This window comes from Paraburkholderia nodosa DSM 21604 (genome assembly GCF_000519185.1).
GTDB classification, from domain to species: Bacteria; Pseudomonadota; Gammaproteobacteria; order Burkholderiales; family Burkholderiaceae; genus Paraburkholderia; species Paraburkholderia nodosa.
Map to the genome: position 1 here is coordinate 1 of NZ_JAFA01000043.1, position 55104 is coordinate 55104.

Below are 55104 nucleotides of genomic sequence, written 5' to 3' on the forward strand. Positions count from 1 at the left end.
GTCGCGACCCGGTATTGCACCGCCGTCGTACTGACGTTTCGTGAGTTGGCTCGCGTTGGACACCGAAGAGACGGTTTCGATTTCGAATGCTTCGACAGTTGAGGTACGGCCGGAAGATACAGCCCGCCGTCCGGTTCGTGGGGCGTGTCAACGCTATCCGCTTGGACGGTCGCCAGGTCGCTTACGGCCCCGTCGATTTTGGACTTTGCCAACTGACAAGACCGCGCAACCGGCCGTTGTACCTTGGAAGCCGTCGTTGCGCCGACCTTGGCGCGTAGGTTCGCTGCGGGTCGATCTGGCGCCTTCGCCAGCGGCCCAAATTCCGTGCAATGACGGTTAGGCAAGAGGTGAAGCGCTACGAAGCTCGTGGCTCCGACTTCCTCCCGTTGCTCCGGTCGTGTCTTGATGGTTGAAAGGTCTATGATGGGTCTGTGAGGTTGCCATGCGTTGTCAGGACCGGAGCACCGAATGAAGCCACCACGCAATACCGACTCTGTGCCTGGAGAGTGGTATATCGACACAGCGTGCATCAATTGCGGCGCATCGCGTCATGTCGCGCCCGGGCTGATCGTCGAGCGAAACGACAAAAGTATCTTCGTTCGGCAGCCCGGCACGCCGGAAGAGCAGCTTGCTGCCTGGCGTGCGGTGTTCGTATGCCCGACAGCATCGGTACGCAGCGAAACGAAGCAGCTTCGTCCGAACGCGGTGATCTTTCCACAGCAGATCACATCGGGCGTGTGGCGCTGCGGATTCAACTCACGCTCATCGTTTGGCGCACATTCTTATTTTGCCTCGCGTGCGGACGGCAATCTGCTGATCGACTCACCGCGCTATGCGGCAGAGCTCGTCAAATGGTTCGACGACGCCGGTGGCATCGCGCACATTCTTTTGTCGCATCGTGACGACGTCGCAGACGCGGACAAATACGCGCGTCGATTCGGCGCGCGCGTCTGGATTCACCGGGAGGACAGCTCGGCTGCCCCCTATGCAACGGATCTGCTCGACGACGTGTCGGCGCCGACCATTGCGGCGGGCGTACAGGCAATCCCCGTGCCCGGTCACACTCGGGGTAGCGTCGTGTATCTCCTCGACGATCGCATTCTCTGCTCGGGTGATTCGCTTGCCTGGAGCCCACGCGAGCAGGACCTCGTCGCATTCAGGGACGCGTGCTGGTACTCATGGACCGAGCTCACCGAATCGCTCAGCAAGCTGGCCGTGTATCGTTTCGAATGGCTGCTTCCTGGTCACGGCTGGCTCGCGCACTTGCCGGCCAAGGAAATGAGTGCTCGCCTGGTCGCATTAGTTGCACGCATGCGAAATGGTTGAAGTCGCCGGGATAGCTCCTTCCGGCATGAGGCGCTTCGAATCCTCCCTGATTCCAACCCTGCAATGAGGTGGCAAGACTCGGCCACCTACGGCCGTTCGACCGCGCTTTCTGGCGGACATTCGAACGTCGGCTCAGCTCGGGAAACGGACAATCCATCGATGATCAAACTCGTTGCATCCTCGACCAAACCGCCCATCCTGCTCCCATCATTCGCAGACCAATGCGCTTGCAGCGCTAAACGAACTTATCATCGGCACTTACGCTTCGTTGGGCCTCTTCGCGGCGCCACGTCGAAACGCTGCAACCAAAGCGTCCGCCGAACCAGCGGGAGAACGCGCTCAACGATGAGAAGCCAACCAGCGAGGCGACTTCAGACAGCGGCCTGTTGCCACTACCAACATACCGCTTCACCATCTCTACCCGTACCGAATCGACAATCGACAGATAACTCTCGCCGTACGGTGCGAGATGGCGATGCACAGTCCTGCGATCCATGCCCAGATGCTGCGCAATCCGATCGACCGAACAGGTGCCTGAAGGCAGTAGCGCAACGATCAGCTTCCTGATCTTGTCGGGCATCGTCGAGCTGGACTGCAGCAGCATCGAATCCAGGTAGCGGCGCACCTGTTGCGCCATGACCGGATCGTAGGCAGGGATCGCGGCGTCAAGATCGGACGCGAGACACACAATGCCGTCGAAATCCTGGTTGAATTCGACGGTCACGCCAAATACGCGCGTATGAATCGTCGTGCCGGCCGGAGCATGATGCGTGAAACAGACGGTGCGGGGTTTCCAGGCGGCGCCCAGCACCATGCCCAGTACGCGGTAGAGAACCCCCAATACCAGCTCCGTTGCCTGACGCATCGAACCCGGTATGCCGCCCACGATGTCCTCGCGGATGACCGCCAGGCCCTCCGATTCCTCGATACGCATCACCACTGCCTCGTTCTGCAGCCGAAGGTAGTGCGCCGCGGATTCCAGCGCCTTTCGCAGCGTTGGCTGTTCCCGCATCACAAAACCGAGCGCGCCGAGGTTCGAGATGTGGCGGGTCTCGGCCATGCGCAGCCCCAGATCCTCGACCGCGGCGGACCGGGCCGATGTCTCCAGCAGCCGCGCGACCGCCTCGGCCCGAATCATGATGTCAGGGTCGAGCAGCACAGACCGCTCAATTCCCGCGTCGCCCAACTGCTGATAGGGATCGAGACCCAGCGACCGGGCCACCTCGACGTAATTGGTGAGGGCTGCACTGCGAAGCAGATAGGACATATCGTTTTCCCGTAGCGTCCCAGAATGTAAATTATTTGTCCCAATCCGTCAAACGTCTTCCTGCCGAACCCGGATACTTGTCTCCGTTGGCACAGCACCGGGCAATGTACCGATTCTTTCAGGAATACCGAGGACACAGGCAATGAGCAATGAGACGAATCACAGCGCCACGACAGTGTGCGATCAGCTGCGCGCCACAGGCAACTGGAATCCTGCGTGGGATGCCATTGCCGAACTCGATCCCGTGTGGGCCGAGAAATTCATGACGATGGGCGCACACACCATGATGTCCGGGGTGCTTGAACCCAAGGTGCTCGAGTTCCTTGCCATCGCAGTCGATTCGTCCTGCACGCACATGTATGCGCCGGGCACACGCCGCCATATCCGCAAGGCGCTCGAACTGGGCGCCACGAAGGAAGAGATCGCAGCGGTTCTGCAGGCCGTCAGTGTCCTCGGCATTCATTCGTCCAGTCTCGGCGCACCAATCCTGCTGGAGGAGCTGGCCGCGTTTGAGCAGGCAAAGTGCAGGGGTGCACAGGCTGCTGCCTGACGCCACCAACACACCCACCCCATTCTTGATAAGGAATACACATCATGCATTTCATGGACGACTCGCTGCTGCCTGAAAATCAGCAAAAACTGGTCATTCAGGTGGCGCCGTACGGGCCGCAATGGATCCCCGGTGATTCGGACGATATCCCGGTCACGATGGACGAACAGGTGCAGAAGGCCGTGGACTGCTACAACGCAGGCGCGACGGTTCTGCACGTGCACGTGCGCGAAGAGGATGGCAAGGGCAGCAAGCGTCTGTCGAAGTTCAACGAGATGCTCGCCCTACTGCGCGAAGCGGTGCCGAAGATGATCCTGCAGGTCGGCGGTTCGATCTCGTTCGCACCGGAAAGCGACGGCGAAATGGCGAAATGGGCGAACGACGACACGCGCCACATGCTCGCGGAACTGGACCCGCGTCCCGAACAGGTGACCGTGGCGATCAACACGGGCCAGATGAACATCATGGAGTTGCTGACCGAGGCCGACATCGCCGGCACCTCGTTCATGAACCCCGCGCTGCAGGCGGCTTACCGCGACATGATCTCGCCGTCCAATCCGTCGTGGCATGTCGAGCACATCCGGCGGCTGTTTGCCGCCGGCATCCAGCCGCAATTCATGCTGGGCAATCTCGCGCAGCTCGAAACGCTCGAGCGCCTGATCCGCAAGGGCGTCTATACCGGCCCGCTCAACCTCAATTACGTGGCCATCGGCGGCGGCGCAGCAGCGCTGCATCCGGCCGACATGCTGGAGTTCGCGCGTCGCACGCCGGACGGTGCCGTGCTCACGATCGAAACGCTGGGCCGCAATGTCGTGCCGATGAACACGATGGCCATCGCGCTGGGCCTCCATGTGCGCGTCGGCATCGAGGACACGCTGCTCGGCCCGGACGGCAAACGTGCTACCTCCGTGCAGCAGATCGAGCAGATGGTGCGCATTGCGCGCGAACTCAATCGTGACGTCGCCAGTGCGGCGGAGGCACGCGACATCTACCAGATCGGTACCCAATGGAAGTCGGTTGAGGAGACGCTGGACAGGCTGGGCATGGTGCCGAACCGGGCACCCGAGCAGCGCGGCGTGCCGGCACGCAAGGTTGCCTGACCGGCATGTCGAGGTGCAGGGGCGGCAACATGCTGCGCCTCGCATGCAGTCCAACCCATCAGGCATGGAGACAGATGATGTTCTGGAAGAAAAGCCCCGCTGCCGTCCTGGCGACCCTGCTGGTAATTCACCTGCTGGCGCACATCGACCGCAACATGCTGCTGGGGTTCTCGCCGCAGATCATCCGGGACCTGGCGCTCAGCCATACGCAATACGGGTTTCTCGCCGGCGCGGTGTGGGTGCTGAGTTTTGGCGTGATGGCGATGTTCATGGGTACGCTCGCCGACCGTTTCAGCCGCCCCCGGATCATCGCTGCCGGTGTGCTGATCTGGAGCGTTTGCACCCTGGCGTCGGGCCACGCCCAGAGCTTCGAGCAGATGGTGGTGGCCCGTTTTTTTGTTGCCAGCGGAGAGGCGGCGCTGGTCCCTGCCGCAGTGGCCCTGCTGGCTGAACTCTTCTCCGGCAGGCGGCGTGGCACGGCACTGGGGCTCTTCTTCATGGGCATTCCGCTGGGTGTCGGCTGCAGTTTCCTGCTTGCTGGCGGCTTTGGCGCCACGCTCGGGTGGCGGTCGACGTTCCGTGCGCTGGGCGTGATTGGCATTGCGATTGCGCTGCCACTGGCGCTGCTCAGGGAAGACCGAAGCGTACTCGCGCCGCAGGAGCGCGGCGCACCATTCCTCGAGCAGGCGCTCGCCGTGTTGCGCACCGTTGGCAGTGATCGTGCACTGGGTTTCACGATTGTCGGTTTCGTGCTGGTGCATCTGGTTTTTGCCAGCTTCTCCTTCACGCAGCTCTGGCTCGTTGACGAGCGAGGCATGAATGCGGCCGGTATTGCCACACGGATCGGGGCGTTGCAGCTGGTATTCGGCACGCTCGGCGCGGCAGCGGGAGGTGCAGTGGGGGATCGCGCGGCGAGCCGCCTGCGCGGCGGACACGCAAGCTTCATGGCGTTGCTCGTCCTGGTCTGCGCGCCGTCGATGCTGGCATATCGATTCGTACCGGCCGGCTCGCCCCTGTTCTATATCGGCATGTGTGCCGGATTCTTTCTGCCGATGGCGGCCTATGGCTCAGCCCTGACGGCCGTAACCAGCATGACGCCGGCAAAGATGCGCTCGACGGTGACTGGCTTCACGATGTTGCTGATCAATGTATTTGCGCTCGCCATTGGCACGGTGGCCATTGGCATGCTGGCTGACCATTTGAAGCATGCAGGCAGCACCGCACCATTGACGGGCGTCCTGTTCGTCAACGATGTGCTGGCGATCAGCTCGGCCGTCTGGTTCGCCCTTGCGGCGCGCGCCTCATGCAGGCAGCGCGTTGCCTCAACCGAACATGTTCAACCTGCGAGATCCTGAGAATGCAAAACCAACGTCAGAATCTGGCTGGGCGTATCGCCCTTGTTACGGGTGCCGGCCGCGGCATGGGCGGCGCCATTGCCATCGACCTGGCCCGCGCGGGCGCAGGCGTTGCGATCTGCGACATCGACATGCCAGCGCTCGAAGCAACGCGCGCGGCGGTGGAAGCAGCCGGCGCGCAGTGTCTCGCGCTACGCTGCGATGTCTCGTCGAGCAGCGAAGTTGCCCGGCTGTTTGCCGCCATCGTCCAACGCTTCGGCACGTTGCACATTCTGGTCAACAATGCTGCGCGCGTGCCGAACACGCCGCTAGATACGATGCGCCGCAACCAGCACTACGCCTACATCACCACGCCCGTGCCGCGGCAGTCACTGGGCTTTACCAGCACCATCAGCGATGAGGAGTGGCATCGCTATTGGGATGTGAATGTGCACGGCCTCTTCTATTGCACACGCGAAGCGCTAAGGCTGATGGAGCCGCAGCGCGACGGCAGGATCATCAACATCGCGTCGATTGCCGGCATGTCGGCGATGAGCGCGCACAGTCCGCACTATTGCGCGACCAAGGGTGCGGTGATTGCTTTCACGAAGTCGGTTGCGGCCGAGGTAGCGGGTGCCAACATCTTCGTCAATGCGATGGCGCCAGGCGGCGTGGCCACGCCCGAATTTACCCAATACTTCAAGGCCGCAGGCGAGGAAAAGTGCAACCAGTTCTGGCAGCTGATACCCGCCGGACGCCTGGGCACGATGGAGGAATACGCCTCGACGGTGACCTGGCTGGCTGGCGATCACTACCTCGTGGGCCAGCTGATCAGCCCCAACGGAGGGATAGTGATCTAACCGGATACGCCATATGACCCGAAGCAACCCCGTCATGAATCCCTGCATCAATATCTGCCGGATGGACCCGAACGATCAGTTCTGCCAGGGGTGCTGGAGAACGCTCCGTGAGATTGGCCTATGGGATCAGATGACTGACCAGCAGAAGGCCGAAATCGCAGCGGCGGTCGAACGCCGCCGACCCACATTCGCGTGCCGTGTGACGCCGCGCCACGACTGCGATGTTTTAGAAAATGGACTGCGAGAGTGAACGGATTGATGCTGCAAAAGCAGTTGCTGGTTCCCGACCGGCAATATCGCGACGATCGATGCGGACGGCTTCATGCAGATCACTGACCGCAGCAAGGATGTGATCAATTCCGGCGGCGAATGGATCAGCTCGATCGACATCGAGAACATCGCAGCTGCGCACCCAGCCATCGCAAGCGCGGCCTGCATTGCGGCGAGGCATCCGAAATGGGACGAGCGGCCGATGCTTGTCGTCGTAAAGCGCGCCGATGCGCGGGTAACGGCGGAGGAGCTGCTCGCGTTTTTCGCAGGAAAGATTGCGAAGTGGTGGATGCCGGACGCAGTCGTGTTCGTCGAGGCGCTGCCCATGGGTGCCACCGGCAAGGTGCTGAAGAACCAGCTGCGCGAAGCGTTCCATGACTATCTGCTGGCCTGATTTCCGGGCGGATGGTTGCTTGGTATCGAACGCGGATGGACGTCGTTACGGGTTGCTTGGATATACCAAACAGGAGACAAAATGAAACTGAAGTGGTTGGTGGCAGCTGTGCTGGCTGCAATGGGAGGCACCACGTACGCGCAGTCATCGGTGACGCTGTATGGCGTCATCGATTCGGGGTTGTTGTATCAGAGCGCGAATGCAGCGAACTTTCAGTCGAAAGTGAACCTCGGCCATGTCTACGAGCTCAAGGATGGCGGGATCTATTCGAGCATCTGGGGTCTCAAGGGCAGCGAAGACATCGGGGGTGGCTACAAGGTCAATTTCAGGTTGCAGGGGTCATTCAACAGTTCGAACGGCAAGCCCGGGCTGGCCGACACGCCGGGCGCCACAGCGCTGTTCAACCAGCAGACGACGGTGGGTGTATCTAGCCCGTTCGGTACGATCGACATGGGCCGGCAGATCGTGCCGATGATCTATGCGATGGCAGATACAGACGTACGGAACGCCCAGTACTTCGGCAGTATCCTGACCGCATGGCTAGGCATGAACCAGGCCGCGGGCTGGCAGGGCCTCAGCACGAACGGCCCGATCGGCGCGCTGTACGACGACAACGCGGTCGTCTACCGGTCGCCGAAGTTCTACGGCGCGTCGCTTGCGCTCGAGTATGCTCCCGGCGGCGTTCCGGGTCAGTTCCAGGGCGGCACGCGCGAGTCCGCCGTGCTGCAGTATTCGAACTATGGCCTGAACCTGGCAGCTGTCTACTACAACGGTCACGACACGAATCCATTTACGCAGACGGGCCCCACGACAATCGTCACGGCGCCGTCGACCGGCCTGGCCAACAACCGCTTCTGGTATCTGGGCGCGCAGTACACCTTCCACGATTTTTCCGTGTCAACGTCATACAGCATCGGCAAGAACCCCGCGAACAGTGGCCACGCCAACTTCGAGATGATTTCCGGGGGGCTCGGCTACAAGTTCAGCCCGACTTTCAAGGTCACCTCGGGCTTCTATTACCTGAAGGATCGTAACCACTCATCCAGTCAATCGAACGAGTTTGCGCTGGGCGCCGAATACAACCTGTCCAAAACCACCCTCGGCTACGCGCAGGTCGGCTATGTCAACAACCGCGGCAACATGAGCCAGACAATCACCTACGGTGCGCCCGTTCCGGAAGGCAGGTCAACCACGGCGGCGATGGTCGGTATCCGCCATAGCTTCTGATCTCCCCCACACAGATAACAAGTGGAGCATTCAATGAAAACAAACTGGGCACTCGGGATTGCGGGCGGCGTATTGATCGTATTGGCATCGGTTCATGCCTGGGCGCAGGCGGGTGCAAGCGAAACGAGCGCCGCTTCGAACGGAACCGCGGTTGCGGCCTCGGGCAGCATGACGGCGAAAGACATCCGGAAAGCCGATCATGCGCTGCGCCGCAAGGTCTACTCCGCGATCGTCACGCACAACAAGGAGATCAACGCTGGCAACATCAGCGTCATCGCGAAGGGCGGCGCCGTGACGCTCGACGGCACCGTGGTCGATGCATCGCAGATCGACAAGGTGAGCGAGATCGCGAAAGGCGTTCCGGGCGTCACATCCGTTACCAACAAGTTGACCATCAAAAAGCCGTTTGGCGGCCAGTAACTGGGCTTGGCGGCGATCCGACAGAGCCTGATGTGACGTCGGGGCAGGCGCTTAACGCCCAATCCATTTCTATCAACCGAACCTTCTGGGCCAGGGGCAGGCGCCAAACAAACCTCAAGAGCAACCGCCGGCCGACGTGATTGCGCGTGAATGTCCGTTGACGTTTAAACCCGCCGTCGAGGCGGCGTCGGGTCGAATGGCGGGAGTGGGCCGCAACATCCCTTTCGCATGATGCGCATGCCCGCAACGATCGTCGCACTCGATGGAGGCACTCCGCACGGCCACTTTCGCCATTTCGGCGCAGGCCGTATGCGATGATGCCAATACTCATCCTATTTGCGTAACGCCATGCCATCCTCCAGCGCAACACGGACTACCGCGCTTGCGCTGAACAGCGTGGCCACCATACTGGGTTCGATGTTTTGCTTCGCCGTGGTGGATGCACTGGCGAAGACGGTCGCGTTGCAATATCCCGCCAATGAAGTCACGTTTTTCCGAATGTTCTTCGGTCTGGTGCCGGCAGTAGCGATGTGCTGCCGGGGGCGCCTTTCAATAACTGAGCGCCTGGCCAACATCGACATCAAAGGACAGACTGCGCGCGCGCTGACACTCCTCGGCGCATCGGGACTCTTCTTTGCCGGCTTACCTTACGTCCCATTGGGAGAAGCAGTCGCACTCGCGTATTCGGAAACGCTAATCGTCATCCTGCTCGCCCCTCTGATTTTGCGAGAGCGATTGACGGGAAGTGGAGTCGCCGCGGCGCTCGTCGGATTCTGCGGTGTGCTGCTCGTGGTGCGCCCGGGTGGCGGTCAGTCAAGCTGGCTCGGTCCAATGTTCCTTCTCCTGAGTGCCTTCTTCGGCGCGCTCTCCATCGTCCAGATCAAACGCATACGATCTACCGACGACTCGGCGACGACGGTTCTGTTTTTCACCCTCGTTGGGACGGTGGTTACCGGTTTTACCGTCGTGTTCAATTGGCGCACGCCGTCTGTGGAGGCGCTGTTGATCATGGCACTCCTTGGCGCTTTCGCGACCGCAGGACAGATCCTGATGACGGTCGCTTTTCGCCAGGCGGACGTCGGGAAGCTCGCGCCGTATAACTACACGAGCATAGTCTGGGCGGCGCTATTCGGTTACGTCATCTGGGGCGAGATGCTTCAGCCACTGTCGCTCGTGGGAATTGCACTCATCGTCGGCAGCGCCATTTGGGTCTCGGTTGGCCGGAAAGACAAGGAGGGGCCACTCGCTTGACGAGTCACCCGCCGCCGTTCGGCCAGGAGGTATGACGTAGGGTAGAAGAGGTGCATACTGCATTTTTCCCAGATGAATATGCATAGTATGCACGCCGCTCTGAGACGCCTGGATCTGAACCTGCTGCTCGTGTTCGATGCCCTTTATCGCCACCGCAGCGTGGCGGCAGCGGCCGACGAACTCGCCCTGAGCGCGTCTGCGTGCAGTCACGCGCTGTCGCGCCTGCGCGGCACCCTGGGCGACGATCTTTTCGTGCGTTATGGCAGTGCGATGCAGCCCACGGCGCTCGCCGACCAGATGTCACAGGCCGTCGCCGACGCGCTTCGCCTTCTCTCCGACAATCTGGGCTCGGCGGGACCATTCGTCCCGGCGACTAGCACACAGACGTTCACCCTTGCGGCCACGGACTTCACAGCGTTCGCGCTGTTGCCGGGTTTGATGGCGCGCCTACAGGCTCTTGCACCTGACTTGCGGGTGAACGTCGTGTACTCCAGTCATCGCGATTCGCTGGAGGATCTCGCGGCGGGGCGCGCTCATTTCGCGCTCAGTTTCGCCGATGCGGATAGCACGTCGTGCGAGGGGGTAGAGTCACTGGACTGTTTCAGCGATGAGTACGTCGTCGTCGCGCGAAAGCCTCATCCGCGCGTTTCGGATTCGCTGTCCATCGAGCAGTATCTGCATGAGAAGCATGTGGCCGTGTTGCCGTGGACGAGTTCGGGCAGTGTGATTGACGCGGCGCTGATGAAATGCGGTTATCGTCGCCGGGTCGCGGTCCAGTTGCCGAGTCTGATGGCCGCGCCGTTCATCGTGGCCAACACGGAGCTTTTGCTCACGCTGCCGCGACGAGCCGCCGAACAGCTGGGCAAGGCCACGCCCCTCACTATTTTCCCGACGCCCTTCGAAAGTCCCGGTTACACCCTCAGGGTCTACTTCCACATTCGGCATGCGGGTATCGCTGCGCATGCATGGATGCGCGAACAGTTGATTCGAGCGCTCGATGAGGGGCACGACCTGAAGCCGTCTTCGAAGCCGCGCAAAAAATAAACTGCATATCATGCAGCCCGCGCTGAAGACAATTCAGCACATGGATTCGTCCCGGATCTTATGATTCGAAGTTGATATTTTGCTGATCAACGCCTTCCATGACGAACGACATCCACTTTCGCGCGGCCTCGCCGGCCGACGCTGACCGCTGCTACGAAATCGAGATCTCCGCCTATGAGGGCGACGAAGCAGCAACGCGGGAGAAAATCGCGACGCGCATCGCCCAGTACCCCGAAGGTTTCCTCGTCATGGAACGGGGCGACCGGATCATCGGATTCATTAACTCGGGGTGCGCCTACGATGTCGTGATGTCGGACGAAGCGTTCAAGGAACTCGTCGGACACGACGCAGCGGCGCCCAACGTCGTCATCATGTCCGTCGTCGTCGACCCCGCCGAGCAAGGCAAAGGCTACTCGACGCTGCTGATGGAGACCTTCGTCGGCCGCATGCGAGCGTTGGGTAAAGCCACCATCCACCTGATGTGCAAGGACCGGCACGTCGATCTGTACCGGAAGTTCGGCTACGAGTACGTGAGACCGTCCGAATCCGACCACGGTGGCATGGCGTGGCACGAGATGATCCTCGTGCTCTGACTCAGCGATTCTGCTCGGAGACCTCTCCGGCATCGGCATCGGTCCCGCGCGCATCATGGCGCGAAACCCCTGCGCTCCCGACGGACTCTGTTGCCGCGTCCGTCTCCGCGGGCGGCAGCGGTCCGGCCGCCTCGTCACCGAGCAAGGGGCGCTCGGGGTGCACGAACAGCCATAGCAGCGCACCGCAGGCGGCCGCCGCGCCGATCACGATCATGCCGCTTGCCCAGCTATGCGTGACCTTGACGATCAACGCCAGCGTCATGGGACCCGCGACGTTCGAGAGGGCCCCCCACACGTTCGTCCAGCCCGACATGACACCGGCAAACGCGCGCCCGAGATCCTGCGTGGCAGACCACACGACCACCTGCACGAATCCCACCGCGGCAAAGGACAGGCACAGCAAGCCGATGACCATCGCAATCGAATCCGCGCGCGAAGCCGCCGTCAATGCGATTGCGCTCACGACAAATCCGGTCATCGCAACGGGCGTGCGCGCCCGATAGATCGAGCCGGTCTTTCGAAGCAGCCAGTCGCTGAACGCGCCCGCGATGAATACCGCCACGAACACGGCAACCCAGGGCAACGATGCGTACAGGCCCATCGCCTTGAGCGAGAGCCCGCGCGCACGCATGAGGTAGGTTGGCAGCCACGTCGTATAGAAGCTCTGGATCAGCACCAGCAGGAAGTACTGGACACCGAAGACCCAGAAGCGCCACTGCCTCAGACAGCGCCTGAGCGCGCCTCTCGCTGCCGCGCGCTCGGGTGGCTGGCCGGCTGCGATGTACTCGATCTCTGCCTTCGTGATGAGCGGATGTGCCGCCGGCGTGTCGCGGTAGCCGAACCACCAGATCGCGCCGAGCAGCAGGCCCAGTGCGCCGAATCCGAAGAAAACGGCATGCCAGCCGAACCGCGCGATGGTCCACGCCGTAAGCGGCGCTGAGACGATCGGGCCGAGATAAAGTCCCGCGAGCAGTAGCGCATTGCCTTTTGCGCGCTCGCTGGCCGGAACCCAGCGCTTGAGCGCGACGACACTGCTCGACCAGTCCGCCGACTGCGCCCCGCCCAGCACGAGGCGGCACCCGAAGAGCCAGGCGAACGAGGTGCCCAGGGGCGTGGCGAGCATCATGAGCGACCAGAGCGTGCTCGTGCCGAACAGCACCTTGCGCGACCCGAAGCGTTCGGCAGCGCGGCCGGCCGGTATCTGCCCGATTGCATAGGCCCAGAAGTAGATCGTGAGAATCATCGACATCTCGACGATCGACAGGCCCAGTTCGTTCTGGATCGTCGGCGCCGCGACAGCCATGGCCGTGCGGTCGAGCGTCATCACGAACGTCAGTGGCGCAACGAGCAATGCGACGATCTTCCAGCGGAGATGGTTCACGGTGTGCAACATCCCTTGTACGAAAAACCGCGAATTACGCCTCGCGGTCGGCGTGATCGGGATCGGCGGCTTCAAACCCTTGCGGATCGCGCTCGGCCCACTGATGCGCCCAGGCCAGCAGCGGCTGCAATGCGGCCAAAAGCTTCCTGCCTTCGGCTGTCATCCGGTAACCGCCATCGCCGTGCTCGACGAGACCGGACGCCCGCAATTCCGCGAGCCGCGTATTGAGCAAGCGGGCATTGGTGTCGCACGCTTCCTGGAGCGCGCGAAACGTCAACGCCTCGCCGCGAAGTTCCCACAGTATCCGCAGTGCGGTACGCCGCCCGAGCAGGTCCAGCACGACCATGATCGGCCGTCCGGTGGTCGAGCCGCGGACGGGTTGTCCTGGCCGTGGAATTTTCATGCTTTACTTTTTAAAGCATCGAATCGAGGCTGTCAACCCGTGAGCGCAGAACATGCGATGCGTCGATCCAGCGCTACGCATGAGGTGAAAAGCGCTGGCCGAGTTCGCGCAACCACGCCAGAAAGGTGTTGATTGCCGGATCGTCGAGGCGCGCTTCGCGGACATAGCTGCAGTAGCGCCATGCCGGTAGGGCGGGGCCGTCGAACGGGAACACGAGACGGCCCTCTTTGACATCGAGCGCGACAAGCGCGGTAGGGCCCATTGCAATCCCCAGACCGTCAATGGCGGCTTGCAGGGTCAAATAAAAGTGATCCAGTTGCTGGGAATGGCGCGTGGCAAGCCCTGGGTGGCCGCTCGCCGCAAGCCATTCCGCCCAAAGGCCGGGGTAGGTCGCCGTGTGAAGCAGGGTGTGGTGCGCCAGGTCCGAGACGCGGTGTATTGGGTGAGACTCCAGCACTCTGGGTGAGCACACCGGCAGCCGGACTTCCGATAAAAACTCCTTGACCGCATACCCTGCCGACTTCTGCTCGCTGCCGCGAATCGCCACGTCGCATTCGTCGCCGAGCTTTTCGATTGGCTCGTCCGAAGTCGTCAGCCGAACCTCCACCGCCGGATTGGTCAGCTGGAAGCCGGAAAGTTGCGGCAATAGCCAGCGCAACGCGAACGTCGTCGGCGCGTTGACCCTCACGATCTGCGCGCGCGTGGCCCGAAGCTGCTCGCTGGTTGCCAGCGCGATGCGATCCAGCGCCGCCGACACCTCGGCCAGGTAGGCGCGCCCCGACGCGGTCAAGACGACCCTGCGGCCGCGACGCTCGAACAGGTCGAGTCCAAGCCAGTCCTCCAGTTGCCGAACTTGTCGGCTAACGGCCCCGTGCGTGACGCAAAGCTCCTCGGCCGCCATCGAAAAGCTCTCCGCGCGGGCGGCGGCTTCGAATACGCGCAGGGCGTTCAACGGCGGCAGACGACGTGACATCAACCCACACTCCTATGTGACTTTTCCTGACAAGCACCGTGAGTTTACATCGCTTTTCGCGGCAGCAACGTAGCCCTATATTGAGCCCCTTTGCAGCAGTTCCGGTTCTGGATCTGTTCGATTAACTCACCAGGGGAAATCTCGCATGTCGAATGTCGTCGTGGTCGGCGCGCAGTGGGGCGATGAGGGAAAGGGCCGGATCGTGGATTGGCTCGCGGAGAACGCGGATATCGTCGTCCGTTACAACGGTGGGCACAACGCCGGGCACACGCTGGTGGTGGACGGCCGGACCTACAAGCTTGCGCTGCTTCCCAGCGGCGTCGTGCGCGGGAAGCTTGGCCTGATCGGCAATGGCGTCGCGCTCGAGCCCGAGGCGCTGCTCGCGGAGATCGACCGCATGGCGGCGATGGGCATCCGCGTCACGCCGGAGGTGCTGCAGATCGCCGAGACGGCCACGCTGGTCCTGCCGGTGCATCGCGCGATCGATGCTGCCCAGGAACGGATGCGCGCGAAGCCGCTCGGCACCACTTTGCGCGGCATCGGTCCGGCATACGAGGACAAGGTTGGGCGCCGCGGCCTGCGCGTGTGCGATCTGGCCGAACCGGACCTGCTGGCCCAGAAGCTCGATGTTCTGCTCGAGCACCATAACGCCTGGCTTCGCGGCTCGGGCCAGGCGCCATTCCCGCGCGAGCCGATGCTAAGCGGCCTGCTCGCCATGGCGCCGCGCATCCTGCCGTTCGTAGGCCGCGTCTGGGAGCAGCTCGACCACGCCCATTCGTCGGGCAAGCGCGTGGTATTCGAAGGCTCGCAAGCGGTCATGCTCGACGTGGATTGGGGCAGCTACCCCTACGTGACGTCGTCGAGCACCATTGCCGCCGGCGCGGCCAGCGGCGCCGGTATCGCACCGTCGCAACTCGGGCGGGTGCTTGGCGTCAGCAAGGTCTATGCGACACGTGTTGGCGAAGGCCCGTTCACGTCGGAACTGGACGGCGCGCTCGGCGACGTGCTCCGGCAGCGCGGCGGCGAGTACGGGGTCAACACCGGCCGTCCGCGCCGCTGCGGCTGGCTGGACACCGTGCAGTTGCGTCAAAGCTGCAAAGTCGCGGGCATCAACCAGCTCGCGCTGACCAAGCTCGATGTGCTCGATGGCTTCGAGTCGGTGCAGCTCTGTGTGGGCTATATGCTCGATGGGGCGCGCATCGACTACATGCCATCCACGAACGCCGAGCAGCAGCGCCTGCAGCCGGTTCTCAGGCGCTTCGAGGGCTGGGCCGGTTCGACCCGGGGCGTGCGCTCCTATGGCGACCTGCCGCCGCAGGCAGCTGCGCTGATCGAAGCGATTCAGAACGAAGTCGGCGTTCCCGCGGCGATGGTCACTACCGGCCCTGAACGCGACGATGCGATCGTCCTGCAATCCCCATTCGCGTAATGCTCGAATATCGGCCTAACCTTCGCTGGCCATCCTTGAACGGATCTCGGCAGCCGGGAGGTCGCGCTGATGGGTGGCGATCTGCCAGGTGTTTCCCCACGGATCTCTGACCATCGCGCGCCTGTCGCCGTATGGCAGGTCGGCCGGAACCTCGAGCGAGACCGCGTTAGCCGCAATCGCTCGCTGGTAGGTCGAATCGGTGTCCTGAACGTAGATGTACAGAAATGCCGGCATCGGCTCGCGCAGACCGTCTGAGCCGCTAACCATCACGACGGAATCGCCGATCCTGATTTCGGCAGGCAGCCCATGGCGGAACGCGCCCTGTGCCTCAAACACCGTCTTGATGAAGGCGACCAGGTTCTCCGCGTCGCGTACGACGATTCGGGGCGTGACGGTATGCCATCCATCGGGCTGAAATTTCGCCATGTCGGGCAGCCTCGCAAGAGATTCGCACGGGCATTCTCCGCCAGGTGCCGGGTTGGCGCTAGCCGCGTTTGCGCAGCGGCTCGAGCAAGCCCTTCAGGCCGTTATGATCCAGCTCTTGCATCAGCGCGAGCAGACGGCCGATCTCGCCCGGCGGGAACCCTTCGCGGGCGAACCAGTTGAGGTAATGCCCAGGCAGGTCGGCGATGAGCCGGCCCTTGTATTTGCCGAAGGGCATGGCGAGGGTGACAAGGCGTTCGAGGTCTTGAGCTTGCATGACGGTATTGTGCACGGCCCGGCATTCACGCGCGAATCCTACCCGGCGCGAAGCTCGGACGGATCGAGGAAAAAGTTTCGGTTGCCGGCCATGCGCCCGACCATGAAGTCGATGAACGTCTTCACGCGCAGCGATTGCTCGGTTCGATGCCTGTAGTAGATATAAATCGTGCCGTATTCGGTGACGTGCTGCATCAGTAACGGAACGAGTCGTCCGCCTCGGATATGCGTCGCGGCGTTGAAGCTGCCCAGCTGCCCGATGCCGAGACCCGCAAGCACCGCCTGCGTTTCCAGTTCCGTGTCGTTCACGCAGATGGCGGCGGGCACGTCGCGATAGACGATCTCGTCGCCGACACGGAACTGCCACTGCGCGAGCTTGCCCGTGTTGGCGCGCCGGTACCCGGTGCAGCGATGTTGAGCGAGTTCTTCGATGGTCTGCGGCGCGCCGTTGCGCTCGATATATTCCGGCGATGCGCACACGATTAGCTGAATCGGCACCAGCCTGCGGGCGATCGAGCCGCCCGAAGGCGGCGGTCCGCCGCGAAACCCTACATCGGAGCGGTCGGACACGAGATCCGTGAACTGATCGTCGAATTGCACTTCGAGTTGCACGTTCGGATAAAGCTTCTGGAATTCCTCGAAGTACGGCCACAGGACCGGGAGCCCGAATGCGCGCGGCGCGCTCACGCGCAGCACGCCGGCCACGTTATCCTGCGAACGCCGGGCCTCGTCGAGCGCGGACGACAGAATGGCGAGCGCCGGCTCCACGCTCTCGAGAAGCCGTTGGCCTTCTTCTGTAAGGCTCAGCTTGCGGGTGGTCCGGTGAAAGAGCCGCACGCCCAGTGCCTTCTCCAGTTGCATCACCGCATGGCTCGCGGCCTGCGGCGAGATGCCTTGATCGACCGCTGCGCCACGCAGGCTGCCGAGCGCCGCGGCGCGGACGAACGTCGTGATCGCACGAATCTCGTTCATTTCCGGAGCACCCCGATTCGCAAATAAAAGTTGATTATCCCGCCAGTAATATACGGCTAGTTTGTGTCAATCGCCGCGCCTACCATGGCATCACCTCATCACACACGTAGGAGAGACATCATGGCTGACGCTCAACAAGGCGGCTTCAAGCGCGTATGGTTCATCACGGGCGCGTCGCGAGGCATTGGCGCATTGATCGCCGAAGCGGCGCTCGCGGACGGCAACGCGGTCGTGGCCGCCGGACGTAACGTCCGGGCCATCGTCGAGCGTCTTGGGGAGTCGGCTGCGTTGCTGCCGGTTGCGCTGGACGTCACCGACGAGGCGCAGGCAAAGGCGGCAGTGCAGGCGGCGGTTGAAAAGTTCGGCCGCGTCGACGTGCTGGTCAACAATGCCGGCTTCGGTCTGCTGGGCGCAGTGGAAGAATCCGCCGACAAGGACGTGCGCCGCATGTACGACACGAACGTATTCGGCCTGTTGAACGTGACGCGTGCGGTGTTGCCGGCGATGCGCGCCAACCGCTCGGGCCACGTGATCAATATTTCGTCGATTGGCGGCTATCGCGCCGCGGCCGGGTTTGGCGTGTACTCGTCGACGAAGTTTGCCGTCGAAGGCATTACGGAGGCGTTGCATGCCGAGTTGAAGCCGCTGGGCATTCACGCGACCGTGGTCGAGCCGGGCTATTTTCGTACCGATTTTCTGGATGCCTCCTCGCTGCTCGTCGCGCCCCACGTGATCGACGACTACGACGAAACCTCGGGCGCCGTTCGCCGCAAGGCCGTGCAAATGAATCACAACCAGCCCGGCGACCCGACGAAGCTTGCCGCCGCGCTGATCACGCTCGTCGACGCATCGAACCCGCCGTTGCGCCTTCCGCTCGGCACGGACACGCTCGCCGCCATCGCTGCGAAAAACGCTTACGTGACGCAGGAAACGCAAACGTGGCAGGCGCTGTCGACATCGACTGACTTCCCTGCCTGAGTGACCTGGCAAGTTGACCTGCGGCCCGCGCCGTTCCTCACGGCGTCCCGTTTGCGCAATGCACGGCAAACCCGGGCCGTTCGGCAAGCCGTTCGAAATACGCAGCAACAGCGGGCAAATGCGGATGCTCGAACGGCGTGCCGAACCAGCGGTTCACCGACAACCCAACGGGAATATCCGCAAGCGAGAATCGCGCGCCGGCGACGAACGCGCCGGTCGCCTGCAGCCGTGCGTCGAGAATGCGCATATGCCGGGTCCAGTTCTCGATGGAAAGCGCGATTTCGCCGGTGGCCTGATGAGCCGGCGACGCTCTGACCAGAGCGAGAAATGCATAGCTCCACGAACGGTTCAAGTCGGTCGCCTGCCAGTCCATCCATTGATCGACGCGAGCCCGCTCGAACGCACCGGCAGGATAGAGCTGCGCGCCGCCATAGCGCGACGCCAGATAGCGGATGATGGTGTTCGACTCCCACAGAACGAAATCGCCGTCCCTGATGACCGGCACGAGCGCGTTGGGATTCAATGCGAGGAACTCCGGCGTTTGCGTCGAGCGAAAGCCCGAGCCCCAATCCTCACGCTCGAAGGGAAGGTTCAATTCGGCACAGGTCCAGAGCACCTTGCGAACGTTGATGGACGATGCCTTGCCGAGGATGTTGAGCATATCGAAAGGAAAAATGAGGAAGCCGCGCCCGTGCACGATACGTCATGCATGGGGCCGCCGCCATGTACAGTTCCCCGAACATGCGCCGCTGCAGTTCCCGGCAGCGCTTGCAATCCGCACGCAGCCGGTGCATGGTTCAACGACTTGCCCCCGGCTCGAACAAGGAGACTGAACGATGTCGCTCGCGCTATATGGTCATCCGTTTTCCTCGTACACGCAGAAAGTGCTCATCGCGCTGTACGAGAACAAGACACCTTTCGAGTTCCGCGGCGTCGGTCCGGATTCGCCCGAGCATACGGCGCAGTGGCTGCAACGCTGGCCGCTGCGCAAGTTTCCGGTACTCGTGGACGGCGAGCGCAACGTTGCGGAAACCAGCATCATCATCGAATACCTGCAGCTCGCGCATCCCGGGCCGGTGCGCCTGCTGCCCGCCGATCCCATGGCCGCGCTCGACGTGCGCTTTCTCGACCGCTTCTTCGACCTGCATGTCATGACGCCCGTGCAACGCGCCGTGGATGGCGCGTTGACCGGCGACCCGGCGAGGCGCGACGAAGGGCGCGCCTTTGCGCAGGAAAAGCTCGAACTCGCTTACGCATGGCTCGAAGGCCACCTCGCGGGCAAAACGTGGGCGGCGGGCGAGGACTATACGATGGCGGACTGCGCCGCGTCTTCGTCGCTTTTCTATGCGGACTGGACGCATCGCATTGCCCCGGCCTATCCCATGCTGCGTGCCTATCGCGAGCGCCTGCTCGCGCGCCCTTCCTGCGCGCGGGCCGTGAACGAGGCGCGGCCGTATCGTCCGCTCTTTCCACTCGGCGCGCCGGATCGCGACTGACGCGATTCGATAAGGCATGCGAAGTATGTGAGGCAGCAACGTGAAAGAGGCTTGCACCATGCAAGCCTCTTTCGCTATGCAGACAACGAAATCAACCCACCGAAGGCTCCCCTTCGCCGGACTGCTTGCCGGGGCGGTCGGCGGGCGATTGCTTGCGCGACTTGTCATCGCGCTCGGGCATGGCGCTGCGCTTGTCGTCGCTATGCTCGGTGTGTTTCTGCTGCGGGTTTTCGCTGGCGTTGCTGGCGCCATTTTCATGGGGCTTTGGGGTGCTGGCGGTCATCGTTCCTCTCCCATTCCGGTAGGCCCGCCAGATCCCGCAAGGCCCGCTCCCGGGGCGTGAATGCGCCCTAGGCGCTTTCGCGATCCTTGAGCCGTTTGCGGTGCGCGGCAACTTTCGCGCGATTCCCGCAGATCGCCATGCTGCACCAGCGGCGCGCATGCCCGCGCGTGTGGTCGGCGAACAGCAGCGTGCATTTCGGGCCTTCGCAGGCTTTCACGTGCGTGAAGTCCTGCTCGCAGACCAGTTTCGCCAACGACTCGGCAATGGGCATCAGCAGTGATTCCGGCGTTTTCCAGCGGCGATTCACGCGGTATTCAAACGCCGCTGCGCCGTCACTGCCGGACGCAACGACTTCGCCATAGCGGTCGTCACGCGCGAGCAAATCGTTGAGCGGCGCGAGGTCGCCGAGATCGCCGCTGGCGAGCGGCCGGCCTTTTCTTTCCCGCACGAACGACCTGAACCATTCGCGTAGCGCGCGCGCCTCGCCCGCGACACTGTCGAACTCGGCCGCGCTGAACTGCGCGCGCATGGCGGCAAGCGCCGGCGCGGGGACCATGCCCGCCTGTTCGAGCCAGGACAGCAAACCTTCGCCGTTGGCGATCCAGTCGATCGGCACGTCCACCGGGGTTGCAACCGAGTTCAGGAAGTCGAGCCCCGGCGCGTCGGCCACGAATATCGCCGGTATGGGACGGAAGTCCATTTTATTGCCGCAGAAGGGTAATCAGGGTGCATTCAGTGTAACCAGCAAAATCGTCCTTGACAAGTTACATCTCTGGTTAGTAACCTCTAAAACATCATCAACACGGTTACATAAGGAGTGGGCATGTCGCACGGAAAAACGAGCGTGGTGCTGGCGCACGGCGCTTGGGCGGATGGGTCGAGCTGGAGCAAGGTGATCGAGCGGCTGAACCGGCAGGGCATCGACGCCGTCGCGGCCCCACTGCCGCTCGCTTCGCTGGCTGACGATGTGGCGGCGCTCGAGCGCACGCTCGAACGGATCGACGGGCCGGTCGTGCTGGCCGGCCACGCGTACGCGGGGGCCGTAATCGGCGCCAAGCGTGCTGCGAACGTCGCGGCGCTGGTGTACGTGGCCGCGCTCGCGCCCGACGAAGGCGAAACCGTGGCCGACGTGTTCTATCGCGGGAAGACGCACCCACAGGCGCCGCAACTCGCGCCCGACCGGCACGGCTGGATCTGGCTGCCGCAGGAGGCGTTTGCGAACGCGTTCGCGCAGCACGCCACCGCGCAGGAGGCGGCGGCGCTCGCCGCGATCCAGCGCCCGATTGCGGCGGCGTGTATCGGCGAAGCGGTGGCGCGGCCGCTATGGAGAGACCGGCCGGCCTGGTTTCTCGTCGCGGGCGAGGACCGCATGATCGATCCCGATACGCAGCGCTTCATGGCTAGCCGGATGAACGCTCAAGTCCGCGCCCATGAAGTCGATCACACGCCGAGCGTCACGGCCCCGGACGCCGTGACCGAGGTCATCGCCGAAGCCGTTCGGTCCGTCTCTGCGCGGTAAACGCGCGGTTTTCCGTTCACCACTGGAGGAACCCATGACTGCCATTGCCTACCGCCGTGCCGATGTCGACGGCTTCAACGTGTTCTACCGGGAAGCCGGGCGCGCCGACGCGCCGAAGCTCCTGCTGTTGCACGGCTTTCCGAGTTCTGGCCACATGTTCCGCGACCTCATCCCGAAGCTCGCCGACCGCTTTCACATCGTCGCGCCGGATCTGCCGGGCTTTGGTCAATCGGACTTGCCGGACCGGGGCCAATTCGCGTACACGTTCGAGAATATCGCGAAGGTGATCGCGCGCTTCACCGAGCGCATCGGCTTTGACCGGTTCGCGGTGTACGTGTTCGACTACGGCGCGCCCACGGGCTTTCGCCTCGCGCTCGCGCATCCCGAGCGCATCACGGCGATCATTTCGCAAAACGGCAACGCCTATGAGGAAGGCCTGAGCGACGGCTGGAATCCGATTCGCGCTTACTGGCAGGACCCGTCGCCGGCCAATCGCGACGCGCTGCGTGCACTGCTCTCGCGCGAAGCGACGATCTGGCAATACACGCACGGCGTGCCCGATCCGTCGGCGGTGTCGCCGGACGGGTATTCGCTCGACGACTACTATATGAACCGCCCCGGCGCGCACGAGATCCAGCTCGACCTGTTCCGCGACTATCGGAACAACGTTGCTTTGTACCCCGAGTTTCAGGCGTATTTCCGCACGCATCGGCCGCCGTTTCTCGCCGTGTGGGGCAAGAACGATCCGTTCTTCCTGCCTCCGGGCGCGGAGGCATTCAAGCGCGACCTGCCGCAAGCCGTGGTGCGCTTTTTCGACACCGGCCACTTCGCACTGGAAACGCATGCCGACGAGATCGCCACGGCGATCACGGAATTTCTCGAATGATGGTTGGCAATACTGATCGAATGAGGAGCGGGAAGATGGCCGGAAAAGTCGCAATCGTAACGGGCGCGAGCCAGGGTATTGGCCGTTCGACGGCCGTGAGGCTGGCGCGTGACTTCGACGCGATCGTCGTGGTGGCGCGCAGCCGCGAGCAGCTCGAAGAGACCGCCGCGCAGGTGAGGGACGCGGGCGCCGAAGTGCTCGTCATCGACATCGATCTCTCGCTTGCCGATGCCGCGCGGCAAGTGGTGGAGCAAACGCTTGCGGCGTATGGGCGTATCGACGCCTTGCTCAACATTGCGGGCGCGGTGCCGCAGATCGATCTGTTCGAGATGACCGACGAGCAATGGGAGCGCGGTCTCGCACTGAAACTGCACGGTGCGCGACGCCTGACGATCGAAGCGTGGCCGGCACTGAAGGCCAGCGCGGGTGCGGTCGTGCTGATGTCGGGCAATTCGGCCGTGTTTCCGAAGGCGCCTTATGCGGCCGTCGGCACGATCAACGCGGCGATCGTCGCGCTGGCGAAGGCCTTTTCGGACCGCGGCATCGCGGACGGCGTGCAGGTCAACAGCGTGCTGCCCGGTCCCGTGATGACGGGTCGCCGCCAGTCGTATCTGGAGCACTGGGCGCCGCTGCATGACATGAGCGTCGAGGAAGCCACGGCGAAGTTCCCGGCCGAAGCTGGCATTGCGCGCTACGGCACGCCCGAGGAAATCGCCGAACTGATGGCGTTCATCGTCTCGCCCGGCGCGCACTGGATGACCGGCACGACGCTGAGGATGGACGGCGGCGAGGTCAAGTCGATCTGAGCGGCGAGGCGCGCTGGTTCCCGCGCTGGCGCGCCTCGCCGTACCGGATGGATGCGTGTACAACAGATGACGCAGGCGCTCGCCTGCGTTTGCGCTCAGGTCCCTCGTTTTGCCCACATTGCGCGCACGGGGTATCATCACGACCTCGTCGGTAATACATCAACGCCCCCCAATACGATCCGGACACCTCGCGTGAAGCGCAGGTGAGCATCGGCGCGCGCCTTCGCAGGCCGCCGCGTTCGGTGCAGATCGACATCTCAAGCTTGCAGGAAAGGTCATGAAACGAGATTTGGCGGGGTGGATGTTGTCTACGCGGTCGTCGGGGGACGCCGCTGCTTTACGCGCTCGCGCGCCCCGCTAAACGCGCGTGGATCGAGTTGCTGTGGTTCGCGTCCGCGTTGCTGGCGTTGTTGCCCGTGCTCAATGCGTTGACGACTCAGCGCCCCCTCTGGCGCAGTCTCGCGAATGGCGACTGGGTCTATGCCGGCTTCGATCTGATGATGTGGGCGCTCGCGGCGCTGCACGCCGCGCTCGCGATGCACACGGCGCGCCACGGGCCGCATGCGAAGCCGGCGGACAAGCGCCGCGTGAGTGCGCTTGCGGCGCAGGAGGACGCATGATGCCGCTTTTCGCCTTGATACTGTGCGTGCCCGCCTTTGCGTGCCTCGCGACGGCCATGGAGCGTCATCAGGAGACGCTGTTCGGCGCGCGGTTGCCCGCCGCGCTTTCCCGCGTTCTGCGCGGTGCCGGATGGTGCGCGTTGCTCGTTGCACTGTGGCTGGCGGTGGCGGGGAAGGGCTGGGCGCTCGGGCTCGTCTGGTATGACGGTTGCACGAGCCTGGCAGCGGGCATCGTATATGGACTCCTGATTGTCTATGCGAAACGAGCGTCGGCGCGGTGAGGTAAGGGCTTCGCGGCATTTGCAAACATGCCGGTTTTCATGCTTTATTTAAGCTGCGGTTACAGAGCGGCGGCCTTCATTCATGTTGCATTGGGTGTCTTGCGCCGACAACGGAACCAATTTCACGCGGGGGCGTTCCGAAGCAAGCGACTAGTATAGGAATACCGATTACCCGGTGCGTGAAGGAGTTGCAAACATGAAAAAGCTTGCGCTTATGTTGCTTCCTGTTCCGCTCACCATGCTGGCGCCGGTCGCTCAAGCGCAAAGCAGCGTCACCCTGTACGGCGTGATCGACGAAGCCTTTCAGTTCGTCCACAACGCCGACGCTCAGGGCAACAACCTGTATCGGATGCAAGGCGGCAATCTGCAAGGGTCCCGCTGGGGCTTGAAGGGAACGGAAGATCTGGGCGGCGGCCTGAAAGCGATCTTCCAGCTGGAAAGCGGATTCGACATCAATAGCGGCAAGATGGGCAACTACAACGGCAATACCTTGCTATTTGGCCGTCAAGCCTTCGTAGGATTGACGCACCAGCAGTATGGAACGCTGACACTGGGTCGCCAGTACGACCCGGTCGTCGACATGGTCCAGCCGCTTACCGCAGACAATTACTGGGGCAGCACCTTCACCACGCCGGGCGACGTCGACAACAACGACAACAGCTCTCGTACGAACAATGCGATCAAGTACCTCTCGCCGCAATTCGCGGGCTTCCAGATCGAAGGCATGTATGCGTTTGGCGGCGTGGCGGGCGCGACCGGTTCGCAGCAGACCTGGTCGGCGGCGGCGAGCTATGTGACTGGCCCGTTCAGCATCGCGGCGGGCTACGTCCGTATGACTAACGCCAACTCCACGATTCCTCGCACCGGCTGGACCAGCACTTCGGACGGCACGTTCGATGGCGGTTTTCAGAACCTCGCGTACGAAACCGCCAAGTGGGTCGGCATTGGCTCCGTCGCGCTGCAATACGTGGCAGGACCGTGGACGTTCGGCGGCCGGTATAGCAATGCGCAGTACAAGGCCGACGCGCAATCGCTTTTCCCATCCAACCAGCGCTACAACGTCGCTGGCGGTTTCGTGAACTATGCGCTCACGCCGGCGTCGCTCATCGGCGTTGGCTATACGTGGACGCATAGCGCGGGCGACACCTCGGCGACCTATAACCAGGTCTCGCTGGGCGGCGACTACAACCTCTCCAAGCGTACCGACGTGTACCTCGTCGGCGCGTGGCAGCACGCCAACGGCACGCAGCGCGTACCGACCGCAACGGGTTCCATTCTGACCACCGCGGTCGCTTCCGTGGCGGACTATGGGCTGAACGGCAGCTCAAGTTCGCAAATCATGGTGAGCCTCGGCATCCGCCACAAATTCTGATCTCCCGCAGCATCGCTTTTGCGCCCGCCGCACCGCATGGCCGTTCCGGCCGTGCGCCGGCGGGCGTGTCATCGCGCCGGCCAGCCGTTGTCGCTGACGGTAGGACCATGGTCTGATTGTCTTCGCTGTGCCGCTCCCACATCATTGAACAGACCACTGCGCCGGTCGCACGGCGCGGTGTTTGCCCCGCATTCGGGCGTCGTGCCGTCAGCACGACTGTCGCTTGCCAACCTCCCGCCGATCGCAGCAGGCGTAATCGGCGCGCTCTCGCACGCGCTCAAGGAGTTGATATGGATACCTATATAAATCGTCGGACCGGCGCCCTGTGCGCCGCCGTGCTGCTTCTGATGAGTGCCGCGCAGGCAACGCCTATTGCGTATCCCGCGAAGGGGCAGAGCGCGCAGCAACAGCATTCAGACGAATCGGCGTGCTACTCGTGGGCGAAGAGCAACACGGGTATCGACCCGAAACAGGTTGCGTCGACGCCACCGCCGCCTTCGGGCCCGGCCGTGGGCGGCGGCGAGCGCGTCCAGGGCGCGGCGCGTGGCGCGGCAGGCGGCGCGGTGATCGGCGCGATCACGGGCGACGCGGGCAAGGGCGCGGCAGTGGGCGCGGCGGCCGGCACGATGGTCGGTGGCTCACGGGCGCGGCAGAACCGGCGTGCCCAGCAGGCGAACGCCCAGCAACAGCAGCAGGGCGCGATCGACACGTTCAACCGCGCCTTTGCCGCGTGCATGCAAGGGCGCGGCTACACGGTGCAGTAGCGCGTGCGGTGCGCGCTGTGGTTTCGGACGGCGTAAGACCAAGGTCCGATTTGTCCTGTACGCGGCGTCTGCGACTATGTAACTGAACGATGAGCAACGATGTGCGAGCAACGTCTCATTCTCGCGTGAGCTTTGATCCGCATGCGTGAGTGCCGTGTCCGGGCTGTAAAAACTCAATGGAGGACAACAATGAAGCGACGGATTTTTGTGCTTACGGCGGCGGCCGCGGCTGGGCTCGCTGTTGCGGGTTGCAGCACGACCACGAGCAGTGGGACGAGCGGCGCGACCGACGCGGCAAAACGCCAGGAGATCGATGCGGCCGTGGACGGCACGATGTCCCGGCTGTTCTCGACTGTCCCGGGCTCGCAGGAACTCGTTTCCAAGTCGCAAGGTGTGCTGGTCTTTCCTTCGGTCGGCAAGGCAGCGTTCATTATTGGCGGGTCATACGGCCAGGGTGCGTTGCGCGTAGGTGGATCGACAGCCGGGTACTACAGCACGGCGGCCGCTTCGTTCGGCTTGCAGGCAGGGGTTCAGTCCACGGCCGTGATCTTTCTCTTCATGACGCAGGACTCGCTCGACAAGTTCCGCAACTCGAAGGGCTGGTCGGTTGGCGGCGACGTTGCCGTTGCGCTCGTCAAGGTCGGTGCGAATGGGCAGATCGACACGAGAACCGCAACGGCGCCGGTCCAGGCGATCGTGATGACCAATACGGGCATCATGGCCGATGCGTCGGTCGCCGGCACCAAGGTGACGAAGCTCGATCTGTAACAGGAGATCGCGATGCCGTACCTCAAGTGGGTTGTTTCAGCAGTCATCGTCGCCGCGGCGCAGCTTGCCGCGGCCCAGGGCCAGACGACGGCCAACGTGACGCACGAGCCGGGCAAGGCCACCGTCACCGGCATGCACAAGGTGACGGCGACCATCACGAAGATCGACGCCGATACCCGCACCGTCACGCTCAAGCGTCACGACGGCAAGCTGGTCGAAGCCGAGCTGGGACCGGAAGTCAGAAACTTCGATCAACTAAAGGTCGGCGATGTCGTGACGATGACCTATAAGGAATCACTCACGCTGAGCCTGAAGAAGGGCGGCGACGGCGAGACCTCGGCACAGGAAACGCCGCAGGTCGCGCGCGCGGCTGCCGGCGAGAAGCCCGGCGGCATGATCGGGCGTGAGGTGAAGGTCACGGCGAACGTCGTGGCGGTCGACACTAAAACGCAAACAGTCACTTTGATGGGACCCGAAGGGGGGACGATGGACCTGCGGGTCGAGGATCCGCAAAAGCTTGCGAGCGTGCAGGTCGGCGATCAGGTCGAGGCAGTGTATACGGAAGCGTTCGCCGTATCCGTCAAGCCTGCACAACACAAGTAGTCGCGCATGGGACACCCGCTTGCGCTCAGGATGCCGGTCGGCGCGCACGGCGGCGCCGGTCTGGCTGTCCTCACCGGTAACCGGACGCTTGGTCAAATGAACAACGTGACACGATCCGTGGCCGTCGTCGACGACGAGGAGTCGGTCGGGCGAGCGATCCAGCGCCTGTTGAAGTCGGTCGGCATCGATTCCGACGTGTACACCAGCGGCGAGGCCTTTCTGGACGCGCTGGCGGCCGCGGCGCCTCACGCGCCGGCGTGCGTGGTCCTCGATATCCAGATGCCCGGCATCAACGGTATCGAGGTGCAGCGCCGGCTGGGCGGCACCGGCATCCAGTGCATCGTGATCACGGCGCACGACGATGCGCGCGTGCGCGAGCAGGCACAGGCAGCCGGCGCGGTTGCGTACCTGCGCAAGCCGTTCGACGACTCCGCGCTCATCGGCGCGGTCCATGCGGTGCTCGGCGTGCCGCCGCCGGGCTGACGCCCCGCATGCCGAATCGGTACAGCGACGATGAATCGACCACGCCATGACCGGATCCAGCAAGGCCCCGCCATGAAGCGCGCCGGGCTTCTTGTTTGCCACGACTGCGATCTCATGCAGCGCGGCGCGCCTTGCCCGCCCGGTGGCACGCTGCGCTGCCTGCGCTGCAACGCCGAACTGGAGCGGGATGTTCCGGAAAGCCTCGGGCGTGCGCTCGCGTTCGCGTTGGGCGCGCTCGTGCTGTTCGTCATTTCCAACCTGTATCCGATCGTCGGGCTCTCGGTGAACGGCAATCTCGTGCGCACCACGCTGTGGCATGCGGTCGAGATTCTCTACCTGGACGGCATGTGGCCCATCGCGGCGCTGGTGTTCGCCACGACGATCCTCATGCCGGGCATGCAGGTCGTGTGCCTGCTCTCCCTCCTCGTGCCGCTTGCGCTCAACCGCGCGCCCTGGCAGGCGCCGCTCCTGTTTCGCGCGATGTACACCGCGCGGCCCTGGGGCATGACCGAGGTGCTGATACTCGGCCTGCTGGTCGCGCTCGTGAAGCTGTCCCATATCGCGACGGTCGTGACGGGTGTTGCATTGTGGTCGTTTGGCGCGTTGATGCTGGTGCTCGCGGGCGCGAGCGCGGCATTCGACGCGAGGCAGTTCTGGTCGCGCGTGGCGCGCGCGACGCAGCCGGCCAACGCGGTCAAGGTGGCCGACGCGCCCAGCGCGACAACGAACTTCGCGCGTGGCCAGGAGGCCGAAGCACGAGGCGAACGCGCTGCAGGCCCGCTCACGGGCGCCGCCTGCGGCATCGCGCGCTGCCATGTGTGCGGGCTGCTTGCGCGCATGCCGGCAGCCGCGCATGCGGCGACGTGCCCGCGCTGCGGCAGCGCGCTGCATATGCGCAAGGTCGCGAGCCTCTCGCGCACGTGGGCGCTTCTGGTCGCGGCGATGGTGCTGTACGTGCCAGCGAACGTGCTGCCCGTCATGGACACGAGTTCGCTGTTCGGCACGCAGAAGGACACGATCATGAGCGGTGTGGTGTATCTGTGGGTGTCGGGTTCCTGGCCGCTCGCGCTGCTCGTGTTCATTGCCAGCATCGCCGTGCCCATGCTGAAGATTCTCGGGCTGTCGTATCTGACGTGGTCCACGCAACGCCGCTGGACATGGCTGCCTGAGCAACGCACGCGCATCTATCGGCTGATCGAGCTGGTCGGCCGCTGGTCGATGCTCGATATCTACGTGATCACGATGCTCGTCGCGCTGGTGCAGTTCAACGCGCTCGCCACGATCAGGGCAGGGCCCGCCGCGATCGCTTTCGGCGCCGTCGTGATCCTCACGATGTTCGCGTCGAACATGTTCGACCCTCGTCTCATCTGGGACGCGATGGAGCGCGAAAATGGCAGCGCCCGGTAACGACAATTCCTTGCCGGACCTGCCCGAGGCGAAGCCGGTGCGCGGCTCGCGCTGGCGCATGCAGATCGTCTGGCTCGTGCCGATCGTCGCGGTGCTCATTGGCGGCTGGCTCGCGGCCAAGGCGATCATCGAGGAAGGGCCGACCATCACGATCAGCTTCAAGACCGGCGACGGCCTCGAGGCCGGCAAAACAAAGATCAAGTACAAGGACGTCGATATCGGCGTGGTAAAGGCGGTCACGCTCTCGCCCGATCACAAGCGCGTGATCGCGACGGGCGAACTCGTGAAGGACGCGGCGAGCATGCTCGTCGACAACACGCGCTTCTGGGTCGTGCGTCCGCGCATTTCGGGCGGTACGGTTTCGGGCCTGAGCACGTTGCTCTCGGGCTCTTTTGTCGGCATGGACGAAGGCAACTCCAGCAAAGCGCGCCACGACTTCGTGGGGCTCGAAGTGCCGCCTGTGATCCCGAGCGACATTCCAGGGCGTGAATTCGTGCTGCACAGCGTGAACATGGGCTCGCTCGATGTCGGCTCGCCGGTGTTCTTCCGGCGTCTTCAGGTCGGGCAGATCGCTTCCTATGAAATGGACCCGAACGGCAAGGGCGTGACGCTGCACGTGTTCGTGAACGCGCCCTACGACAGGTTCGTGCGCAGCGATACGCGCTTCTGGCATGCGAGCGGTCTCGACGTCTCGCTCAGCCCGGACGGCGTGCAGATCAACACGCAGTCGGTGGTGTCGCTGCTCATCGGCGGCGTGGCGTTCGAAACGCCCGACGCCGACGCCGGCGGTGAACCGCCCGAGGCCGACGCCGACTCGAAGTTCGAGCTTTACGCCACGCACGCCGACTCGATGAAGGAGCATGACCGCATTGTCGACACCTACGTCGTGACCTTCTACGACTCGGTGCGCGGGCTGACCGTGGGCGCGCCCGTCGATTTCCGCGGCGTCGTGATCGGCGAGGTCACACGCATCTACACGCGCTTCGACCCAGTCAAGAAACAGTTCAGCATTCCTGTCGAAATCAATCTGTATCCGGAGCGCTTTACGTCGCGCTTCGAGAATGGCCAGCCGGCCGGGCGCCTCACTTCGCAGCCGCGCCAGCTTGCCGAGTTCCTGATAGCCAGCGGCTTCCGGTTCCAGCTGCGCTCGGGTAATCCGCTCACGGGGCAGCTCTACGTCGCCTTCGACGTTTTCCCGGACGCGCCGAAGGCGAAGATCGACTGGTCGAGAACGCCGCCCGAACTGCCGACGGTCCCGCGCACGCTGCAGTCGTTGCAGGATTCGCTCACGCGGCTGCTCGCGAAGCTCAACGGCATTCCGTTCGAGGCCATCGGTGCGAGTGCGCAGCGCACGCTGCAAAGCGCGAACGACGTGGTGGCGAAGCTAGGCACCGACGTCGTGCCGCAGGCGCACGACACGCTCTCGGCGGCAAAATCCACGCTCAACTCGGCCACCGACGCCTTGCAGCCCGATTCGCAGCTCCAGCAGAACACGAGCGACGCCATGCGTGAACTGGCCCGCACCGCCGCCTCCGTGCGCATGCTCACGGATTATCTCGAGCGCCATCCCGAGGCCGTGGTGCAGGGCAAACCAGGAGGCAAGCAGTGAACCGCCGCAACCTGATCGTGCCTACCGCTTTCGCCGCTGCGCTGGCGTGCCTCGCCGGCTGCTCCTCGCCGTCGCCCACGTTCTATGCGCTGCGCGCCGACGAAGCGAGCGCCGCGACGTCGAGCGCATCGCCTGCCGTGCCAACGGGCGCTGCCGCGCTCGATGTCGTCGTTGGTCCTGTGACCGTGCCCGACATGGTCGACCGGCCACAAATCGTCACGCGCAATCCGGACAACACGATCCAGATGAACGAGTTCGCGCGCTGGGCCACGCCGCTCAAACTGGACGTCGGGCGCGTCGTCGCCGCGGACCTTGCGCAGCGGCTCGGTACGGCGCACGTCTCGACATTCGATGGCGCGGCCACCCCGCCGGTCTGGCGCGTGCGCGTGGATATCACGCGCATTGACAGCGTGCTGGGAGATTCGGTGACGATCGATGCGCAATGGGTCGTGCGCCCGCCGGGTCACCAGGCGCTGACGCTCGGCCACACGGTGGCGCACGAGCAGGTGACGGGCCAGGACTACGGCGCGCTCGTCGACGCGCACGATCGCGCCCTCGCCACCATCAGCGCGGACATTGCCACCGCCATTCGCGCGGACCATCCAACCGTTGGCAGTGCGACGGATTGAGCGCGCCACGCGGGGTCTCATGAAGACGATGCGTTGTGCGTTGCTCGCGCTGACCACGGCGCTGGCGTTGGCGGGCCACGATGCGTCGGGCAGCGTGCCGCGCAACGAGGACACACCAGCGGGACTCTTCGCGGTGCTCGATTACGTCGTTGCGCCCGCTGAGCCGACGTCCGCGCAGAGTGCGGTGGCGTTGCGCGAGGCCGGCGTCGAGCAGGAGACGATCAAGGCGCGCATCGTCGAAGCCTGGTTCTACCGGCTGCGTGCGGACCCGGCCGTAGCGGTCGCCGTGCCCGGCGGCGTGGCGGGCCTCGAAGCGCGGCTGCGCGACGAGGCGGCGCGCGAGCGCCTGATCCGCGGCGGCATTGCGCGTCTGACGCCGCAGGATCGGTCGGCGTACTTCACGCTGCTCGCGAAATACATGGGCCGCGTGGCGCGCAGCAATTGCCAGGGCATGGCGAGCGTGCAGGACATTGCCGGGAGTATTTCGATCGGCAGCATGAGCGATGCCGACACGGCCGAGTATTTCACGTTGCTTTATCGCGTGGTGATCCGTTCCGTACTCGCCGCGCCGGTCACGCTGCTCACGCCCGTGGCGTACGAGCGGGCGCTGCAGCATCTTGACGATGCGGTCAACGCCGCCCTCGCTGGCGATCCGCAATCCGTGGCGCGGCTCGAGCGCGTCACGAACGGCGGGCCTGGCGCCACGATGGCCGACATCTGCTGGGCGAGCGCGGTGCTCATGCGCTCGACGGCGGCGATGAGCGGACCCGATCGCGACGCGCTACTGCTGTACATGCTGGGCGAAGACGCACCGGCGCGACCGTCTGCCCCCGAACCCGCGCACGCGCCTTGACACGCCGCGCCGCTGCGTCGGTGTTGCGCCGGTGTGACGTGTCACGGCGAAGCCTTCGACCAGCCCGGGCCCGGATCGAAGGACGTCATCGCTTCGGCTTTCGTCGCGCCGTCCGGGCCGAGGTCGCGCTCGTAGACCTGGCCGTCGTGGCTCACCATGAATGTCTTGATACCGGTGTCGCCGTACCGGACCGGCCACGCGACGACGCCAAAACCGCCGAACAGCTTGTTGTTGACCATGTAGTTATACGCGCCGCCCGGCGCGTGCGGACCCTGCGAGGTCAGCAGCTTGTAGTGGTAGCCGTAGTAACCGGCGTTTTCGGCGTTGCGTGCGCCGGCCTTGAGGAATGCGACGCCTAGCGGGCTCGGCGTGGCGTCGGGGCCGGTCGGCCAGTAGAGGCCGTCCTGCTTGCCCGGCGAACTCGCGAGCTTGCTGGCGTAGACCAGCATGTCGCTGCCGTCGTGATAGGTCTGCGCATATTCGCGTTGCGCGTCGTAGACCGCGAGCATCGTCTGCATCACGGCAAGCTCGTTGCGGCCAATGCGGCGCACGCGCATTTCCTCGACCCCGGCGTGCGTGTCGAAGTGCCATCCCTGGGCGGTCTTGACGAGCGGGACCGGAAAGGTCCAGCCGTCGTCGCCAACGGCGATCATCGCATGATTTGCATCGGTATCCTGAATGCTGTGCGAAGTCTGCCATTCACTCAGGAATTTGTCGCGGATCTCCGCACCGACCGGCGGGATGAGCTGGCGGAAATCGGCGCCAAAGAGCGTGCGCAGTTCCGCCTCGTTGTTACCGGCCACGGCGTCGCCGAACGCGGCCATCGCCGCGTCGGGCGTAGCGAAGGTGTTTTGCCCGGCAGCCGCGCAAGGCCGCGGCGCGAACGCGAGGAGTGCGATGGCGATCGCCGCTGCGAGCGCTGCCGATGCAGCCGGACGGAGAAACTCATGTCTGTTCATGGCCGTTCTCCCTAGCGTCTGCCGCCGCCACGACCGCCGCCACCGCCGCGCATACCGCCGCCGCCGCTCGGACGATTGAACCCTGAGGACTGCGTGCTGGAGCGCCCGCGGCTCGCGTCGCGCTGGGTGGCGCCGCCGCTGCCTACACCCTGGAAGGCGCCATCGCGGCCGCCTCCGCCACCGTAGCTCCCGCCACCGCCTCCGCCATACCCGCCGCCTGCCCCGGCGCTCGCGCGATTGCTCACGCCGGCATTGTTGCCCACGCTGCCGCGATTACCTGTGGCGCCGTTATTGCCGATGTTCCCACGATTGCCCCCGGCGCCGTTATCGCCGAGATTGCCGCGATTGCCGCCAGCACCATTGTTGCCGATGTTCCCGCGATTTCCACCTGCCCCATTGTCGGCGATGTTCGCGCGATTGCCGACACTTGCGTTATTGCCCGCGCCGCCGCGATTGCCGAGATTGCCCTGATTCCCGCGGTTTCCATTGCCCAAGCCCTGGCCGCCTGCACCGCCGCCGCGGTTGCCGGCGCGGTCGGCCACGCTGGCGCCGTTCTGGCCATTGCGGCCGCGATAGTCGCGGCGGCCGTCGGCGCCCCCTACGTTGTTGCCGAATTTCTCGCGCGTGGCATTGTCACGGTAGGCAACGCCCTGGCGGTGGCTCGAATCGTGCTGCCACTTGCCTCCCTGGACCTTCGTGCTGTCAAAGTTGCGATTGACGTTTCGCGCCTTGTCCACGTTGATGTTGACGTCGCCGCCGCCCCAGTTGCAGTTGCCGAAGATCGCGCCCGCGGCGGCGAGCCCGACGCCCCACGCGAAGCCCGTCATCAGCGCGCCGCCGGGATAGTAAGCGGGATACGGCGGCCAGGCGTACGGCGGGTAAGCCGGGTAGCTCCATGCGCCGTACACGACCGTGGGGTTGTACGCGGGCACGTAGATCACCTCGGGGTTGGCAGGCTCGATCTTCACGATGGTCTGGCTGGTCTGGCCGCCTTGCGCGGGCGGCTGTTCGACCACGACCTTCTGCTGCTCGTTGCTCTTCAGGTTGCCCGAGTCCTGTGCGCGCGCACGCAGGCGCTGCACCGCGGCGAGCACGTCCTTTTCCTGGGCGAGGAATGCGTCACCGAGCTTCTGGGTCCAGTCGAGCTTGTCGTTCATCGGCTCGAGCGCCTGCGGGAACGCGACGAGCGACTTCACGCTCGTGTCCCACGGCTGGTCCTGCACCGCCTTTACGGCTTCGTCGCCCTTCAGCTTCGGGTGTTCCTTGACCCAGCGGGCCGCGTGCACGATTTCGAGCGGGTAAGTCGATGCCATCAGGACCTGCGCCAGCACCGAATCGGGATAGAGCGCAATGGGCGCGACGAGCGCCTCAAGCTCCTCGGGTTTGTACGGGGCGGGCTGCGGCGCGTCTTGCGCGCGCACCGCCTGAGCGCCTGCCAGGAGCAACGCGAGCACGAGGAGGCAGACCGTGTACGTGCGTTGTTTGATCCATGAGGTCATGGCCGATCCTTCCATTCGTTTGCTCAACCGCGCTGCGGGACGGATAGCGACAACGTGACGGGGCGAGCGCGTGCGCGCGCATTCTTTTTCGAGTGTGGCGAGGCGGAGCGCCCCACGGGTATAGTCCGGTAAGCCGCTCTGTGCTGGCAATCGGACCAGAGTCCTATTGACACCGGAATGGCGCCGCAATGATGCTATTCACTCGTCGAGGCTGGCAGCGCCGATACCTGGAGATCCAGAATGAAAATGCGATTTGCTGCGCCGTGTGCGATGGCGCTCCTGCTTTGTGCGCCCGTTTTCATGTCTGAAGTATTTGCGCAAGCGGGAACGATGGGTACGAAGCAGATGCGGGACGTGCAGCGCAAAGCGGAGCATAAGGCCCGCTCGAACCAGTCCCAGCAACATAGCCAGAAAAATGCGACGCAGCATCATGCGGCGAGTGCAGCCGCGCCCGCTTCGGCGCCTTGATCGCCAACGGCACCGAACGAGCCGTCACGCACTGACAGTGTGACGGATCCTGCACGGCTCATCTAGCGCGTTTCCGGATCGAAATAATGGCTGCGGTTATTTCATAAAAAACATAATAGATAATTCGCGTGGCATAACGCTTTATCTCTATTCAAATTGAATAGAGATGATTGCGCGTTCCATTATCGAAATCAAAGAAGACGTTCGCAAATATTTTCGGCAAATAGTCAGTGTATATAGGCCGATGCAAGCGCATTCAAGGCCAGGAGCGCTTGAATGGCGATGTTGTGGAAAAAATTATCGAAAACAATTGCGCGCAAAACCAATCATCGGCAATTTCTTTCATATAATAAACGCGCGGTGAAAGTGTACAGCGACGCGGTTCCGCAATCATGATCCCATCTATTCTTTTCTTCAATGACTGACTCATTCTCCGCAACTGCCGGAGCGTTATTCGAAAATCAAGAGTAGGCGGCAGTCAGTATTGGGGCGCAACCTGCCCCACAAACGGCCGGAATTCTGGTGCTCGTCAATCCGCCCCGCTCAGGCGCTGAAGCGTTTGAAACGTTTCGCAGGCCGGAGCAGGGCAGCGTAGTCGGAGGACACCGTGATCAGGGCAGACATGGGGAACGAAAAACTAAAACTGAACAGGTCGAGAGCCGAGCACGCAGCGGCTAGCCTGCTGGCGTGGCTCGACAGGATCAAGCCACACAGTCTCCCGAACGGGCGGGCATTGGCCGCGCGCAACACCGGCCACGTATCGGCGCAGGCCACGCAAGCCATCGCGCAAAGCCTGCACAGCGTCCTCGAAGTCGTCCCCGCGGCGGCGCTGGTGATCGACGAGGCGGGCAGCGTCGCAGGGGCCAATGGCATTGCCACACACGTGCTCGGCTACGCCGTGGGCGAATTGATCGGCATGCGCATCGAAAACGTGCTCGTCGCCTGGCGAAGAGACGCGCGCCCCGTATCGTTCGCCGCGTTGAAGACCGAGCAAGGGCTGCCGCATAGCGTGACGCGCGTGGCCATCGCGCGCGCGAAGAACGGTGTCGATATCGACGTGCATGTGAGTGCTTCGGCGTCGCTCGCCGCCGGTCCCACGGCGCGCATGGTGGTCGTCATCGAACCGGAAAGTCACGACACGACGCTCGCGGAGTCCAGCAACGAACCACGCCGGCTGCGTCGGGAGCGGGCATCCGAAGTGGGCGACATGGCCGCCGCGCTCGCACACGAAGTCGACCAGCCGCTCACGGCCATTCTCAGCAACGCGCAGGCGGCGCAGCGGTTTCTCGCCCAGAGCCCGCCGGCCATGAGCGACCTGCGGGAACTGCTTGGCGAGGTCGTGTCCGATAGCACGCGTGCGCACGCGATCATCCGCAAGATGCGCCAGGCCGCGCGCTGCGAGCCGCCCGAGCTATGCCCGGTCGATGTCGGCAGCCTCGTGCGCGACGTGGCTCGCCTGCTGCGCCGCGAGACGGAAACCTGTGGCGCGGCAGTGGGCGCGAGCATCGAAGACGGCCTGCCGCAAGTGCGCGGCGATGCGGTTCAACTGCAGCAGGTGCTCGTCAATCTGCTGTTGAATGCGCTCGATGCGGTGCACGACTGCCGCGCGGAAGATCGCAGGGTGTGCATCGTCGTCACGGCGAGCGAGGATCGCGGCAAGGTGCGCCTCGCCATCCGCGATCACGGGCCGGGTGTCGATGCCGACCGGCTCGTCACGCTGTTCAAGCCGTTCATGACGTCCAAGCCGCAGGGGCTGGGCCTTGGCCTCTCCATCAGCCGCACCATCGTCATGGCGCACGGCGGCCAGCTATGGGCCGAGCGCAACGCCGATAGCGGCCTGACGTTCCATATCGAACTTCCCGCGGAGGGCGCGTGCGTGCAGACGACTACGCGTTTTTCACCATGAACTCGCCAGCTTCCATCGTGTTCGTCGTGGACGACGACGAGCACGTGCGCAACGCACTCTGCCGCTTGCTGCGATCCGGCGGCTACACGGTCGAGGCCTACGGCAGCGCCAGCGCCTTCCTGCACGGCGCGGATCTGACGAGCGCGCCGGCCTGCCTGCTGCTCGATCTCCAGTTGCCCGACCTGAGCGGCATTGAGTTGCAGCAGCGGCTCGAGGGCAGGGTGCCGATCGTCTTCGTTTCGGGGCACGGCGACATGAATACGGCGGTGCGGGCGATGAAGGCGGGCGCATCGGATTTCCTGACGAAGCCGATCGACGCGCAGGTGCTGTTCGAAGCTACGTCGCGCGCGCTCGAACGCGCGTGCCAGCTATACGAACAACGCGAGCAGCACGCGGAGATCCAGCGCCGGATGGAAAAGCTCACACCGCGCGAGCGCGAGGTCATGGCGCTCGTGGTGACGGGCCGGCCGAACAAGCTCGTGGCCGACGAGCTGGGCGCGGCGGAGAAAACCATCAAGATTCACCGGGCGCGCGTCATGGAGAAGATGAAAGCGAACTCGCTTGCCGATCTGGTGCGGCTCATGACCACGTTCGATGCCGACGTGCCGGAGCTGCATCCGCTTCCGCACACGGGCTGAGGGACCAGGGGAATAAGGGACCAACGGGCAGGACACGCCCGCCGTCGTCCCGTCACTTCAAATGGCTATTGCGCCAGTCGCGCGGCGTCATGCCGAAGCGCGCGCTGAACCAGTTCGTGAACGAGCCCTGCTGGGCGTAGCCGAGCAGGTCGGACACACGTCCGATGGGATAGCGCGAGTTGCTCATGTAGCGCACGGCAAGTTCGCCCCGCACTTCCTCCACGAGCCGCGTGAAGCTCGTATTGGCGACGCCGAGCTGGCGCTGCATGGTGCGCACGCTCAGCCGCAGATGCGCCGCCACTCCTTCGACGCTGGCCTGCTCGAGCGGCAGCAGCAGGTAGATCGCCTTGCGCACCTCGAGCGCCGTGGAATCGACGCCCGTCGCGTTGAGCGATTCGGCGAGGCTCTCCGCATAGCGCACCAGTTCCGGGTCGGCGGCGGGGTTCGGGTAGTCGAGATCGGCGGCCGTGCACACAAAGCCGTTGAAGTCGCTGCCGAATTCCAGCGGACAGCCGAAAAAACGCCGGTGAAACGTGAGGCTGGGCGGCGCCCGGTGGACGAAGTGCACCGCGCGCGGTTTCCAGTGGTCGCCCAGCAGCGCGCTGGAGTGGCGCGCGAGCACGCCTACGGCAAGCTCGATGGCCTGGTAAGTCGGGGTGCCCGGATCGACGACCAGTTCCTCGCGGATCGTGACGGTTGCGCCCGTGTCTTCGACGTACACCGCGAGCGCTTCGTTGAGCAGATGCCGATATTCGGCCGTGGCGAGCAGCACCTCGCGCAGCGTGCGCTTGTGCGCGAGCAGGATGTTGACCACGCCCGTGCCGAACTTGTGGCGCGTCTCGGCCATTTGCAGCGCGAAGGTCGGGCACGCGGCCTTTTCCGCCGAACGCTCCAGCAGCCGGCACGCGGCGGCGGCGGGAATGCGGTGGTCGGGGGTCGCGAGCGCCGCGGCGTCCACGCCTGCCTCATGCGCAAGCTCGACCGGGTTCAATCCCACGCGCTTTGCCACGTCGAAATAGCCGCTCAGCGAGACCGAGCTCAGTGTTGTTTCCATTGTCGTGTCTCCTCCTTGCTGCAGCCTCGTTGCAGCGGCCTCATTGCGCCTCATCAGCCCGTAAAACATGGGCTTGCGCTTATCTCGGTGTTAACGCCTGGTGGCGCGAAAAGCTAAAACGATGGCGCGCGATCAGAAAAGTGTAACGCAGGATTGCCGTATCGTGCATCTCAACGGATCAGCCAGGTTCCGAGCGGTATTTCAGGCTCCCGGCCACGTTGCCAAACGTTGAAATACCGTCCCCCATATTGGAGAACACGATGCAATTCCTCGACGATTCGCTGCACCCCGAGAACCAGGACAAGGTTGTGATCACCACCGCGCCGTATGGCCCGGAATGGATGCCCGAAGACTTCCCGGAAGACATTCCGGTGACGATGGAAGAACAGATCCAGAAGGCCGTGGACTGCTACAACGCGGGCGCAACGGTGCTGCACCTGCATGTGCGCGAACTCGACGGCAAGGGCTCCAAGCGCCTCTCGAAGTTCAACGAGCTGATCGCGGGCGTGCGCGCCGCGGTGCCGGACATGATCATCCAGGTGGGCGGCTCGATCTCGTTCGCGCCGGAAGACGACGGCCAGGCCGCCAAATGGCTTTCGGACGACACGCGCCACATGCTCGCCGACCTCGAACCGAAGCCGGACCAGGTGACCGTGGCGATCAACACCACGCAGATGAACATCATGGAGCTGCTTTATCCGGAATACCTGGCAGGCACGTCGCTGTCGCATCCGGCGCTCATGGCCGCGTACAGCGAAATGACGGTGCCGGCCGGCCCGGCATGGGTGGAGGAGCATCTGCGCCGCCTGCAGGCTTCGGGCATCCAGCCGCACTTCCAGCTCACGGGCATCCACGCGCTCGAAACGCTCGACCGCCTCGTGCGCAAGGGCGCGTACAAGGGTCCGCTGAACCTCACGTGGATCGGCATTGGCGGCGGCTTCGACGGCCCGAACCCGTTCAACTTCTTCAACTTCGTGCACCGTGCGCCCGATGGCTGCACGATCACGGCGGAATCGCTGCTCAAGAACGTGCTGCCGTTCAACATGATGGCGATGTCCATGGGCCTGCACCCGCGCTGCGGCATTGAAGACACGATCATCGACCAGCACGGCAAGCGCTTCACGTCCGTGCAGCAGATCGAGCAGTGCGTGCGCGTGGCGCGCGAACTGGGCCGCGAAATTGCCACGGGCAAGGAAGCGCGCGAGATCTACAAGATTGGCGTGCAGTACGAGACGATCGACGAAACGCTCGCGGCCAACGGCATGGCGCCGAACCGCGTGGCCGGCGTGAAGAACATGCCGCTGCGCGCGGCGTAACCGCAGTGGGGCCTGGCGCCGCGGGCGCGGGCCTCGAAACGGGTATTTGGCGCTTGCCTTGTGGCCGCCGGCAGACCCGAGAGAACAACGGAACCCGACGAAGAGCGGGCTACCACGGAGACAACCCATGCTCACGCATGCCGAGCCCACCGCGGGCGAATTGACGACGACCAAAACGAGCGTGCCCGCCTACGCGTGGGTGGTGTTCGCCTTGACGGTCGGGCTGCTGCTTTCGGACTACATGTCGCGCCAGGTCCTGAATGCCGTGTTCCCGCTGCTCAAGACCACATGGAATCTTTCGGACACGCAGCTCGGGTCCCTGAGCAGCGTGGTCGCGCTGATGGTGGGCGTGCTCACGTTTCCGCTTTCGGTGCTCGCCGACCGCTGGGGCCGCGTGAAGAGCATCGTCCTGATGGCGGCGCTGTGGAGCATCGCCACGCTTGGCTGCGCGCTCTCGACGAACTACGGCGAAATGCTGCTTGCACGGGCCTTCGTCGGCATCGGCGAAGCGGCTTATGGCAGCGTGGGGATTGCGGTTGTCCTGAGTATTTTTCCGGTGCGGCTGCGCTCCACGATTACGGGCGCGTTCATGGCGGGCGGCGCGTTCGGTTCGGTGCTGGGCATGGCGCTGGGCGGTGCGGTTGCGGCGCAGCTTGGCTGGCGCGCGGCGTTTGGCGCGATGGCGGCCATGGGGGTCGTGCTGGTCGTGATCTATCGCATCGTCGTCACGGAAAAGCGCATTGCCACGCTGCAGCCGGCATGCGCGAGCCGTGAAGCAAATGGCCTCGGGATGCGCCTGAGCCTGCGCACGTTGCTCAAGGGCCTGTTTTCCACGCGCTCCGTGGTGTGTGCGTATGTGGGCAGCGGCGTGCATCTGCTCGTGCCTGCGGCCGTGTGGAGCTGGCTGCCGAGCTTTTTGAACCGCTACTACGGCATGGCCACCGGCAAAGCAGCAGGGACTGCCGCACTGTTCGTGCTGGTGACGGGTGTTGGCATGGTGGTGTGCGGCAACCTCGCGGACCGCTTCAGCAAGGATAACGGCGCGCGGAAATGGAGCATCGCCATCGCGTACTGCCTGATCTGTTTCGCTTTGCTCACGGTCGGCTTGCGCATGCCCACGGGCCCGGCGCAACTGGTTCTGATCGGCGCGGCCATGTTCTTCTGCGCAGGTGCGGCGGGCCCCTCGGGCGCGATGGTGGCGAACCTCACGCCGCCCTCGATCCACGCCTCGGCGTTCGCTACGCTCACGCTGGCGAACAACCTGCTCGGTCTTGCGCCCGCCGCGGTGCTCACGGGCATCGCCGCCGACCATATCGGCCTGCTTGGCGCGCTGCAGCTCGTACCGTTCGCGCCGCTCGTGGCAGCAGCTGTTTTCCTGATCGGCAAGCGCAACTACGCCGTCGATCTGGATCGTGTGAACGCACTGCGCGAAGAAGCCGGTGGCCGCGCACAACGATGAATTTGAACAGGCAATTTGAGTCAGCTTGACTGAATCTCAGTCAATGCGTTTGAGTAAAGGATAGGAGATTGAACATGGCGAAAGCAGTGCGCTTCCACGAAACCGGCGGTCCCGAAGTCTTGCGCTACGAGAGCGTCGAAGTGGGCGACCCCGGCCCCGGACAGGTCCGCCTGCGCCATGAGGCCGTCGGCCTGAATTTCGCGGATACCTACTTCCGCTCCGGCCTGTACCCCGTTCCGCTGCCTGCTGGCATGGGCGTGGAAGCCGCAGGCGTGGTCGAGGCCGTGGGTCCCGAAGTGAGCAACGTCGCGGTGGGCGACCGCGTGACCTACACCGGCTTCATCAACACGCTCGGCGCGTACAGCACCGAACGCCTGATTCCGGCGGCCCCGCTCATCAAGCTGCCCGACGCGATTACGTGCGAAACGGCGGCCGGCATGACCATGCGAGGCCTCACGTCGTCGTACCTCATGCGCCGCATTCACGACTTTAAGGCCGGCGACACGATACTGCTGCACGCAGCGGCAGGCGGTGTCGGTCTGATCGTCTCGCAGTGGGCGAAGCTGCTGGGCCTCACGGTGATCGGCACGGTGTCGAACGAGGCGAAGGGCGAAGTGGCGCGCGCGCATGGCTGCGACCACATCATTTACTACGGCCGCGAAGATGTCGCGAAGCGCGTGCGCGAACTGACGAACGGCGTGGGCGTGAACGTGGTGTTCGACAGCGTGGGCAAGGATACCTTCGAGGCGTCGCTCGACTCGCTCAAGCGCCGCGGCCTGATGGTTTGTGTCGGCACGGCTTCCGGTCCGATTCCGCCGTTCAATCCGCAGATCCTCGCGATGAAGGGCTCGCTCTATCTCACGCGCCCGGCGCTCGCGGACTATATCGCCGATCCCGCGGAGAAGAACGAGCTTGCCGGCGAGCTTTTCGGGCATGTCGCCGCAGGCCGCATCAAGATCGAACTGAACCAGCGTTACGCGCTGGAAGACGCGGTGCAGGCGCATCGCGACCTCGAAGCACGCAAGACGACGGGGTCGTCGGTCTTCGTCATCTGAGGAGCAGAGCATGAAAGTCGAACAACTGACTTATGCCATCGGCGCGGAACTGACCGGCGTGAATCTCGCCGATGCCGTTCACGACGACGGGCTCTTTGCCGAGATTCGCGCGGCGCTGCTCAAGCACCGCGTCCTGTTCCTGCGCGATCAGAACATCACGCGCACCGAACACGTGCAGTTTGCGCGCCGCTTCGGCGAGCTGGAGGACCATCCGGTTGCGGGCAGCGACCCTGACCATCCGGGCCTCGTGCGCATCTACAAGAATCCGGAACAGCCCAACGACCGTTACGAAAACGCGTGGCACGCGGACGCCACGTGGCGCGAGGCGCCGCAGTTCGGCGCGGTGCTGCGCTGTGTGGAATGCCCGCCCGTGGGCGGCGACACGATGTGGGCGAACATGGTGCTCGCCTACGAGAAGCTGCCGGAACACGTGAAGGCGCAGATCGCCGGACTGTATGCGCGCCACAGCATCGAGGCGAGCTTCGGCGCAGCCATGCCGATCGAGAAGCGCCATGCCTTGAAGGCGCAGTTTCCCGATGCGGAACACCCGGTGGTGCGCACGCATCCGGAGACCGGCGAGAAGGTGCTGTTCGTAAGCGCATTCGCGACGCACTTCACGAACTATCACACGCCCGAGCGCGTGCGCTTCGGGCAGGACGCCAATCCGGGCGCGGGCGACCTGCTGCGCTATCTCGTGAGCCAGGCCTATATTCCGGAGTACCAGGTGCGCTGGCGCTGGAAGCCGAACAGCATCGCGATCTGGGACAACCGCAGCACCCAGCACTACGCGGTGATGGACTACCCGCCGTGCCACCGCAAGATGGAACGCGCCGGCATTATCGGCGACAAGCCGTACTGAAGCGCGCTGGAGACCAAAAGAAATGACGCTGAAGACCACACCGACCATCCTGATGGTCCCGGGGTTGCGCGACCACGTGGCGGAGCACTGGCAAACGCTGCTGCAGCAAAAGCTGCCCAACGCGGCTTCGGTGCCGCCGCTCGAGCACGACAAGCTCAGCTGCGCAGCGCGCGTGGCCGCGCTCGACGCGGCGCTCGCGACGATCGACGGTCCCGTCATTCTCGTGGCGCATAGCGCGGGCGTGATGATCACGGTGCATTGGGCGCAGCAGCACAGCCGCAAGATTCACGGCGCGCTGCTCGCCGCGCCTGCCGACCTCGAAACGCCGCTGCCGCCGGGCTACCCGTCGTTCGATGCATTGGCCGGGAACGGCTGGAATCCGATTCCGCGCAAGCCGCTGCCGTTCCCGAGCATCGTGGGCGCAAGCCGCAACGATCCGCTCGCGCGCTTCGAGCGCGTGGAGGCCATGGCGAAGGAGTGGGGCAGCAGCCTCGTCGACCTGGGCGAAGTCGGCCATCTGAATCCCGCAGCGGGTTTTGGCGAATGGCCGATGGCGGAGATGCTGATTCATGAACTTGTCTGATCAAAAGTGGGCGTCGCAGGCGAGTCGCGACGCGGGCGAACCGCCCGTGCTGACGATCGAAGCGTTCTTCGACTTCATCTGCCCGTGGTGCCTGATCGGCAAGCGCAATCTGGACGAAGCCCTCGCGCGTTTCGCGAGTTCGCGGCCCGATGTGCGCGTGCGTGTCCAGTGGCGCTCGCATCAACTGCTGCCGTGGACGCCGCTCGAAGGTCTGCCGTATCAGGCGTTCTATCGCGATCGCCTGGGCAGCGCCGAAGCGGTCGCCGCACGGCGTGCGCAGGTGCAGCGCGCGGGGCGCGACGCGGGTGTCGAGTTCGCGTTCGAGCGCATCGAGGTGCTGCCGAACACCGGCGCCGCGCACGACCTCGTCACGTTTGCCGCTAGCCGCGGCACGCGCGAACAGAGCGCGGCGCTGATCGACCGCGTGCTCAAGGCCTACTTCATGGAAGGCCAGAACATCGGCGATTATGCGGTGCTCGAGCGCCTGGGGCTCGAATGCGGCCTCGACCGCGAGAGCCTGGCGGCGCACGTTGCCGCGTCGAAGCGCCTTGCGGACCCGACCGGTCAGCGCGCGCCCTACGCCGACCCGCAGGTGAACGGCGTGCCGTATTTCGTGTTCAACACGGGTTATTCGCTCTCGGGCGTGTATTCGCCGGTGGCGATGGCCGGCACGATGGCGCTGGCGATCGAACACTGAGGCGGACTGAAGGAAGTCGAGGGGAACAGGAATGACACGTGAAGTACCGGTCGGCATGGCCGACGACCTGGCGCCGGGCCAGCGCAAGCTGGTTTTCGTCGAAGGCCGCAGCATCGTTCTGTTCAATATCGAAGGACAGATGCACGCGATCGACAATTCGTGCCCCCACAACGGCGCCTCGCTCGCGAGCGGCCCGCTCGAAGGATGCATGGTGCGCTGTCCGGCGCATGGACTGCGCTTCGACGTGCGTAGCGGCTGTATGCCGGGCGCGGGCGGACTGAAGCTCACGACATTTCCTGTGCGAGCCGTGAAAGGGAAGCTGCTGGTGAGTGTGATGGAAACACCGGCTTCCAGCCAGGCATAGCCGCGCGGCATCGCATTCAAGAGCTGCACACGTATAAAAGTCAATTAGGATAGCAAACCATGCAAGGTCTGATGATGGAGCAGCCGCTCCTGGTTGCTTCGCTGCTCAAGCACGCAGAACGCCATCACGGCGCGCGGGAAATCGTCTCGCGCCGCGTGGAAGGCGACATTCACCGCTACCGCTATCAGGATCTCGCGCAACGCGCGCGCCGCATGGCGAATGCGTTGTCGAGCCTCGTCATTGCGCCGGGCGAACGCGTGGCGACGCTGGCATGGAATGGCTACCGGCACATGGAGCTGTACTTCGCGGTATCGGGTTCGGGCGCCGTGCTCCATACGCTGAATCCGCGCCTGCATGCCGACCAGCTCGTGTACATCATCGAGCATGCGCAGGACCGCGTGATCTTCTTCGATCTCACGTTCCTGCCGCTCATCGAAAGCGTCGCGTCACGCGTGACGACCCCGAAGTTCTTCATTGCCATGACCGGTCGCGCACATATGCCGCGCAACCATCGCCTTGGATCGAGACTCCTCTGCTACGAGGACCTGATCGACAATCACAAGGACGATTTCGAATGGCCGTTGCTCGATGAAAACAGCGCCTCGTCGCTCTGCTATACGTCGGGCACGACCGGCAATCCGAAAGGCGTGCTCTATAGCCACCGCTCGACGCTGCTGCACACCTACGCGGCGGCGCTGCCCGACGCGCTGAACTGCTCGGCGCGCGACGCGATCCTGCCGGTGGTGCCGATGTTCCATGTGAATGCGTGGGGCCTGCCGTACATCGCCTGCATGACAGGCGCGAAGCTCGTGTTTCCGGGCCCGGCTCTCGATGGCAAGTCGCTGTACCAACTGATCGAGGAAGAGCAGGTCACCGTGTCGGCTGGCGTTCCGACTGTCTGGCAAGGGCTGCTTTCGCACGTCGAGTCGGTAGCGGGTTCGTTCTCCTCCATGCGCCGCACGGTTATCGGCGGCGCGCCGTGCCCGACCGCGATGACCCAGGCGTTCCAGGAGCGCTATCACGTCGACGTGCTGCACGCGTGGGGCATGACGGAGCTGAGCCCGGTTGGCACGGTTTGCAGCTTCAAGGCGCACCAGACCGGGCTGGCCGAAGACGAGCGCTATGCGCTGCAGGCGAAACAGGGGCGCGCGGTGTTCGGCATCGACATGAAGATCGTCGACGCCGCGGGCGAGGAACTGCCCTGGGACGGCAGCGCAGCGGGCGACCTGCAGGTGCGCGGCCACTGGGTCGCGAGCGACTACTTTGGCGGCGACTACGACTCGCCGCTGCAGGACGGCTGGTTCCCGACCGGCGACGTGGCGAAGATCGATGCCGACGGTTTCATGCAGATCGTGGATCGCAGCAAGGACGTCATCAAGTCGGGCGGCGAGTGGATCAGTTCCGCCGACATTGAAAATGTCGCGAGCCTGCACCCCGAAGTCGCGACGGCGGTGTGCATTGCGGCGCGCCACCTGAAGTGGGACGAGCGGCCGCTCTTGCTGATCGTGAAGAAGCCGGGCAGCGCGCTCGAAGCGGACGATCTGCTCACGTTCTTCGACGGCCGCGTGGCGAAATGGTGGAAGCCCGATGCCGTGCTGTTCGTCGACGCCGTGCCGATCGGCGCGACGGGCAAGGTGCTCAAGAACCAGTTGCGCGATCAATACGGCGGCCACTACTTGCAAGCCGGTTAGGCCCCTGGTCACAGAGTTTCATTCAGGCAATACCCTTCAGGTAATCCCCATCAGGCAACAACAATAGGCGCCGGGACCACCCGGCAACCACACACACGGAGAGAGGCAATGAAATTGAAGTTCGGCAGCGTGGCAGCGCTGGTCCTGTTCGCCAGCGCAGCGCATGCGCAATCGTCGGTCACGCTTTATGGCGTCGTGGACTCCGGTCTGCTCTACCAGAGCACGTCGGCGCAGCATGCCTTCGCGCCCAAGACAGTGGGCGGCAAACTATTCAACGGCAACGCGGGCTCTATTTTTGCGCTCAAGGACGGTGGCATCTACTCGAGCATCTTCGGTATGAAGGGCACGGAAGACCTTGGCGGCGGATACGCGGCGAACTTCAAGCTCCAGGGATCGTTCAACAGCTCCACGGGGCAGACGGGACTGAACAGTTCAGCAACTGCGTCTGCGATGTTCAACCAGGTCACCACCGTTGGCGTGTCGGGCCCGTTCGGCAAGATCGACTTCGGCCGCCAGTTTGCGCCGATGGCCTACGCGATGGCCGAAACGGACGTGCGCAATGCGCAGTACTTCGGCAGCACGCTGACTGCGTGGCTGACCATGAACACGATGTCGGGCTGGGCGGGGAACAACACGAACGCGCAGATTGGCGCGCTCTATGACGACAATGCGATCGTCTACAATTCGCCGTCGTTTTACGGTCTTTCTACTGCACTTGAGTACGCGCCCGGCGGCGTGGCAGGGCAGCTCCAGGGCGGTACGCGCGAGTCGGCCATCCTCAAGTATTCGGGCTTTGGCCTGAACGCTGATGCCGTCTACTACAACGGTCACGATGCGAACCCGTACGGGTACACGAACCCGCCGACTGCCACTCCGGCAACCGGCCTGAACAACAACCGCTTCGTCTATTTTGGCGCGAAATACACGTGGCACGGTTTCTCGGTCTCTGGCTCGTTCGCCAACGGCCGCAATCCGGCCAACACGAATGGCGTACCGAAGTCGCTGACTGTGTCCGGTGATTTCGACATGTGGACGGGCGGTCTTGGCTATCGCTTCTCGCCAGCGTTCGACGTCACCTCCGGCGTGTACTACCTGAAGGACAACCGGAACAACGCAAACCAGTCGACCGCCTACGTCATCGGCGCCGACTACAGCCTCACGAGGCGCACGCAGGTTTATGCCCAGGCCGGTTATGTGTCCAACCGCGGCCAGATGAACCAGGAGCTCATCTACGGGACGCCTGTAGCCCCGGGTCGCAACACCACGGCCGTCAACTTCGGCCTGCGCCATACCTTCTAAGTCGCATCCGGTCGGATAACAACATTTCACGGAGCAGCAGTAACCACTGGAGTATGGAATGAACACACTTACCAAGACCCTCAGTCTTGCACTCGTCACGCTGCTCGCCACGGCGTCCCTGAACGCGTCGGCCCAAGCCGAGGTCAGCGCGCCGAGCGCTACGGCTTCGGCGGCGAACAGCACCGCGGCACCCGCGACTCCCAGCAACACCAAGCTGCGGCGCGCGGTGTACGCGGCGCTCGCGAAGCACAAGGAAATTCACGGTGGCAGTATCGGCGTCACCGCCAGGAATGGGGCGATTACGCTCAATGGCACGGTCACGGATGCGGCGCAGGTCGACAGAACCGCCGAGATCGCCAAGGGCGTTCCTGGCGTGACCTCGGTGACGAACAAGCTGACGGTTCAGAAACCTTTAGGCGGCATGTAAGCCGCCACAAGAGGCGCGGAGTGCGACGAGGCCGGGAGTCCCCCTGGTCGCGCCGCGCTTCGCCCAGCAGCATAGAGGTGGAATCCAGTCGGCCTCTTGCTGTTACTCCGGACTGCTAATAACAATCCGGAGCGTCGATCAGGCTCGTGTGCAGGCGCGAGTCTGGAGGCGTGAGTTCGACGTTAGAGTCGGAGCGTTTTGTCGCCGTTTCGCGGGTGCGGAACGGCGATTTTTTTATGCAGCCACCGCCCGCACCACCATCACCACGCCCGCCGCAATCGCAGCCGCGCCAATCCCGCGTGCGACTCTTGCGCCACCCGGCATCCACCTCTCCGCCGCAATCGCCGCCGCGACCAACGCCATCGCAGGCCGATCCATCACGCCCGCCGCAATCAGCGCCGCCATCAGATTTCCGCAGCAGTACAGGCAATGCTGGCCGAGCCTCAAGCCGTGTCGCAGCGCAGCCTGCACATCGAGCCGCGCATGCCAGCACGACGGCAAATTCCCGCAGCAAGCAAGCCATCGCGCTTTCCACGCGGAGAACTGCAACACGCCCGCAATCACGACGACAACACCTGCCACGGCTGGCGCGGTATGCGCCAATGCAGGCGCCTCCACCGCCAGCGCGGTCAGTTGCGTCCCCGCCGCGAACACGAGCACCCCAACCACGAGCCACACGAAGAAATACCCCGCCCCGGCCATTACGGTCATCCCACCCGCACGCGCCGCGCGTGCCTCGCCCACCGCCTCGAAATACCGCCACAATGCCGGCGCGACCGCAGGCAGCATCATCGCGACCATCATCACATTCCACATGCCGGCAAACGATACGGCGGCGTCGAACCAGGTCCGACCACACATGGGTGTCCAGAGCGCGGACATCGTCCAGCCACCAGGCATTGGCGTGCCACCCATCGCCTGCATCGAAGCGCACCAGACGAACGTTGCCGCCGCGCTCGCCGCAACGACCAGCGACGCAACGCCGAAGAAGATCGTGCGCGGCGTACCGCTGTGCCGCCGTACCGTCATGCCGACGTTATCCATGATGTGCCTCAGCTTTGCGCGTACTCGTCGTGCCGGTGCCACCAGATGCCGGCCTCGTTGCGTCCCTTCGGCGCGCGGTCGAGCCACTGATACATGCCCCACACGCCATCCAGGCCGCGCGCATAGGTCGAGTACGTGTGATAGACGACGCCGTCCTCGAGCACGAATGCGCTGAGGCCCGGTCGGTCGCGCGTATAGGTTGCCGCGTCGGTGCCGCAGCTCGCCGCGAACTCGGCAACGGGCGCGGGCGGCGGATTCATGTCCATGGCGTGGCCGCTGCGCGCGTAGTTGTATTCGATGTCGCCCGCGCGCTGCTGCGCCGTGGTGAACGACACGTTGAAATCGAAGTTGAAGTCGTTGCCGCTCGACGAGGCCCACGGGAAATGCCATCCCATACGCTTGCGGTAGCCCAGCAGCTTCGCGAGCGGCGCGCGCGACACCGCCATGAGCCGCACGTCGTGGTTCGCGAGATGCACGGCGATACCGTCGAAACCATCCGCAATCGACGAACACGACGGGCAGCCCGCCGCGTAATCCGGCCCGAACATGAAGTGATAAACGAGCAACTGCGAGCGCCCCTTGAAGAGATCGGCGAGCGTGGCGCCGCCCTCTTCGGTTTCGAAGCGATACGTCTTGTCGACACGTACCCACGGCAACGCCTGGCGTTGCTGCGCCAGTGCGTCGCCGCGGCGGGTGTGTTCTTTCTCGGCGGCGAGTAGTTCGATGCGTGCCGCAAGCCAGTCTTCGCGTGTTCCTGTGGTATGGGTTGCCATTGCCTGGTCCTCCTACGGATTCACTATGGTGGCGGCGCCCTGTGCGCATCGCCGTGCCGTTCGATCGATGATTCGTTTGATCGCCGTGTTAGATTAGGTCCGGACCGAGGAGGAGGGGGAGTGACAAGTGTGGCGGGATTCCCATGACCATGGATTCGCTGATCACGGCTGCGGCGCGCGCGCTCGCGGCCGGTGATCCGCTCGGCGCGCTGAACCGGGTCGCGTTGCGCGACGACGCGCCCGCGCTCGCGCTGCGCGGCATCGCCATGGCGCAGCTCGGCGACTTCGCGCGCGCCAAAGCGCTGCTGCGCAGCGCGGCGCGCGGCTTCGGCTCGCGCGAGGCGGTGGCTCGCGCGCGCTGCGTCGTCGCCGAGGCCGAAATCGCGCTCGCCTCGCGCGATCTCGGCTGGCCGACCGATACGCTCGCTGCGGCGCGGCAAACGCTGGAAGCCCATGGCGACCGCCTCAATGCCGCGCACGCGCGCTACCTGGAAATTCGCCGTTTGCTGCTCATCGGCCGGCTCGACGAGGCCGGGGGCATGCTTGCCGAAGCCGATCCCGCGCCGCTGCCGCCCGCATTGCGCGCGGCGCACGAGCTGATCGCCGCCGGCATTGCCATGCGGCGCATTCAAACGCAGGTGGCGCGGCGCTCGCTCTCCGAGGCCGCACGCGCCGCGCGCGCGGCGGGCATCGCGGCGCTGAGCGCCGAGATCGAGAGCGCCGCGCAGCTGTTGACCTCGCCGGCTGCGCGCCTCATCGCGCGCGGTGAAGAGCGGGTGCTGCTGCTGGAAGACGTCGAGGCGCTGCTCGCCTCGAAGGCGCTTGTCGTGGACGCGTGCCGCTACGTCGCCCGCGAGGGCGCGACAGTCATCGAACTGGCAAGACGGCCCGTGCTGTTCGTGCTCGCCCGCGCGCTCGCCGAGGCATGGCCCGCCGACGTGCCGCGCGACGCGCTCATCGCCCGCGCTTTTCGCACCCGGCACGCCGACGAAACGCACCGGGCCCGCCTGCGCGTGGAAATCGGCCGCTTGCGCACGCTGATGCGCGACGTGGCCGAGATCGGCGCGACCCAGCAGGGCTTTGCGCTGGCGCCGCGCCACGCGAGCGAAGTGGTGGTGCTGGCGCGGCCTGTGGAGGAAAAGCACGCTGCCGTGCTGGCTTTTCTCGCCGATGGCGAATCGTGGTCGAGTTCGGCGCTGGCGGTCGCGCTCGGCGCGAGCCAGCGCACCGTGCAGCGCGCGCTCGATGCGCTTGCCGCGGCGGACAAGGTGCAGTCGTTCGGCTACGGCCGCGCGCGCCGCTGGACCACGCCGCCCGTCCCCGGATTCGCGACGACCTTGTTACTCCCCGCGCCGCTGCCAGGCGATTAGGATGAACGCCTGTCTCTTCATTCAAGGAAGAAATCATGAAACGTTCGACCGCCGAAATCGTCCGCGAGTACGGCCCGTTTCCCGGCATCGAGAAGGTGGGCGGGGTCTCGTACGACGGCAAGCAGGTGTGGTTCGCCGTGGGCGAGCGCATCGCGTCGCTCGATCCGCAGAGCGGCGAGACGCAGCGCTCGATCGACATCGCGGCGCATGCGGGCACGGCCTTCGACGGCCGGCATCTGTTTCAGATCGCCGAGGACCGCATCCACAAGATCGACCCTGAAACGGGCCGTGTGCTCGCCACGATTCCCGCGCCCGGAGGCGGCGGCGACTCGGGACTCGCTTGGGCGGACGGCACGCTCTGGGTCGGAGTGTATCGCGAGCGCAAGATCCATCAGGTCGATCCGCAGACCGGGGCGATTTTGCGCACGCTCGAATCGAGCCGCTTCGTCACGGGCGTGACGTGGGTGGACGGCGAGCTGTGGCACGGCACCTGGGAAGGCGACGAGAGCGACTTGCGGCGTATCGATCCGGGCACGGGCGAAGTGCTGGAACAACTCGACATGCCGCCCGGCACCGCCGTTTCGGGGCTGGAGTCCGATGGCGGCGAGCAGTTCTTCTGCGGCGGCGGCAACTGCGGGAAGATCCGCGCGGTGCGGCGGCCGAAGCGCGAGGGCTAGGCCAAACGACGACGAAGCCAGGCAGTAAGCCTGTGCTTGCGCGCGCCGGTCTGTGCGCTAACGCGCATTTCCTATGCAAAATCCGGTCGGGACAACACCCTACGGGCGCGCCGTTCTTCATAATCTATAGTCAAATTTACACTCGTAGTTTCTGGCGGTCGACGCGCATCTTTGTTTATTTTCATCGCAAGGAGGCGCGCAGCGCATTCTGTTGGCAATCCTTATCCACGCATTGCGAATTCTCTGGCGCACCTGCGTCGCTTTGATCGTCGGGAGACGCATGCCATGTGTTCCGTTCGCCGGCTTGTCCTCCTGCTGTCTGCCTCCGAGCAGATGGTCGCCATCAACCGCATCGCGAGCTTGGGCTAGGCCTTCTTTAACAGCGGTGGGGAAGACAATGGCAAATGGAAACGGAAGCGCTACGCCCCCAAATGACACTGTCGACGCCTGCGTCAAAGCGTGGCTGAAGATGCGGTGGGGGAAAATCAAGAGCCTCCCCTGGTGGCGGATTCTCGCTTGCCTGCTCTATCTGTTCTGTACTGGCGCGGCGATCGGTTACAATTTCTGGCCGCGCTTTGAGACATCCACGCGTGCAGAAAGCCCGGCAGCGGTTGCGGCTGCGACAGCGGCCATGTCAACGTCGGGCAGCGCAGCAACTCCAACGGTTCGCGCCCAGAACCCGGCGCTCACCGCGCCTGCAAGCGCTCCTGCCGTAACCTTGCAACGCGCCGGCGAAGGCGACGCCGCCCTGATGACCGAAGGGCAAATGGACGTGAGTTACCAGGGCATTTTCGTCCTGATGCTAACGTTCCTCGCATTTCTGATGCACTGGCTCAAGGGCGAAACAGACGCCAACGGCTTTTTCGCACCCGTCACGCGGTTGATGAAACTGGTCGACCCGCTGGGGGGACATCACTTTCTCTTCGCCATTCCAACGCTGACCTTTTTCGCGGCGATGATCCGCCGCCGCCACGAAGACGCAGCCGTATTCCTGATGGCCGTGCTTGCCATTTACGTGGCGGCAGAACATTTCGTCGCGCTCAAGGAGCAGCATAGAACGGCGCGTGACATCCTGACAAAAATGAGAGAGCAGGCCGGGAAGCTCGAGGAGCATACGTCGAGACTCGGCAATCTTCAGACCGAACTGGAGGCGCGCGCGAGGGAAGTGGGGAGCGTCATCGGCGTGCTGAACAAGCACGTCGAAAGCATACGGAATTCGTTAGGCAAGGATTACAGTCAAGCGAATCTATATCGGGCCTATCGCAATCGATTGCACGTAGAGGACGACGGCATCTATGCGGTATATCGTCTGCTCGATATCGACGAAGCGTGGCGCAAGGCCCCGTTGACGGATAAGTGGACTGAATATTTTGACCTTGCGAAGTCGCCTGATTCCTTGTATGCCGCCTTGATGGAGGGGCGGCGCGCGAAGGTCCTGATCGTCACCGACATGCCGTTACGACTGGTGGCGCTATGGGACGAACACAGCAAACCCGTCAAATCGCGGGCAGCGGCGTTCCTCCGGTTCTTTGGCCTCTTGTGGCACACAGTGGTGTTGCAGCAGGCGGCGCGCGACCTCTACGACCAGCATCATGTGCAGGTCCGCTACGACGTGAAGGTTGGCGACTCGTCGAACTGGATGCACGTGGTTGACAGCACGGTTTATCAACTGTTCGGCGAGCCGCCTAAACATGTGTACCTGCGCGACTTGACGCTCGATATCACGGGGAACGATGAGCGTACGAAAAGAAACCTCGTGAACTGGGCGGTGGAGGATATCAGGCGTACGGCCTCGCGGGCAGCCACTGCGAAAGACTATATTGGCACGGTGTTTTCCGACGCCTTGATGGCGAGGGGAATGTATCAGACGGACGTCTCGCTTTCGCACGTGGTACTCGACCAGATTCTCTTCGATATTGGATTTGGAGACTGGCTCGGGTTTCCGGAAGGAGTCCAGAATGGACTGACACCAGAGGACGCGAAAACGTTGTTCCGCGACATGATCCGCCGGTTTCTCTTTGGCCTTGCAGGCGGCGAGGTGGCCCTGACGGCACGCCTGATCTACAAGGAGCTTCAATGAATGACACAGCGAAGCCAGCATCGGCCATAGTGGCTC

Annotated in this window: 59 protein-coding genes and 1 pseudogene (1 of these 60 only partly in view); 45 read left to right on the forward strand and 15 right to left on the reverse strand. The window is 64.0% G+C overall.

Going from position 1 to position 55104, the window contains the following annotated elements:
* Positions 1-468: 468 nt before the first annotated feature.
* On the forward strand, positions 469-1326 hold the full coding sequence (locus A3CW_RS0137170; RefSeq protein ID WP_028208062.1) for an MBL fold metallo-hydrolase: 858 nt from the start codon (positions 469-471) through the stop codon (positions 1324-1326).
* Between the two features lie 235 nt (positions 1327-1561).
* Here A3CW_RS0137170 and A3CW_RS0137175 read toward each other — a convergent pair whose 3' ends face one another.
* Positions 1562-2593, reverse strand: a complete 1032-nt coding sequence (locus A3CW_RS0137175; protein WP_028208063.1) for an AraC family transcriptional regulator — start codon at positions 2591-2593, stop codon at positions 1562-1564.
* A 142-nt stretch (positions 2594-2735) separates the two neighbouring features.
* Here A3CW_RS0137175 and A3CW_RS0137180 point away from each other — a divergent pair, with 142 nt between their 5' ends.
* The 11 genes and pseudogenes from A3CW_RS0137180 (at position 2736) to A3CW_RS0137225 (ending at position 11636) form a co-directional block, all read left to right on the forward strand.
* On the forward strand, positions 2736-3143 hold the full coding sequence (locus A3CW_RS0137180; RefSeq protein WP_028208064.1) for a carboxymuconolactone decarboxylase family protein: 408 nt from the start codon (positions 2736-2738) through the stop codon (positions 3141-3143).
* Between the two features lie 44 nt (positions 3144-3187).
* The gene (locus A3CW_RS0137185; RefSeq protein ID WP_028208065.1) at positions 3188-4243 is read left to right on the forward strand and encodes a BKACE family enzyme; all 1056 of its coding nucleotides are present in this window, start codon (positions 3188-3190) and stop codon (positions 4241-4243) included.
* Positions 4244-4317: 74 nt separating this feature from the next.
* Positions 4318-5598, forward strand: coding sequence for an MFS transporter (locus A3CW_RS48850; RefSeq protein WP_322787980.1), 1281 nt, complete (start codon positions 4318-4320; stop codon positions 5596-5598).
* Complete coding sequence (locus A3CW_RS0137195; RefSeq protein WP_245623844.1) at positions 5547-6437, forward strand: SDR family NAD(P)-dependent oxidoreductase; 891 nt, start codon at positions 5547-5549, stop codon at positions 6435-6437. The genes A3CW_RS48850 and A3CW_RS0137195 overlap by 52 nt, the downstream gene beginning before the upstream one ends.
* A gap of 34 nt (positions 6438-6471) precedes the next feature.
* Positions 6472-6687: a DUF1289 domain-containing protein gene (locus tag A3CW_RS51535; protein ID WP_322787982.1), complete on the forward strand. Its 216-nt coding sequence runs from the start codon at positions 6472-6474 to the stop codon at positions 6685-6687.
* A 27-nt stretch (positions 6688-6714) separates the two neighbouring features.
* Positions 6715-7101: pseudogene (locus A3CW_RS0137200) on the forward strand (AMP-binding enzyme); the annotation flags it as partial.
* Positions 7102-7182: 81 nt separating this feature from the next.
* Positions 7183-8328 (forward strand): porin, encoded by a 1146-nt coding sequence (locus tag A3CW_RS0137205; RefSeq protein ID WP_028208068.1) that lies wholly within the window; start codon positions 7183-7185, stop codon positions 8326-8328.
* A 33-nt stretch (positions 8329-8361) separates the two neighbouring features.
* Positions 8362-8748: a BON domain-containing protein gene (locus A3CW_RS0137210; protein ID WP_028208069.1), complete on the forward strand. Its 387-nt coding sequence runs from the start codon at positions 8362-8364 to the stop codon at positions 8746-8748.
* A 348-nt stretch (positions 8749-9096) separates the two neighbouring features.
* The gene (locus A3CW_RS0137215) at positions 9097-9999 is read left to right on the forward strand and encodes a DMT family transporter (protein ID WP_028208070.1); all 903 of its coding nucleotides are present in this window, start codon (positions 9097-9099) and stop codon (positions 9997-9999) included.
* Positions 10000-10086: 87 nt separating this feature from the next.
* Positions 10087-11043, forward strand: a complete 957-nt coding sequence (locus A3CW_RS0137220; protein WP_051481970.1) for a LysR family transcriptional regulator — start codon at positions 10087-10089, stop codon at positions 11041-11043.
* A gap of 98 nt (positions 11044-11141) precedes the next feature.
* On the forward strand, positions 11142-11636 hold the full coding sequence (locus tag A3CW_RS0137225) for a GNAT family N-acetyltransferase (protein WP_028208072.1): 495 nt from the start codon (positions 11142-11144) through the stop codon (positions 11634-11636).
* Position 11637: 1 nt separating this feature from the next.
* Here A3CW_RS0137225 and A3CW_RS48855 read toward each other — a convergent pair whose 3' ends face one another.
* The 3 genes from A3CW_RS48855 to gcvA form a co-directional block, all read right to left on the reverse strand.
* Complete coding sequence (locus tag A3CW_RS48855) at positions 11638-13017, reverse strand: MFS transporter (RefSeq protein WP_161782972.1); 1380 nt, start codon at positions 13015-13017, stop codon at positions 11638-11640.
* 34 nt (positions 13018-13051) lie between these two features.
* Positions 13052-13363 carry a winged helix-turn-helix transcriptional regulator gene (locus A3CW_RS0137235; RefSeq protein WP_028208073.1) on the reverse strand — a complete coding sequence of 104 codons (312 nt, stop codon included), beginning with the start codon at positions 13361-13363 and terminating at the stop codon, positions 13052-13054.
* A gap of 130 nt (positions 13364-13493) precedes the next feature.
* Positions 13494-14393, reverse strand: coding sequence for a transcriptional regulator GcvA (gene gcvA / locus A3CW_RS0137240; RefSeq protein ID WP_028208074.1), 900 nt, complete (start codon positions 14391-14393; stop codon positions 13494-13496).
* 145 nt (positions 14394-14538) lie between these two features.
* Between gcvA and A3CW_RS0137245 the strand changes: the two genes are divergently transcribed.
* Positions 14539-15822, forward strand: a complete 1284-nt coding sequence (locus A3CW_RS0137245; protein ID WP_028208075.1) for an adenylosuccinate synthase — start codon at positions 14539-14541, stop codon at positions 15820-15822.
* Between the two features lie 15 nt (positions 15823-15837).
* Here the strand turns inward: A3CW_RS0137245 and A3CW_RS0137250 are convergent, their stop codons facing one another.
* The 3 genes from A3CW_RS0137250 to A3CW_RS0137260 are packed head-to-tail and all read right to left on the reverse strand — an operon-like array spanning position 15838 to position 17493.
* Complete coding sequence (locus tag A3CW_RS0137250) at positions 15838-16248, reverse strand: VOC family protein (protein ID WP_028208076.1); 411 nt, start codon at positions 16246-16248, stop codon at positions 15838-15840.
* Between the two features lie 58 nt (positions 16249-16306).
* Positions 16307-16522: a DUF3820 family protein gene (locus A3CW_RS0137255; protein WP_028208077.1), complete on the reverse strand. Its 216-nt coding sequence runs from the start codon at positions 16520-16522 to the stop codon at positions 16307-16309.
* A 38-nt stretch (positions 16523-16560) separates the two neighbouring features.
* Positions 16561-17493 (reverse strand): LysR family transcriptional regulator, encoded by a 933-nt coding sequence (locus A3CW_RS0137260; protein WP_028208078.1) that lies wholly within the window; start codon positions 17491-17493, stop codon positions 16561-16563.
* A gap of 120 nt (positions 17494-17613) precedes the next feature.
* Here A3CW_RS0137260 and A3CW_RS0137265 point away from each other — a divergent pair, with 120 nt between their 5' ends.
* A complete protein-coding gene (locus tag A3CW_RS0137265) occupies positions 17614-18471 on the forward strand; it encodes an oxidoreductase (protein ID WP_028208079.1) in 858 nt (285 codons plus the stop codon).
* 37 nt (positions 18472-18508) lie between these two features.
* Here A3CW_RS0137265 and A3CW_RS0137270 read toward each other — a convergent pair whose 3' ends face one another.
* Positions 18509-19132, reverse strand: coding sequence for a glutathione S-transferase family protein (locus A3CW_RS0137270; protein WP_028208080.1), 624 nt, complete (start codon positions 19130-19132; stop codon positions 18509-18511).
* A gap of 175 nt (positions 19133-19307) precedes the next feature.
* Here A3CW_RS0137270 and A3CW_RS0137275 point away from each other — a divergent pair, with 175 nt between their 5' ends.
* The gene (locus A3CW_RS0137275) at positions 19308-19967 is read left to right on the forward strand and encodes a glutathione S-transferase family protein (RefSeq protein WP_028208081.1); all 660 of its coding nucleotides are present in this window, start codon (positions 19308-19310) and stop codon (positions 19965-19967) included.
* A 91-nt stretch (positions 19968-20058) separates the two neighbouring features.
* Here the strand turns inward: A3CW_RS0137275 and A3CW_RS53515 are convergent, their stop codons facing one another.
* Both A3CW_RS53515 and A3CW_RS0137285 read right to left on the reverse strand, forming a co-directional pair.
* Positions 20059-20250, reverse strand: a complete 192-nt coding sequence (locus tag A3CW_RS53515; RefSeq protein ID WP_028208082.1) for a hypothetical protein — start codon at positions 20248-20250, stop codon at positions 20059-20061.
* A gap of 67 nt (positions 20251-20317) precedes the next feature.
* Positions 20318-20950: a CGNR zinc finger domain-containing protein gene (locus A3CW_RS0137285; protein WP_028208083.1), complete on the reverse strand. Its 633-nt coding sequence runs from the start codon at positions 20948-20950 to the stop codon at positions 20318-20320.
* A gap of 123 nt (positions 20951-21073) precedes the next feature.
* Here A3CW_RS0137285 and A3CW_RS0137290 point away from each other — a divergent pair, with 123 nt between their 5' ends.
* From A3CW_RS0137290 to A3CW_RS0137355, 14 genes are all read left to right on the forward strand, one after another.
* The gene (locus tag A3CW_RS0137290; protein ID WP_028208084.1) at positions 21074-21769 is read left to right on the forward strand and encodes an alpha/beta fold hydrolase; all 696 of its coding nucleotides are present in this window, start codon (positions 21074-21076) and stop codon (positions 21767-21769) included.
* Between the two features lie 34 nt (positions 21770-21803).
* Positions 21804-22655: an alpha/beta fold hydrolase gene (locus A3CW_RS0137295; protein ID WP_028208085.1), complete on the forward strand. Its 852-nt coding sequence runs from the start codon at positions 21804-21806 to the stop codon at positions 22653-22655.
* 35 nt (positions 22656-22690) lie between these two features.
* On the forward strand, positions 22691-23461 hold the full coding sequence (locus tag A3CW_RS0137300; protein WP_028208086.1) for an SDR family oxidoreductase: 771 nt from the start codon (positions 22691-22693) through the stop codon (positions 23459-23461).
* Positions 23462-23838: 377 nt separating this feature from the next.
* Complete coding sequence (locus A3CW_RS0137305; RefSeq protein ID WP_028208087.1) at positions 23839-24081, forward strand: hypothetical protein; 243 nt, start codon at positions 23839-23841, stop codon at positions 24079-24081.
* Positions 24078-24362: a DUF3325 domain-containing protein gene (locus tag A3CW_RS0137310; protein WP_028208088.1), complete on the forward strand. Its 285-nt coding sequence runs from the start codon at positions 24078-24080 to the stop codon at positions 24360-24362. The genes A3CW_RS0137305 and A3CW_RS0137310 overlap by 4 nt, the downstream gene beginning before the upstream one ends.
* A gap of 196 nt (positions 24363-24558) precedes the next feature.
* Positions 24559-25734, forward strand: coding sequence for a porin (locus tag A3CW_RS0137315; protein ID WP_028208089.1), 1176 nt, complete (start codon positions 24559-24561; stop codon positions 25732-25734).
* Positions 25735-26081: 347 nt separating this feature from the next.
* On the forward strand, positions 26082-26498 hold the full coding sequence (locus A3CW_RS0137320; RefSeq protein ID WP_407669807.1) for a glycine zipper family protein: 417 nt from the start codon (positions 26082-26084) through the stop codon (positions 26496-26498).
* Positions 26499-26687: 189 nt separating this feature from the next.
* Positions 26688-27266, forward strand: coding sequence for a BPSL1445 family SYLF domain-containing lipoprotein (locus A3CW_RS0137325; protein WP_028208091.1), 579 nt, complete (start codon positions 26688-26690; stop codon positions 27264-27266).
* A 12-nt stretch (positions 27267-27278) separates the two neighbouring features.
* The gene (locus A3CW_RS0137330) at positions 27279-27869 is read left to right on the forward strand and encodes a DUF1344 domain-containing protein (protein WP_028208092.1); all 591 of its coding nucleotides are present in this window, start codon (positions 27279-27281) and stop codon (positions 27867-27869) included.
* A 96-nt stretch (positions 27870-27965) separates the two neighbouring features.
* Complete coding sequence (locus tag A3CW_RS0137335) at positions 27966-28352, forward strand: response regulator transcription factor (protein WP_028208093.1); 387 nt, start codon at positions 27966-27968, stop codon at positions 28350-28352.
* A 72-nt stretch (positions 28353-28424) separates the two neighbouring features.
* Positions 28425-29759, forward strand: a complete 1335-nt coding sequence (locus A3CW_RS0137340; protein WP_028208094.1) for a paraquat-inducible protein A — start codon at positions 28425-28427, stop codon at positions 29757-29759.
* Complete coding sequence (locus A3CW_RS0137345) at positions 29743-31368, forward strand: PqiB family protein (RefSeq protein ID WP_028208095.1); 1626 nt, start codon at positions 29743-29745, stop codon at positions 31366-31368. Before A3CW_RS0137340 ends, A3CW_RS0137345 begins: the two co-directional genes overlap by 17 nt.
* Positions 31365-31997: a PqiC family protein gene (locus A3CW_RS0137350; protein ID WP_063750899.1), complete on the forward strand. Its 633-nt coding sequence runs from the start codon at positions 31365-31367 to the stop codon at positions 31995-31997. The genes A3CW_RS0137345 and A3CW_RS0137350 overlap by 4 nt, the downstream gene beginning before the upstream one ends.
* Positions 31998-32016: 19 nt before the next feature.
* A complete protein-coding gene (locus A3CW_RS0137355) occupies positions 32017-32850 on the forward strand; it encodes a hypothetical protein (protein ID WP_028208097.1) in 834 nt (277 codons plus the stop codon).
* 41 nt (positions 32851-32891) lie between these two features.
* Here the strand turns inward: A3CW_RS0137355 and A3CW_RS0137360 are convergent, their stop codons facing one another.
* Together A3CW_RS0137360 and A3CW_RS0137365 are read right to left on the reverse strand one after the other, a co-directional pair.
* On the reverse strand, positions 32892-33809 hold the full coding sequence (locus A3CW_RS0137360; RefSeq protein ID WP_028208098.1) for a DUF2950 domain-containing protein: 918 nt from the start codon (positions 33807-33809) through the stop codon (positions 32892-32894).
* A gap of 11 nt (positions 33810-33820) precedes the next feature.
* Positions 33821-35308 (reverse strand): DUF3300 domain-containing protein, encoded by a 1488-nt coding sequence (locus tag A3CW_RS0137365; protein WP_028208099.1) that lies wholly within the window; start codon positions 35306-35308, stop codon positions 33821-33823.
* 1075 nt (positions 35309-36383) lie between these two features.
* On the opposite strand from A3CW_RS0137365, the gene A3CW_RS48860 reads away from it, so the two are divergent.
* On the forward strand, positions 36384-37682 hold the full coding sequence (locus A3CW_RS48860) for a sensor histidine kinase (protein ID WP_154678153.1): 1299 nt from the start codon (positions 36384-36386) through the stop codon (positions 37680-37682).
* Positions 37679-38320, forward strand: coding sequence for a response regulator transcription factor (locus tag A3CW_RS48865; protein WP_051481976.1), 642 nt, complete (start codon positions 37679-37681; stop codon positions 38318-38320). The genes A3CW_RS48860 and A3CW_RS48865 overlap by 4 nt, the downstream gene beginning before the upstream one ends.
* A gap of 52 nt (positions 38321-38372) precedes the next feature.
* Here A3CW_RS48865 and A3CW_RS0137385 read toward each other — a convergent pair whose 3' ends face one another.
* Positions 38373-39374, reverse strand: coding sequence for an AraC family transcriptional regulator (locus tag A3CW_RS0137385; protein ID WP_028208101.1), 1002 nt, complete (start codon positions 39372-39374; stop codon positions 38373-38375).
* 260 nt (positions 39375-39634) lie between these two features.
* Between A3CW_RS0137385 and A3CW_RS0137390 the strand changes: the two genes are divergently transcribed.
* The 10 genes from A3CW_RS0137390 to A3CW_RS0137435 all read left to right on the forward strand — a co-directional run bounded on the left by A3CW_RS0137390 (position 39635) and on the right by A3CW_RS0137435 (position 49124).
* Positions 39635-40690, forward strand: a complete 1056-nt coding sequence (locus A3CW_RS0137390; RefSeq protein ID WP_028208102.1) for a BKACE family enzyme — start codon at positions 39635-39637, stop codon at positions 40688-40690.
* A gap of 127 nt (positions 40691-40817) precedes the next feature.
* Positions 40818-42149 carry an MFS transporter gene (locus A3CW_RS0137395; RefSeq protein ID WP_028208103.1) on the forward strand — a complete coding sequence of 444 codons (1332 nt, stop codon included), beginning with the start codon at positions 40818-40820 and terminating at the stop codon, positions 42147-42149.
* Between the two features lie 74 nt (positions 42150-42223).
* A complete protein-coding gene (locus tag A3CW_RS0137400; RefSeq protein WP_028208104.1) occupies positions 42224-43204 on the forward strand; it encodes a quinone oxidoreductase family protein in 981 nt (326 codons plus the stop codon).
* 10 nt (positions 43205-43214) lie between these two features.
* Positions 43215-44063: a TauD/TfdA dioxygenase family protein gene (locus A3CW_RS0137405; protein ID WP_028208105.1), complete on the forward strand. Its 849-nt coding sequence runs from the start codon at positions 43215-43217 to the stop codon at positions 44061-44063.
* Positions 44064-44085: 22 nt separating this feature from the next.
* Positions 44086-44646: an RBBP9/YdeN family alpha/beta hydrolase gene (locus A3CW_RS0137410; RefSeq protein WP_028208106.1), complete on the forward strand. Its 561-nt coding sequence runs from the start codon at positions 44086-44088 to the stop codon at positions 44644-44646.
* Entirely contained in the window at positions 44633-45343 is a 711-nt protein-coding gene (locus A3CW_RS48870) for a DsbA family oxidoreductase (RefSeq protein ID WP_051481974.1), read from the forward strand. The genes A3CW_RS0137410 and A3CW_RS48870 overlap by 14 nt, the downstream gene beginning before the upstream one ends.
* 31 nt (positions 45344-45374) lie before the next feature.
* Entirely contained in the window at positions 45375-45707 is a 333-nt protein-coding gene (locus tag A3CW_RS0137420; RefSeq protein ID WP_028208107.1) for a Rieske (2Fe-2S) protein, read from the forward strand.
* 59 nt (positions 45708-45766) lie between these two features.
* Positions 45767-47398, forward strand: a complete 1632-nt coding sequence (locus tag A3CW_RS0137425; RefSeq protein WP_028208108.1) for a 3-(methylthio)propionyl-CoA ligase — start codon at positions 45767-45769, stop codon at positions 47396-47398.
* Between the two features lie 108 nt (positions 47399-47506).
* Positions 47507-48697: a porin gene (locus A3CW_RS0137430; protein ID WP_028208109.1), complete on the forward strand. Its 1191-nt coding sequence runs from the start codon at positions 47507-47509 to the stop codon at positions 48695-48697.
* Between the two features lie 58 nt (positions 48698-48755).
* On the forward strand, positions 48756-49124 hold the full coding sequence (locus A3CW_RS0137435) for a BON domain-containing protein (protein WP_028208110.1): 369 nt from the start codon (positions 48756-48758) through the stop codon (positions 49122-49124).
* 234 nt (positions 49125-49358) lie between these two features.
* Here A3CW_RS0137435 and A3CW_RS0137440 read toward each other — a convergent pair whose 3' ends face one another.
* Positions 49359-50168 (reverse strand): DUF2182 domain-containing protein, encoded by an 810-nt coding sequence (locus A3CW_RS0137440; RefSeq protein ID WP_028208111.1) that lies wholly within the window; start codon positions 50166-50168, stop codon positions 49359-49361.
* Between the two features lie 8 nt (positions 50169-50176).
* Positions 50177-50941, reverse strand: coding sequence for a DUF899 domain-containing protein (locus A3CW_RS0137445; RefSeq protein WP_028208112.1), 765 nt, complete (start codon positions 50939-50941; stop codon positions 50177-50179).
* A gap of 149 nt (positions 50942-51090) precedes the next feature.
* Here A3CW_RS0137445 and A3CW_RS0137450 point away from each other — a divergent pair, with 149 nt between their 5' ends.
* From A3CW_RS0137450 to A3CW_RS0137465, 4 genes are all read left to right on the forward strand, one after another.
* Entirely contained in the window at positions 51091-52311 is a 1221-nt protein-coding gene (locus A3CW_RS0137450) for a hypothetical protein (RefSeq protein WP_028208113.1), read from the forward strand.
* 35 nt (positions 52312-52346) lie between these two features.
* Positions 52347-52988, forward strand: a complete 642-nt coding sequence (locus A3CW_RS0137455) for a Vgb family protein (RefSeq protein ID WP_028208114.1) — start codon at positions 52347-52349, stop codon at positions 52986-52988.
* Positions 52989-53385: 397 nt separating this feature from the next.
* Positions 53386-55068, forward strand: coding sequence for a tetratricopeptide repeat protein (locus tag A3CW_RS0137460; protein ID WP_154678154.1), 1683 nt, complete (start codon positions 53386-53388; stop codon positions 55066-55068).
* Positions 55065-55104 carry the start of a hypothetical protein gene (locus tag A3CW_RS0137465; protein ID WP_154678155.1) on the forward strand. The gene runs 1244 nt beyond the window's last position, so only the first 40 of its 1284 coding nucleotides appear in the window; the start codon lies at positions 55065-55067; the stop codon falls past the right edge of the window. The genes A3CW_RS0137460 and A3CW_RS0137465 overlap by 4 nt, the downstream gene beginning before the upstream one ends.

What these genes read in the sequence shown, in the direction of transcription:
- A3CW_RS0137205 (WP_028208068.1), top strand. Translation starts at nt 7,183, where the DNA reads ATGAAACTGAAGTGGTTGGTGGCAGCTGTGCTGGCTGCAATGGGAGGC.
- A3CW_RS0137385 (WP_028208101.1), bottom strand. Translation starts at nt 39,374, where the DNA reads ATGGAAACAACACTGAGCTCGGTCTCGCTGAGCGGCTATTTCGACGTG.
- A3CW_RS0137390 (WP_028208102.1), top strand. Translation starts at nt 39,635, where the DNA reads ATGCAATTCCTCGACGATTCGCTGCACCCCGAGAACCAGGACAAGGTT.
- A3CW_RS0137220 (WP_051481970.1), top strand. Translation starts at nt 10,087, where the DNA reads ATGCACGCCGCTCTGAGACGCCTGGATCTGAACCTGCTGCTCGTGTTC.
- A3CW_RS0137365 (WP_028208099.1), bottom strand. Translation starts at nt 35,308, where the DNA reads ATGACCTCATGGATCAAACAACGCACGTACACGGTCTGCCTCCTCGTG.
- A3CW_RS0137315 (WP_028208089.1), top strand. Translation starts at nt 24,559, where the DNA reads ATGAAAAAGCTTGCGCTTATGTTGCTTCCTGTTCCGCTCACCATGCTG.
- A3CW_RS0137270 (WP_028208080.1), bottom strand. Translation starts at nt 19,132, where the DNA reads ATGCTCAACATCCTCGGCAAGGCATCGTCCATCAACGTTCGCAAGGTG.
- A3CW_RS0137255 (WP_028208077.1), bottom strand. Translation starts at nt 16,522, where the DNA reads ATGCAAGCTCAAGACCTCGAACGCCTTGTCACCCTCGCCATGCCCTTC.
- gcvA (WP_028208074.1), bottom strand. Translation starts at nt 14,393, where the DNA reads ATGTCACGTCGTCTGCCGCCGTTGAACGCCCTGCGCGTATTCGAAGCC.
- A3CW_RS0137425 (WP_028208108.1), top strand. Translation starts at nt 45,767, where the DNA reads ATGCAAGGTCTGATGATGGAGCAGCCGCTCCTGGTTGCTTCGCTGCTC.
- A3CW_RS0137170 (WP_028208062.1), top strand. Translation starts at nt 469, where the DNA reads ATGAAGCCACCACGCAATACCGACTCTGTGCCTGGAGAGTGGTATATC.
- A3CW_RS0137250 (WP_028208076.1), bottom strand. Translation starts at nt 16,248, where the DNA reads ATGGCGAAATTTCAGCCCGATGGATGGCATACCGTCACGCCCCGAATC.
- A3CW_RS0137260 (WP_028208078.1), bottom strand. Translation starts at nt 17,493, where the DNA reads ATGAACGAGATTCGTGCGATCACGACGTTCGTCCGCGCCGCGGCGCTC.
- A3CW_RS0137460 (WP_154678154.1), top strand. Translation starts at nt 53,386, where the DNA reads ATGGCAAATGGAAACGGAAGCGCTACGCCCCCAAATGACACTGTCGAC.
- A3CW_RS0137235 (WP_028208073.1), bottom strand. Translation starts at nt 13,363, where the DNA reads ATGGTCGTGCTGGACCTGCTCGGGCGGCGTACCGCACTGCGGATACTG.
- A3CW_RS0137430 (WP_028208109.1), top strand. Translation starts at nt 47,507, where the DNA reads ATGAAATTGAAGTTCGGCAGCGTGGCAGCGCTGGTCCTGTTCGCCAGC.
- A3CW_RS0137310 (WP_028208088.1), top strand. Translation starts at nt 24,078, where the DNA reads ATGATGCCGCTTTTCGCCTTGATACTGTGCGTGCCCGCCTTTGCGTGC.
- A3CW_RS0137295 (WP_028208085.1), top strand. Translation starts at nt 21,804, where the DNA reads ATGACTGCCATTGCCTACCGCCGTGCCGATGTCGACGGCTTCAACGTG.
- A3CW_RS0137175 (WP_028208063.1), bottom strand. Translation starts at nt 2,593, where the DNA reads ATGTCCTATCTGCTTCGCAGTGCAGCCCTCACCAATTACGTCGAGGTG.
- A3CW_RS48870 (WP_051481974.1), top strand. Translation starts at nt 44,633, where the DNA reads ATGAACTTGTCTGATCAAAAGTGGGCGTCGCAGGCGAGTCGCGACGCG.
- A3CW_RS0137210 (WP_028208069.1), top strand. Translation starts at nt 8,362, where the DNA reads ATGAAAACAAACTGGGCACTCGGGATTGCGGGCGGCGTATTGATCGTA.
- A3CW_RS0137455 (WP_028208114.1), top strand. Translation starts at nt 52,347, where the DNA reads ATGAAACGTTCGACCGCCGAAATCGTCCGCGAGTACGGCCCGTTTCCC.
- A3CW_RS48850 (WP_322787980.1), top strand. Translation starts at nt 4,318, where the DNA reads ATGATGTTCTGGAAGAAAAGCCCCGCTGCCGTCCTGGCGACCCTGCTG.
- A3CW_RS0137215 (WP_028208070.1), top strand. Translation starts at nt 9,097, where the DNA reads ATGCCATCCTCCAGCGCAACACGGACTACCGCGCTTGCGCTGAACAGC.
- A3CW_RS51535 (WP_322787982.1), top strand. Translation starts at nt 6,472, where the DNA reads ATGAATCCCTGCATCAATATCTGCCGGATGGACCCGAACGATCAGTTC.
- A3CW_RS0137245 (WP_028208075.1), top strand. Translation starts at nt 14,539, where the DNA reads ATGTCGAATGTCGTCGTGGTCGGCGCGCAGTGGGGCGATGAGGGAAAG.
- A3CW_RS0137355 (WP_028208097.1), top strand. Translation starts at nt 32,017, where the DNA reads ATGAAGACGATGCGTTGTGCGTTGCTCGCGCTGACCACGGCGCTGGCG.
- A3CW_RS0137290 (WP_028208084.1), top strand. Translation starts at nt 21,074, where the DNA reads ATGTCGCACGGAAAAACGAGCGTGGTGCTGGCGCACGGCGCTTGGGCG.
- A3CW_RS0137405 (WP_028208105.1), top strand. Translation starts at nt 43,215, where the DNA reads ATGAAAGTCGAACAACTGACTTATGCCATCGGCGCGGAACTGACCGGC.
- A3CW_RS0137225 (WP_028208072.1), top strand. Translation starts at nt 11,142, where the DNA reads ATGACGAACGACATCCACTTTCGCGCGGCCTCGCCGGCCGACGCTGAC.
- A3CW_RS0137435 (WP_028208110.1), top strand. Translation starts at nt 48,756, where the DNA reads ATGAACACACTTACCAAGACCCTCAGTCTTGCACTCGTCACGCTGCTC.
- A3CW_RS0137440 (WP_028208111.1), bottom strand. Translation starts at nt 50,168, where the DNA reads ATGGATAACGTCGGCATGACGGTACGGCGGCACAGCGGTACGCCGCGC.
- A3CW_RS0137450 (WP_028208113.1), top strand. Translation starts at nt 51,091, where the DNA reads ATGGATTCGCTGATCACGGCTGCGGCGCGCGCGCTCGCGGCCGGTGAT.
- A3CW_RS0137320 (WP_407669807.1), top strand. Translation starts at nt 26,082, where the DNA reads ATGAGTGCCGCGCAGGCAACGCCTATTGCGTATCCCGCGAAGGGGCAG.
- A3CW_RS0137300 (WP_028208086.1), top strand. Translation starts at nt 22,691, where the DNA reads ATGGCCGGAAAAGTCGCAATCGTAACGGGCGCGAGCCAGGGTATTGGC.
- A3CW_RS0137195 (WP_245623844.1), top strand. Translation starts at nt 5,547, where the DNA reads ATGCAGGCAGCGCGTTGCCTCAACCGAACATGTTCAACCTGCGAGATC.
- A3CW_RS0137345 (WP_028208095.1), top strand. Translation starts at nt 29,743, where the DNA reads ATGGCAGCGCCCGGTAACGACAATTCCTTGCCGGACCTGCCCGAGGCG.
- A3CW_RS0137410 (WP_028208106.1), top strand. Translation starts at nt 44,086, where the DNA reads ATGACGCTGAAGACCACACCGACCATCCTGATGGTCCCGGGGTTGCGC.
- A3CW_RS53515 (WP_028208082.1), bottom strand. Translation starts at nt 20,250, where the DNA reads ATGACCGCCAGCACCCCAAAGCCCCATGAAAATGGCGCCAGCAACGCC.
- A3CW_RS0137360 (WP_028208098.1), bottom strand. Translation starts at nt 33,809, where the DNA reads ATGAACAGACATGAGTTTCTCCGTCCGGCTGCATCGGCAGCGCTCGCA.
- A3CW_RS0137340 (WP_028208094.1), top strand. Translation starts at nt 28,425, where the DNA reads ATGAAGCGCGCCGGGCTTCTTGTTTGCCACGACTGCGATCTCATGCAG.
- A3CW_RS48865 (WP_051481976.1), top strand. Translation starts at nt 37,679, where the DNA reads ATGAACTCGCCAGCTTCCATCGTGTTCGTCGTGGACGACGACGAGCAC.
- A3CW_RS0137330 (WP_028208092.1), top strand. Translation starts at nt 27,279, where the DNA reads ATGCCGTACCTCAAGTGGGTTGTTTCAGCAGTCATCGTCGCCGCGGCG.
- A3CW_RS0137285 (WP_028208083.1), bottom strand. Translation starts at nt 20,950, where the DNA reads ATGGACTTCCGTCCCATACCGGCGATATTCGTGGCCGACGCGCCGGGG.
- A3CW_RS0137325 (WP_028208091.1), top strand. Translation starts at nt 26,688, where the DNA reads ATGAAGCGACGGATTTTTGTGCTTACGGCGGCGGCCGCGGCTGGGCTC.
- A3CW_RS0137275 (WP_028208081.1), top strand. Translation starts at nt 19,308, where the DNA reads ATGTCGCTCGCGCTATATGGTCATCCGTTTTCCTCGTACACGCAGAAA.
- A3CW_RS0137180 (WP_028208064.1), top strand. Translation starts at nt 2,736, where the DNA reads ATGAGCAATGAGACGAATCACAGCGCCACGACAGTGTGCGATCAGCTG.
- A3CW_RS0137445 (WP_028208112.1), bottom strand. Translation starts at nt 50,941, where the DNA reads ATGGCAACCCATACCACAGGAACACGCGAAGACTGGCTTGCGGCACGC.
- A3CW_RS0137400 (WP_028208104.1), top strand. Translation starts at nt 42,224, where the DNA reads ATGGCGAAAGCAGTGCGCTTCCACGAAACCGGCGGTCCCGAAGTCTTG.
- A3CW_RS0137420 (WP_028208107.1), top strand. Translation starts at nt 45,375, where the DNA reads ATGACACGTGAAGTACCGGTCGGCATGGCCGACGACCTGGCGCCGGGC.
- A3CW_RS0137335 (WP_028208093.1), top strand. Translation starts at nt 27,966, where the DNA reads ATGAACAACGTGACACGATCCGTGGCCGTCGTCGACGACGAGGAGTCG.
- A3CW_RS0137265 (WP_028208079.1), top strand. Translation starts at nt 17,614, where the DNA reads ATGGCTGACGCTCAACAAGGCGGCTTCAAGCGCGTATGGTTCATCACG.
- A3CW_RS0137395 (WP_028208103.1), top strand. Translation starts at nt 40,818, where the DNA reads ATGCTCACGCATGCCGAGCCCACCGCGGGCGAATTGACGACGACCAAA.
- A3CW_RS0137185 (WP_028208065.1), top strand. Translation starts at nt 3,188, where the DNA reads ATGCATTTCATGGACGACTCGCTGCTGCCTGAAAATCAGCAAAAACTG.